This is a genomic window from Acetobacter sp. DmW_136 (genome assembly GCF_008690365.1).
Lineage (GTDB): Bacteria > Pseudomonadota > Alphaproteobacteria > Acetobacterales > Acetobacteraceae > Acetobacter > Acetobacter oryzifermentans.
Genome location: NZ_VHON01000037.1, coordinates 1 through 57,671, shown reverse-complemented (window position 1 = coordinate 57,671; position 57,671 = coordinate 1). Strand labels below are relative to the sequence as shown.

Sequence of the window (57,671 nt, the reverse complement as noted above, 5' to 3'; positions counted from 1 at the left end):
AATAGCCCCCCAGCACAAAGCGCAACCCACGGAAAGAAGTCCCGCGTGAGAAAGCCATGAACAATCCTGCACAGCCCGCAAAAATCAGCGCGATGTCACAATATCCTCCGGTGTGCCACCAAACATCAACGGCTACGGAACCTCCTCCGGCAGAAAGTGCATATAATGGTGGGCCAAAAAGATACGGAAACAGGGTTTGCGCAGGGTTTGCCGCCAACATATGCGCATCATGATAATTGGTGTTCTGGCCCAGAAAACCAATGCGCAACAGGCTAAGAAAAGGCACAACCGCAGGAGCACTTAAAAACAGCCCCAGTATGCCGCCAACCCCAATAGGCAACGCACCTTGCAACCATTTGCCACGCAAGGTGCATACCCGCCATATTGCAATGCACAGTACTAGCAGGCCGCTCATAAACGCTGTTTCGGGAAAACCGGCGTAAAGAGAACCCGCAATGGCCAGTGCTGTTATAAAACAGCCGCCAAGCCGGGTTTTAAGGTCTGGTTGACAACTCCGCCACACCCCCCATGCCAGCAGCGGCAGAAAGGGGAGCGGCATAATGGGCCCATGCGCAAACCAAGCAAGTGTTCCGCTCAGTTCAATCAATATGGCACCCGTAAGAGCCGTAAGCCGGGAAAGGCGCATTTCATACAAAAAACCCAGCATGAACAGGCCGGACATAATCTGCATTGCAATTTTTAAATAAAGAACACCGTTTGCAAAGATCAGCAGGAGAACAAACGGGAAAAACAATGCAGAATTTTGCATTTCTGCCGCAAGAGGCAACCCCATGCCAGAAAAACGCTCCCACCACGGAATATGGCCAGACAACCATTGCCGCGCGGCTTCATGCCCAAGCGCTTGCGTTGTTGCGCCTGCATTTGGATCAACCCAGCCAGGGCTTCCATCCAGAATTGCGGAATGCTCTCCTCCGAAATTCAGGTAAATCTGTAACGGATCTGAAGATAAGATGTTCAACAGACCCAGAAAATGAATAAAGATCGGAATTGCGATAATGATTGCAATGGAATAGCTGGCACGAATATTCATGAATATACCTGGTTTTTATAAATTATAGAAAATTACAAATCATGCGTTTTCATGCAAATGGTGCATCTGCATGATATTCACCAATACCTGTAGGAAAGAGCCTGACACACAGCCGCATAACAGCAGACCATAAACGCCACAACAAAACAGTTTGCAAAAATATTTGCTATGACATCATGTTTTTTTGAATGCTGAATATCTTCAGACATTTCATACTGCTTCCACAAAAAGGGATAAAGTGTACCCAGCATAACAATGGGCAAAAAATATCTCCCCTGCACGCCATCAACAATATTTTTTCCTACAGGTGTCCATGTCACATACAATGCCATAAAGATACCTGCGACCGCAGCCAACATGATCAGCACCAAACCACACACTCGCACGGCTGCTTTCTCTCGGGTTTTCAGAGACCTCATGCACAAAAAAGGGAGAGCAAAAGTGCAGCCCAGCAAAATAGTGGCAAATCTGTACATTCCAGAAGAAAGCGGCAAATCCAGCCAGCCAAGCACGCCAATAGCCTGATTAACCAAGTAGTTCCCGTATGTTTCCAAACTGTTAAGAATACTTTCTACCAGCAGGATGGGGTGCTCGCGTATGAAAGAAAGCTGCCCAGCCGCAGAAGCGCCTTGCGGTGCAAGTTCTGTCAGAACCGGGCGGATTCCACACTCAACCCAGATAGAAAAAACACCCACACTCATGGCACATGATGTGATAACATATTTAACATTGTCCCTGTTCATAAAGAGGACAGGCACACATGCCATAACAAGATAAGGTGCCTTGGCGGCGGCCACGCATCCAAAAGCCAGCCCCCCCAAACAGGCCAGAATGTATTTTTGCCAAACAGCGCTTTGCCGTAATCCATTCAACGTGCATGCAATACCCAGCGCCGCAAGTGCCAGCACCATGCCATCCTGCGAACAGGAACCCATAAGGCTTATGCTCATGGGCAGCGCCAAAATAACCAGCAGAAAAATGCCTGTCTGTGGCATCAAATAAAGTGCCAGCACACTTACTGCCATATCTGCAAGCAGATTACCTACACGGGCAAGGTAAAACGTACCCAGCAAACTTGAATGTAAAAAGCGTGCCCACCACACCCCTCCTACGGCCCCTATATAGGAGGTAGGCGGATAAATAACGGTGTTGGACAACCCAACAGAAACCTTGTTGCCAGACCAAGGCACGGCCATGGCCTGAGCTAGCATTTCCGGTGTAACCTTGCTTTGATGTGAAAGAGCCAGCTTATCAAAAATACCCTCAAGCACGGGCACGGACTGCGAAAGCATGGTGCCGCTTGCTAGACGAGAATATTTGACGCCAACCAGCTCATTATCCGCAATTTCCAAAACCCGCATAAAATGGGCAGGCTCATCCGCCACCTGAAAAGGCGGCGTTAAAATAACGCAAAACATTCCAGTAATCAGTGCAAAAAAAACATAAAAACAGCGCAGCACTTTACGACTTGTAAATATTTCAACGAGATAGGTGCCATTTGCCTCCAAAAAATTTTTAATCACAAATAAACATCCCCAATGAAAACTTCAAAAATATAGTCTGCCCACCCTATATCATTTTGTAGATTCTATTTCGATCATGTTCTCTTACATACTGTTGGGCGCACCATCTGGCCGCCTCCTGCATTAAAACAAGGCAAACAACAGAGCTGAGCTTCCTAAATTTTAGCCTATGGACGCATTTTCCTCTCGGAGAGTTGCAACTCTTTTGCAAAAAAGAATTGCGATTCATTCTTACTTGTGATGAAGTCTCTCCAGAATCGATCAACCACCACAAAGGTGCTGCGTATGGTTGTCTGCTCTTGCAATCGTCTCACTCACAAAGACGTTGAAGCCGCTGTGGCAGACGGGGCAACCCGCCCGCGTGACATTTATGCCGCGCGCAACTGCAAGGCTCAGTGCGGGAACTGCGTAAAAGGCGTTGTCTGCCTGCTGCGTGAGGCCCGGCTAAAACACATGAAAAAAGCCGAAGTTCCAGCCCACATGGTGCCTGCTGCTGCTGGCGTGGCGCTATCTGCCTAAGCGCGGGGCTGCTGCTTTATGTTGTGCTTGCGCCCCGGTTTGGGTTCTGGCACCGCTTAAAGAATGAAACACCGTATTCTGGTTATGGGTGCTGGCGCATGGGGTACTGCGCTGGCCCTACATATGGCCCGCACTGGGGCACAGGTTTATTTATGGGCGCGTAGCCCCGCCCGCTTGCCCTCTGGCGCTATGCCGCGTTTGCCAGATTTTCCGTTACCAGATTCCATCACCGTTTCCTCTGCGCCGCCCCCGGCAGATGTGGCGTGTGCGCTTATGGTTATTCCCACCCAGCATATGGCCTCTGTTCTGCCATTGGTGCCTGTAGGCGTGCCTGCCGTGCTATGCTGCAAGGGCATAGAACGCAGCACACTGGCTTTTCCGCTGGATGTGCTGCATCGGTTGCGGCCAGATGTGCCGGGGGCTGTGCTTTCTGGCCCCAATTTTGCGCGTGAGGTTGCAGCCAATTTACCTGCGGCATCTGTTGTGGCCTCGGCCAATATGGAGCTGGCGCGCAAATTGGTGGATCTGCTCTCTACCCCGCGCCTGCGCCTGTATGCCAGCGCAGATATTACCGGCGTGCAGCTTGGCGGCGCGGCTAAAAACGTTATTGCCGTAGCCGCAGGCATTACCATTGGCGCTGGGTTGGGAGAAAACGCCCGCGCGGCCCTGATAACCCGTGGATTGGCAGAAATAACCCGCCTTGGCGTAGCCTTGGGGGCACAACCCGCCACACTGGCTGGCCTTGCCGGGTTGGGAGACCTATTGCTGACCTGCACGGGCGAGGCATCGCGCAATTATCAGATGGGCTTGGCTTTGGGCCGAGGGAATGCGGCACAAAGCGCGTTGGCCACCCTGCCCGGCGTGGCAGAGGGGGTAACCACAGCAGATGCCCTTCTGGCATTGGCCCGCCACCACAAGGTAGATGTGCCCATTACCGCCTGCATTGCCGCTTTTCTGGAAGGCAAGATTACGCTGCCACAAGCGCAGGAACAACTTTTAACCCGCCCCCTGCGCACGGAACTTGATACCCCTTAAACGCGTTGCTTCCTGACATTCACATGAATGTGAGAATTGTGATCTTTCCATGTCAGGCCTTGCATCATGCCTATATGGCACCACGTGTAAAAGCAGCACTTGGCAGGCACCACTGGTGGTGTTGCCAAAAAGTGAAAACAGGAGGTTCGTTCAAACCATGAGCACAGCCACAGCAAAAGAAGCCCATATCAAGGAATATCTTGGCACGCCAACAGACCTGAAGGCCGATAAGGTAAAGGCCGTAGCAGGTGGTTTGTCCGAAGTTCTGGCCGATGTGTTTGCCCTGTATATTAAAACCAAGAACTTTCATTGGCATATGAGCGGCCGCCACTTTCGGGATTACCACCTGCTTTTGGATGAACAAAGCCAGCAGATTTTTGCCATGACAGACCCCATGGCCGAACGCGCCCGCAAGATTGGCGGCACCACGCTGCATTCTGTGGGAGAAATTGCCCGCAAAACCAAGATTTCTGATAACGATGCCCTCTACGTAACACCCGAAGACATGCTCTCAGAACTGCGGGAAGATAACCTTACACTCACCAAACGCCTGCGCGCTGTGCATGCTATTGCATCCGATGCCGGGGATGTGGCCACAACCAGCCTGATTGAAAACTGGATTGATGAAACCGAACGCCGCACGTGGTTCCTGTTTGAAAGCACGCGCCCGGTTTTTGGGCATAACGAATAAATATGAACGCAAGCATCTAAAAGTTTTCAAAAAGATCTTTCTGAAAAGCGGCCCATATTTGGGCCGCTTTTTATACTGTACAATATTAGAAACAAATAAATGGCATAACATTTATTAATTTTGTAAATTAATATCATATAATTCATTGTTATATCTGTGCTTTTTAGAAAAGCATTCCTGCATCACAGCATTTACATATCGAATATTCAGATGAATATGAAATATAAATTATTAAAAATCGTGCTTATTCGAAGTAAATATTTTTCTATTTCTTATTTTGATAATATTTTCATAACTTTGTTGTTTAGAGAATATTAATGTATTTTTGGAAGAATATTAAATATTTCTTATCCAAATTGTGGATTTGAAGCCAACTGCATATTCAAGGCTCAAGAACATGGCAGATGATGTAACAACCGTTTCCACCAATACAAGTTGGACAAACTACAACGGCGGCGGCACGCAATCCACTGATACCCCACCAGATAACGCGACAGCCGGTTTGGGCACAGGCCCAACGCTGAACGTAACCAATGGTGCGTTGCTTGAAATTTCAGGCTACCTCAACCTCAATGCGGCAACCATTAATATTACAGATGGCGCCACTGTTTCTGTTGTGCCTGCTCTTATTGGTGGAGATCTCAGCAACGCGGCTGGGGGCACCATTAATATTGATGGCGGCACACTTACCGTAAGCAATGAATTCAACGGTAATCAGGCCGTTTACAATATTACCAACGGCACATTATCCGTTGGTAATGATTTTAACGGCAACCAGGCTGTTTACAATATTTACAAAGGTGGCGTGCTAGATGCAGGCACCAATTATTCCAACATCAATGCTGGACGCTTTAATATTGAAGGCGGCACGGTTATATTCTCTGGCATTGCCAATATTGATGGCGGCAACAAAGTTGATTTCCACAACATCCCCGGTGGGCAACTTGTTATTGGCAGCACATCTTTAAGCGATCTTTCAGGAGATTCCCTGAATGTCGAAAACTTTGTGTATGGAGACCAGATCAAGATTGCCTCCAGCACATCTTATAGTGATGATGCGCTGTCCACTGCCGTAAGTGGGGATGATCTGCTTATCCAGTCCACCGTTGATGGTAAAACCACCACGGTTGTAACCATTAAAGGGTATGCAACATCTTCCGCCGCCAATGTAGAGCCCGCCCCCACCGTAACCTACAGCGATGGCTACATTCTGTTTGGTGAACAGAGTGATACAGGCGCATGTTTTCTGGCAGGCAGCATGGTGCGCACCCCGCAGGGTGATGTGGCAGTGGAAGACATTCAGGCAGGTACAGATATTTTTGTATATGACTGGAAAAACAACACAGAAACCACACAGCAGGTTATCTGGGCTGGGCAGGCCTTTACTGTTGTAACCCCCAGCCTGCCGGATGATGAAGCCGGATACCCCGTACGCATTCTAAAAAATGCTTTGGCAGATGGTGTACCTAACAAGGATATGCTGGTAACGGCAGAACATTGCCTGTTCTTTAACGGGCAGTTTGTGCCTGCGCGTATGCTGGTAAATGGCGCTTCCATTTTTTACGATAAATCCATCACGTCTTATCCATATTACCATATAGAAACAGCAGACCATGCCGTAATCTCGGTAGATGGTGTGCTCACAGAAAGCTATCTGGATACAGGCAACCGCCGTAGCTTCCGCCAAAATGGCACGGTTGTGCAGTTACACAGCAAAACGCGCACATGGGCAGAAGATGCCGCCGCCCCATTATGTGTGAATGTTGATTTTGTAAAACCGCTTTTTGATAAATTCAAAAATCGCGCAAGCCATGTAGCAGGCAGCCAGACACCAGCCGCACCCGCCACCTTAACAGCAGACCCCAACCTGCACCTTGTTACGCAAACAGGGGCTGTTATCCGGCCAGTACGCTGTGCCAACCAGCATTACAGCTTTATACTGCCGCCGGGCACGCAGTCTGTTCAGATTGTTTCCCGCGCAAGCCGCCCGGCTGATGTGGTTGGGCCTTTTGTGGATGATCGGCGCCTGTTGGGTGTTGCTGTGGCTGATATTCAACTTGTAACAGCTCGTAAGCGTGCAACCCCCATTACAGCGCACCTTCAGCCTCACAAACCGGCTGGCTGGCATAATATGGGGTGGGCCGAATGTGCATGGACAAACGGCAACGCCACCCTGCCGCTAGATACACAAACAGACCGTAACGAAATTGCCATGCTGTCCATTACCCTACAGGCAACGGGTGTTTACCCGCTTGTAGAAGACGTGCAGCCAAACGCGCAGGTACGTTCTGCCTGATAGGTTCTCAAACCTTTCAGCTATCATAAAAGAGGCCCTGCTTTTACAAACAGGGCCTCTTTTTATTTTGTAATCTTTCTAGAACTGCACAGTTGGAAGAGGCGTTTTCTGTGCCACCCACATATCAGGCGGGATTTAAAAAATGCTCTGCCTGCATGATATAATAGGGTTTTGGCTAAACACGTTATTCCCCTTTACTGTTCAGCCCTTTTTCCTGCCGGTAGCGGTCATAATACTCACCAGCCATGCGGCGCAGGGCGGCCCCAATGGCAGCGTATTGATACTCGTTCAGGTTGGCCAGCGAGGCACGGGCCGAAGGGCGTTTTACGGCAAAACCATCACCCGGCAGCAGCACAACGCCTGTTTCCTCTGCAATACGGAACAGGATTGTCTGATAATCCATACGTGTCATCAACCAGCGGGCAAAGCGGGTGCCGTAAAGCTGTGTCACCACATTTACCAAATCTATCAGCGTGTAATAATGCGTGCTGCCAGCATCATCCGGGGCTTTTACGCCCAGATCTCGATACAAGGCCAGTTCGCGCCGATGCAGCAAACGCTTAAGGGCGTTTTTATACGCATCCCGCCCATCTATTAACGCAAACAGGGCAAACAGCACCATTTGCACCTGCTGCGGGGTAGAAAGCCCTGCTGTATGGTTAAGGGCCACGGTGCGGCTATCTGCCACCAGCCTATCCAAAAACTTCAGGCCGCGCACATCTGGCGTAAGCGAGGCATAGCGTTTATCCAGCTCAACCTTTTCGGCTTCTGGCAGCGCCGCCAGTGCCTCATCCAGCACGTTTTGTTCGTGCATGGCAATCACACCCAGACGCCAACCCGTAGAACCGAAATATTTGGAGAAGGAATACACCAAAATAGTATTATGCGGGCAGATGGCATAAATAGAGCGGAAATCATCTGCAAACGTGCCGTACACATCGTCTGTTACGATAATGAGGTCTGGCCGTTTTTTAACAATCTCGGCAATGCGGGCCAGCCCTTCATCACTTATCCGCACAGATGGGGGGTTGCTGGGGTTAACCACCAGAAAGATCTTAACGGATGGATCAAGCAGTTTATCCAGCTCTTCATCCGGGTATTGCCAGCCTTGTTCCGGGCAGGCGTTAATGGCCACTTCCTGCAACTGGTAATCACGCAGTTCGGGAATTTCTACATACGGGGTAAACACCGGCATGCCGATAGCCGCTTTATCACCCGGATTGATCAGCCCGTTTTCACGTAGCGATGCAAAAATATAGCTAATGGCCGCCGTGCCACCTTCCAGCGCAAACAGGTTTGTTGTGCTTTCTGGCATGGTGCCGCCTGCCATTTCGTGCAGCAGATAATGGCGTACCACTTTTTCCGTATAACGCAGCATGCGCGGCGGTGTGGGGTAATCACAGCCTAAAATACCGGATGTAATTTCCAGCAAAAATTCATCTGCGGGCAGGCCAAGCTGGTCGCGCACATAAGATACGGCACGGCGCAAAAAGGAAATACCCGGCACGTTCTGGTTATCTGCCAAAAATGCCTCAAACCGTGCCTCTATGCCCTCACGCCGGGGCACACCGCCTACGCCTTCTGCCATGTAGGAAAAGGTTAAAGCAGAATCTGCTGCGGCAAACATGCCAAGCTGAAAAAACCCTTGCCGGGGCAATGTTGCCAGAAAATTGGGGTTGCCACGCCCGGCATCCAACATGGCGCGCTGGGCACGACCAGAGGCCAGCTTTATAAGCTCATCTTTCAGTTCAAATGGGCTGAGATGACGAAATTTTTGATACGCATCTGGCGTGGTAGACATGCGGGGTTTCCTTCCTGCGGAACTTCTTGCCATCATCAGCTTGCATGTCCTGTTCTATTATGACCAGTGGGAAAGTGTAAAAAAACAGCGGTTTGGCCCCTTGCATGAGGTGCAATTACACTTCCTCGTTCGGGGGGAGAGGTGCGGAAAGACGGCTGGCTACAGCCAGAAGCACCGCCGTAATGGGGGAGGCAAAAATAAAACCCCACATACCCAAAAACGCACCAAAAATTGTTTGCGAAAGAATGGTGAGTGCAGGCGGCATCCGCACCGCACGTTTTTGAATGAAGGGAGACATCACATACCCTTCAAACGTCTGGATAGCAGCATACAGGCCCGCCACCATCATGGCCTCACGCGGGCCAACGGAAAGTGCAATCAGCAACGCAGGCACGGCCCCAATAAACGTACCCAGATACGGCACAAAATTGGCCAGCCCCGCCACCAGCCCCAAAGGCAGCGCCAACGGCATGCCCAGCAGGGAAAGGCCGCTCCATGTCAGCATGCCCACAACCGTCATATCCAGCATCTGGCCCGCCACCCAAGCGGTTAGGGCGTGGCCGGTTGTAAGCAACACAGTGCGCATGGTGCTGCGGTAAGCTACAGGCGTTATGCGCAAAATGCCGTTGGCATACAGGTGGGGTGAAAGCGCAAAATACACCCCGGCAATAATAATCACCACCATGGTGCCAACCGAACCAAAGGTGGATGTCAGCACGTTAGTCATGGAGCCTGCAAAATCCATGCCACCTTCTGAGCCTGCACGCCCATCTGGCACCATGTTGCCACCCAAAAAGCGCGGGAAGTGATCTAGCACCGCATGGCCCAGCGGGTTGCTGTCCAGCATGTTGTGCAGGGCATCACGCTCGCTGGTAAGGGCTTCATGCAAGTGCGAAAGCTGCACTGTCAGTTCCGGGCCGGACACATGCACCACAAGGGAAAGCGCGCCCACAAGCACCAGCACAAACAGCATGACAGAAAGCCACTGCGGAATATGCAACAGGCGGGAGATAATGCGGGCCACAGCATGCAGCACCACCGCCACAAGGGCAGAGGCAAACACCACCATCACCACCGCGCCGCCAGAGCTTACAAACAGCCCGGCCGCCGTAACCGTTACCACCATAACGGCCAGCCGGTAAAAGCGGCGCACCGTGTTTTCCAGCTTGTGAACAGATGCTTCCAGCCCCGCAAGCTGCGGCGCCTCAGGCGCATGGGCCGTAGAAGCGGCTGGCGTTGGAGCGTGAGGGGGTGGGGCGCTGCTATCTGGCGGTTGCACGGCGTGTTTTCTCCTGCCTGCGGGGCGGAAGAACACAGGGCGCACTGCACCCTCTGCCAACCACCGACATTTGTGCCGTTGTGCTGCAAAATGGCACCGCCCACACCCTTTTTTCTTGCAACGCAGGCTAAACGTGGCGGGCCACCCTGCCTGTTTTGCCTGTTACAGGCTGTTTCATAAGTCAGTAAACGGCCAAATTTCTTGAGTCATACCCTACAAACTTGGGCAGTTTGACCGATAATGGGGTAATTTAGGGCAAAAGTTATTCTTACCCGTTTGGGTTAAAATAATAGGGCGACTTGCGCCCTAATTGTTGCGATAACACAACATATAATCTGATGAAGTTCATTATATTAATATGAATATCTTGCTATAATCGCCCTATAAATAGGAACAAAAATTAAGGAAAATAATATGGCAACCCCTGAAAATACCGATGAAACCTTAGACATGTTAAATGAAGATGAGTATGGAGTGAATGGTAATAATTTTTCATTCTGGCTTATAAAAGAAGCACTTCAAAGTGGCACTGACATACTAACTAGACAAGAAAAAACCATTGATGCTTTGAGGACGCAAGCGACATCTATGCTTGGTTGGTTTGTAACACTGACAACGGCAGTAACATTTGCTTCTGTATCAGCAAATAAAATTGCTGTGGGAGCCTGTATGGCTGCTTTGGGTTGTATCGCCTGCGTATGTTGTATTGTATCTTTGCTACCTCAAAAATGGGTATACAAAGAATTTGAACCTCAACAAATATTAGAAGCCCAAGAAGAATCAGAAAAAGACTTCAAATACGCGAATGCATTAGGATATCAATACGCAATAAAAATCAACAAAGAGGCATTAGACAAAACCACCACCTATATTAAGTATGCGTGGCTCATTTTTTGTCTAATGCCTCCAGCGGGAATTTTATTTTACTTTATTTTGTCTTAAACTTCTACTCTGAGTTCCTTTTGTTTCAATGGGCGGAATTCTAGGATTTATGCCGTTAGGCATCCCACCTTGAACTATAGAACCCCGTGTGGGGGCCTGCATTATGCCGCCACTTTTTGAAGTTCTTATTGTAACATTAGTCTTAGGCGTTGGTTTTTTCTCAGACATTTTTACGTAACCATTCCAATTTGCTTTTAAAATATCAGAAACCACTTACAGCGTAAAGAATGATAGAATTTAGATATATTCCCTCACATTAAACAGGCACCACCCTTCTCAGCATCAAGCGTATGAAGGCCAAACGCACCATCCCGCAACTATGGGAAATGGTGCGCTCTTGGTCAATCGTAAGACGCCTGCAATCACCAAGCCAAGCGAAGCTACGTTCTACCACCCATCTGTTTTTGACGGGCACAAAACCAGTCTTGGCTGTGGTGTGGTTTTGTCCAATCTCTACCACGGCCTTGAAGGCTGATTTCACATACCCCGCAAACATGGTTCCTCTGAACCCTTTGTCTGCCACCACCTTCTTCAAACGGGGATTTTTGGCCCGTTTGCGGTATTTGGTCATGACCTTTTTGCCGCCTTTGGTGTCATGGCGGTTGGCCGTGGTCACGGAGACATCAACCAGTAGCCCAAGGCTATCGGTGGCAATGAACCTCTTGCGACCTTTTACGCGCTTGCCACCGTCATAGCCCTTGGTCTCAGCACTGGCACACTTGCCAGTTTTGACGCTTTGGCTGTCGATTACCAACAAAGACGGTTGCGGGTTTTTGCCTGCGGCCCTTCGCACCCTCTCATACAAGTCATAATGGATACGCCGCCACCGGCCCCGTTGCTGCAATTCAGCAAAGTAGCGATAAACGGTCTCCCACGGGGGGAACTCTTTGGGCAAGCCGCGCCACTTGCAGCCATGAACGACTACATACAGGATGGCATCAACAACGCGCCGCATATTGGTTGCGCGTGGCCGACCGCCTTTCTTGGCGCGAGGAATGTGACGTTTGATTAGCCCCCACTGTTCATCAGTGAGATCAGTATCGTAGGCCATCAAATGCACACCACGCCAATCATCTCCCTATTATACGATAGGGCATACCCAAGTCAATTAAATTTTATTTTAATATCGTTCTATATCAAGGGCTTACAGTGAAACCTAGCTGCCAGTTTCGGCCTATGCTACTATGTAGCCGCGCTTGGCAGCGCACTGAAACAAGGTGGCCCCTATGTCGGGTGGCCTACCAAATAGAACACCCGGACTTATTGTCCAGCGGTGAACGGTGAGAGCTGTTTACTGTTGCGGGAATAGGTAGGGCGTGAGTTCACCTTTGTTTCACACGCTGCCAACCGCCCGACGCCAGGAGGTGTCGGTGGCACATCTATGCCCTTGGCAGGGCAATGAAATGAGGCAACTATGAAACCGGGTATAATTCTCGTTAGCGCGGGATTATTGCTAGGTTCTACCCAAGCCTTTGGGAAAAACGTCTGCGATAAACCTGATGCAGTGCAAGCCGCCAAAGAGCAGCTTGCACGATCACTCGACATATCTGAAACCGATGATATGTCGCTCATAAATTGACCGACGGCACCCCTGTTTGCACAGGAAAACTATCCAATCCAAAATTTGAAACCATTTCTGTTTGGAATGTTTCGTATATGTCGGGTCAGCCTGTTGTTTCTGTTCTTCAGGCTATTACGCCAGCCTATTTCAAGAGCAATGCGTATGAACAGCAGCAACAAGAGGCGAAAGCACATTCTGATGCTTTTCATCAAGAATATCAGCAACGAGTGCAGCAAGAGCAGCAACAGTTCAAAAAAGAAAAGCTGAAAGAAAGTTTGGGACCCATAGGCGACATTGGTGGCGCATTAGGTCTTTTCAACTAAAAATTGTTTGGAGGCGGGGTGAATACCCCGCCTTTTTTGCTATCTGCGGCTTACTTTGCATAAGGGTAAAGCTACCCAAGTCAGTAGGGTATGACTCACGTTTTCGGGTGATTTAGACCCTTTTGAAACAGCCTGTTAACGTGCCAGACATGCAAAAGGGCCACCTCACCGGGCAGCCCTTATGACAATGAGGCATATTTTTTAAAAACGATGCCTTATTTTTTGCGCGTGGCAGCAGAGGGCGGTACACCCAGCCAGCTTTCCATAACGGCCACGTTGCGCATGTTGGCCTTAAAGGCAATGTCCAGCAGATCACCCGCCACAGGCACCACATCCACGGCGGCTTCTATGGCAATATTGCTTATCATACGCAGCAGCAGTTTGGGGGGCAGGCCCATGCGCCATGCCTCCCACACCACATAAAAGGAAAGCAGGCCCATAACCGTGCTGCCACCGCCGGGCACCAGCCCCACAATGGCATCTGCCCCTACCCTTACGCGGGTGCCGGGCAGCCTAATGGCAGCATCCAGCAACCACGCAAAACGGCGCGCCCGTTTAAGGCGGCGCAATGCATCCGCAGAGGGCTGCCCGTGTGCAGACTGCCCACTTTGGAAAGAGGAAAACCCGGTATGAGCCAGAGCATGTGTTGTCATGCTCCCTCACGTAAGCAGCAGGCATGCTGCTTTCAAGAGGCCCAGCCACTTGTATGATCCATAGCGGTGGCGCCTCCAGCAGAAGTTGCCCGTTGCGGATCTGGCCTAAAATCCAGCGCCAGACCATTCATGCAATAACGCTGGCCGGTGGGGGGTGGGCCATCAGGAAAAACATGGCCCAAATGCCCTTCGCACTGTGCGCAATGGGCCTCTGTGCGCACCATACCGTGGCTGGTATCTTTGTGCGTGGCAACGGCGTGGGGTTCTGCCGCCCAAAAGGAAGGCCAGCCACTACCACTTTCATACTTGGTGTGAGAGCGGAACAGCAGCGCCCCACAGGCCGCGCAATGATACGCCCCCTCGCGCTTTTCATGATTCAGTGGGCTGGAACCGGGATACTCCGTTCCGTGGCCAAACAGAATCTGCTCCTGCTCTGGGGTAAGCGGGCCACGCGGGCCGCACCCACCGGCACCGCAGCTGCCTGACAAAGAATCTGACATGGCTAATCGCCTTTCCTGCCGTGTTTACAGTTGCATGTTACGGCACCAACAACGTGCATGGCTATAGTTTGGCACCTTCACACTCTAGCGACTGCCAAAGACAACGCCGCCACAAAATACAGCCTACCCCATTGCATGTACACATCTATACCGGCACCACATGGCGTATGGTTAATGCACCCTCCCCCGCCCCTGTTCTGGTTTTGCTACGAGATGATTACCGCGTGGCTGATAACCCAGCCCTGCACGCGGCCTGCGCAACGGGGCAGCCCGTGCTGTGCGCCTATGTACAGGATGCCGCCTTGCAGGATGCCCCCACCACCCGCATTGCAGGTTGGGCGCAAGCCGCGTGTGCGCAACTGGCCACCAGTTTGCATAAACAGGGACAGACTTTGTTAATGTTATCCGGCCCAACGCGGCTTTCTGTTCCCGCATTGGCGCAGGCCATAAATGCTACAGATGTGTTCTGGAACCGCCGGTATGATGCGCCGGGCATTGCGGCAGATACGGATGTGCATGCAAGCCTGAAAAAACAGGGGGTGACAGTACACTCCTGCACCGGCCGTTTGTTATTTGAACCCTGGGCCATACGCACGCAGGCGGGCCAGCCATACCGTGTGTTTACCGCATGGTGGCGCGCCGCGCGGGATTTGCCAGAACCGCCGCCACCACTGCCAGTACCAGACATGCGCGGTAAAAGTTATGTGCCTGCTCGCGCTCTCAATTTGCCAGAAGGCGTGCGCCTTGGCCGCGTTGGCACGCAAATGCGCCCCGCCCTGCCCGGCTGGACAAGCGGAGAACAATGTGCCCACACCAACCTGCACCGGTTTATAGAAAACGCGCTAGAAGATTATGAAACACAGCGAGACAGAACCGATGCCACACATGGAACATCACTGCTTTCACCTTATATTCGGGTGGGGCAGATTTCTGTGCGCCAGATCTGGCATGCCATCCGCCATGCTGCACACCTGCACCCACAACTGGCCACAGATGCCGAAAAGTTTTTGGCAGAACTAGGCTGGCGTGATTTTGCGTGGATGCAGATGTTCACCACACCAGACCTTGCCACCCGCAACCTGCGCGCTGAATTTAACCACATGCCGTGGCGCACGGATGCCACAGATCTGGCAGCATGGCAGCAGGGGCAAACGGGGTTTCCGCTGGTAGATGCCGGTATGCGCCAACTGGCCCGCACGGGCTGGATGCACAACCGCGTGCGCATGGTTGTGGCCTCCTTTTTAACCAAACATCTGCTGACAGACTGGCAAAAAGGAGAACGCTGGTTTTATGCACACCTGTTGGATGCAGATGCCGCCGTAAACGCCATGAACTGGCAATGGGGCGCTGGCACAGGCATTGATGCGGCACCGTGGTTCCGTATTTTTAACCCGGTGGGCCAATCTGAAAAATATGATCCATTAGGCCAATATATTCGTACATGGGTGCCAGAACTGGCGGCGCTGGATAACAAAACCATCCACACCCCTTGGAAAAGCGCGCAACATTTAAATTACCCGCCCCCGATTGTAGACCTTAAGCTGGGCCGCCTACGTGCATTGGAGTGTTGGAAAAACCTGCCCAAATAGCACGCGATCATTATAAAACAGGCCCCACCCCGGTAGAGGTAGAGCCTGTTATTGCCCTTAACTTTTGAAATCAGGCAGAAAAAACCTGTGCTTTTTGCTCTGCCTCATGCAGCAGGTAAGGCCCGGCGGCACGAATGGTCATGGACAGAAGGCCCATTTTACCTTTGGTAAAATCACCCATAGGCAGCACGGCGTTGCCGTTTGTCCATGCGCAATCTGTCCAATCGGTATCATGCCAGCCTTCGGGCTTTTCCGCCTGAAGATGCGCTGTAATGGTATGCAAGTTTTTGGCTGTGATAAAATGCACATCCGCCACAGCTACGCCCATCTGGCGCCTATCATCCACAAACGGCCCGATAACATCAGCCGGGCGGCTGGCGCGGGAGACAATGCGCACAGACTGCGTATGAGCAGGCAGCATAAAGCTGTAACGCTGGCCATCCTGCCGCACTGGCCGAATAATTGCCCCTGCCTGCGTAACCAGATGCAGGTTGGAATCTGTGACCATAACAGCCTGTTCTACTGGCACATGGCACCCAGTTACACTGTTTTCACGCGCTTCTAGCTTGTGGAACAGGGGTTCAACAAAAGCGCGATCCACACAAAGTGGAGCGCCTGCATCTTTTGTCCAGTTCCGCACAGCGCCGCGCAGGGTTGCCACCTTGCCTTCCTGACGGAAAGACGCACGGTTGCCCGTATCCAGATAGCTTTCTGTGAGCATACCATCGGCAGTGATAACCGAATGCTGTGCTGTTTCTACATGGTAGTAATCATAGGAGAGAATAGACTTATCGTAAAAAATGGATACACCATTTACCAACATCCGCACTGGCACAAACTTGCCATCAAAGAACAAGCAATGTTCTGCGGTAATCAGCATATCCTTGTAGGGCACGCCATCTGCAATGGCATCTTTAAGAATACGCACCGGGTAGCCTGCCTCATCATCCGGCAGACCTGCGCGCACCACGGCATGCGCCTTGCCAACCCATACAACCGGACGCGTGATGTCTTTGTTGTTTTTCCAATCGAACGTAACAACCTGATCACCAATCTGGATATCTTCCACCGCAACATCCCCTTCGGAAGTGCGGATCATGCTGCCAGCAAGAAAGCAAACAATTTTATCAGCGGTAAGGTAGGTTTTGCCGTTAACTGTTTTAACAGTGAATGTAGAACCTTCATCTGCTTCAGGTAGCTGAAAAGATGACGTACCTGAAATAGGCTGCCCATTATCCGTAAGTGTATAAACACCATTCACATACGTATAGTTATCGGCTGCCATACCATCCAGAATAATGGTATCACCAGAAGAAATATTTGTAATGTATTCAATAATACTTGGCGTTGTTCCGGCGGCAACTTCAATTGTGCCTCCGTCCCCACCAAACTGAATCAAGCCGGAAGTTGTTGTGGCATAGCCCCCCAGAATAAGCGTGCCACCATTACCAACCACAACGGTGGAACCTGTTGCAATTTTATCTGAGTTATCAAGCGTTAATGATGCACCATCTGAAACGGTAACTGTTGCAGTGCTCCCGGACGCTTCCCCAACATTCCAGCTAGTTGCTGTAACAACAGCATTATTATTTATAGAAATAGTGCCTGTAGTTGCTTGAGTAGGATCAGAAAGTGGAACTGTTGGTGTGATATAAGCAGTCCCGATAATACTGCCGCTTTCATTAATGCTGATAACGCCGTTGCTGTCTGGCTCGATAACCGACTGACTTCCGTTGGTCGGCTTAAAGATAATCGACTCAGCCATTTGTTGTGCCCTTTTACATGGTTTGCCTGCGCCGATTACGCTTTGTTTGGAAAATATCATCCACTACCATATGGGGTGTGTTTGAAAAAAAAATAATTATACCAAATGGTATATTGCGTTTGTATCGCATTAACTTATTGTGCGCGTGCCGTTGAGGGCAACCGTGTACTCTTTGAGTAAGTATTACTCAAAAATGGATATTCACAGACATGCTTTCAGAAATAATAAAAAATATATACGCAACTATTGACAATAGAAGTCTATGGAAAAAATCACTCGCCACTATTGCAGAATACTGTAACGGCAGCAATGAAGGTGGGGCTGCACTGGTTCCTTTAGACCCGGATTGTGTTCAATGGCGTTATGGAAGCAGCAAAAACGAAGAATCTGACTTACTTTATTACTCTCAATGGAGCGGAAAATCTCCGCTAAGATCATACAAACCCCAAAGTATGCCCGGAGATTTTTGTTATATAGACGATAGCTTTCTAACAGATAAGGAGCTTGATCACTCTCCATTTTATCAGGAATATCTCAAAGATTTTGGCGTCCGCAGGCTACAGAATTGCCTTTTTGAAAATTTTCGCGGTAAAAAATTTCTTTTATCCATACAAAACCCAATCGACGCCCCAGCCGATACCCTTTCAACATCCAAAAAAAAGCTGATCACGCTTATTCCCCATATTATACAGGCTATAAATATAGGGGATAACTTCTATTATAACAAAAACACAAAAGATTGCTTTCAATGCCTTATCGACAATATGCCGTATGCTATTGCCATTTTTGATAAACAAAACAATATTTTATTTGCAAACCATAAGATGATAGATATGGAACAATATGGTATTTTTATTATAAACAATAAAATCAAAAACAAATATGAAGATTCTAAAATAAAAATAGAAAAATTGTTAAACTCTACTGAAAAGGATACATATGTTACGTTCTCAACAAAATCACAGAAAAAATTTATTGCGAAAATCGGTTTTTTCAACAACATTAAAAAAAACAATCAGGATATTTCTCTTCTTTTCCCAAAGTTCCTTATTATTCATGATTGCCATATCAATAAGAATACAGAAAAAATACTTAAAAACTTCTTTCTTTCTCCTGCACAATCCAAAATTTCTTGCATGATTGCCAATGGGCTTCCTGTAAAGGAGATAGCTAAAACGCTTAATATTACTGAAGGCACAGCCAGACAAACTATTAAGGAGGCTTTTACTCGTCTGGATATTAACAGTCAGGTCAAGCTTGCTTCCTTCATAAAGGACATAGATTGTTTGCCATAATTATAGCCGCATAACATCAAACCCCTACCCGTTAAAAGCAGCGTGATTCTGTTCTGGAACAGCGCCACAAACCCATACATAGCCAAACCGGACAGGCAGATATGGTGCCTGATAATTTCATCTCACGCCAAGGCGGCCCTTTTCTCCAGTTCCCACGTAAGAAATCATGCGCCTAAGCTGTTGATCTTTCATGGCGGCAAAACTACGCTGGCACTGTTTCTTCTTCCAAAATAGTTTTTAGCGTCGCCCTATCATGCCAAAACCCTTACGCCAGATATGACATTTGCCGATCTGCTGGTCATGCTGGCGTACCTTACAGCCCTGCCCCTTCTGGCGCTGGGGCTTGCTGGCCGCCAAACCTCCGCCACAGCATACCTTGAAGGGCATGGTGATCTGCCGTGGTGGGCACTCTGCCTTTCCCTTGTAGCAACAGAAACCTCTACCCTTACGCTTATCAGCGTGCCCGGCATTGCCTATGGCAGCGGCATGGTTTTTGTGGGGTTGGCCCTTGGGTATCTGATAGGCCGCGCCATTGTGGCCTGGAAGTTTCTGCCCCTTTATCAATCAGGCAAAATGCTCAGCGCGTATGATTGGCTGGGCCAGCGCTTTGGCGCTTCCATGCAGCGTATGGCGTCCTCTACATTTTTAATCACACGCTTGCTGGCGGAAGCTGTGCGTCTGTTTGCAGGCATGTTGCCTCTGGCGGCTATGTTGGATGCCGCACATATGGGCCTGCCCCATGCTGCATTGCTGGGCGGTATTATGCTGGTTACGCTGTTTTATACACTGTGCGGTGGCCTGCGCGCTGTTGTGTGGTCAGACAGTATTCAGTTCGGGCTGTATCTGTTTGGCTCTGCCGCCTGCCTTGCCCTGCTGTGGCAGGTAGCCCCTCCGGGTGTGCTGCACACGCTATATGCTGCGGGGCGGTTTGATTTGTTTGTGAACCATACGCCACCTTTCACCAGTTCCTTTACGCCACTGGCAGCTCTTTTGGGCGGCACAGTGCTTTCTGTAGCCTCGCACGGAACAGATCAGCTTATGGTACAGCGCGTATTGGCGGCCCGCTGCCTGCGTGATGCACGGCTGGCCCTTATGGGCAGCGCTGTGGGAGTGGGCCTTTTGTTTGCGCTGCTTTCTGGCGTGGGCGTGCTGCTATGGGCACATCATGGTGGGGCCACCTTGCATCAGGCTGGATTTGCCACGCCAGATGCCATTTTTCCCGCCTATATCGCGCAGGAACTGCCCTCCGGCTTACGGGGGCTGATGCTGGCTGGCGTACTGGCAGCCACTATGGGGTCTCTCTCCGCCACGCTTTCCGCCATGACAGCCGCCACAATGGGAGATTTTGCAGCCCCCTGCGCATGGGCGGCCCGCAAACTTGGCCTTTCCGGCCTTGGGTTTGCACGGGTTGTTACCTTGTTCTGGGCTGTGGCATTGGTGGTGTGCGCGGGCATGTTTGCACAGGGCAGCCAGTCTGCCGTGCTGGTTGGGCTTTCTATTGCCGCATGTGGGTATGGCCCCATGCTGGCCAGCTTTATAGCTGGCATGGCATGGCCGGGCCTAAAGGCGCGCATATTGGCCCCCGCCTTTGGCCTGAGCGTACCGCTTATGGTGCTGGCCATGATGTATCTGCACCCCCACGGCAAACCGCTGGCTTTTGTCTGGCTGATTGTGCTGGGCATGATCACACTGTTTGGACTGGTCGGCCTGCGCTATGTGATACAAAAGAAAATACGCCATTAGTTTTATACAAAGGGTTCCAGTTATGCTCCAGCCTGCCTCTGTTCCGCTTGCCCATACAGAAACGCTGGATGCCCGCTACACAGATCTGGACATATGGCCTACAGGCACGGTGCTGGAAGCCCTGCTGGAAAGCCAGCTTGGGGCCGTTGCCGCTGTAAAATCCGCCCTGCCACAACTGGAAGCCGCCATTACAGCCGCCGTACCGCGGTTAGAGGCCGGAGGCCGCCTGTTTTACGTGGGCGCAGGCACATCGGGCCGTATTGGGTTGCAAGATGGGGTAGAGCTTATTCCCACCTATGGTTGGCCTGCTGAGCGGCTGGTGCTCATGCTGGCAGGCGGTGATGCCGCGCTATTTAACCCCGTTGAAGGGGCAGAAGATGATGAAGCTGAAGCCCGCCGCGCCATAAATGCCCATGCCCCCACCGCGCAGGATGTTGTTATTGGCGTGGCGGCCAGCGGTGGCACGCCTTATACCTGCGCTGCGCTGGAAACTGCCAAGGGTGCAGGCAGCCTGTGCATTGGCATGTCATGCAGCCCAAACACACGCCTTTTGAATACTGAATACCCGGTGCTGATCCAAACCGGGCCGGAAGTGGTGGCAGGCTCCACCCGTATGAAGGCCGGTACGGCGCAAAAAGTAACCCTTAATCTGCTGTCCACCACGTTAATGATCCGCTTGGGCCATACATGGCGCGGGCAGATGGTAGATATGCGCATTGTTAACGCCAAGCTGGTGCGGCGCGCACACCGCATGTTGCGCCATCTTACGGGCTGCACACAAGCGCAGGCAGAAGATGCCCTGCAACACGCCAACGGCAGTATCAAGCTGGCCGTACTGCTGCGCCACGGGTTGGATGTTCCGCAGGCCCGGCAGCTTTTAACGTTGTGTGGCGGGCATTTACGCAAGGCTCTGGCGCGTATTGCGGCAAAAACCCCCGCAGAGGCCTCAGCCTAATGGCCGCCCACCCCACCATTCTGGCGCTGGATGGCGGCGGCACCCATACGCGTGCGGTGGTAATAGCACCAGATGCCACCGTAATGGCGCAGGCTACTGGCCCCGGTTGCAACCCGTTTGATAGGCCAGAATGGGCCGAAAACCTGCGCCACCTTCTGGCACAAATGCCACGCACCACTTTGCAATCTGCCGTGCTGGGCATGGCAGGGTATGATACCGCACGCCCTTCCTCCGCCCAGCAGGAACAGGTGGCCCGCGCAGCCCTTGGCCCCAATGTGCAGCTGTGGTTAGAAAATGATGTAGAAACCGCACACCGCGCCGCCTTTGCGGGCCAAGCGGGGATGTTTGTGTTGGCGGGTACCGGGTCTGTCGCCATGGCGGTGGGGGCAAACGGGCAAACAGCACGCGCTGGTGGCTGGGGCTGGCTTTTGGGGGATGAAGGCGGCGGTTACTGGATAGGCCGCAAAGCGCTAGGCTATGCCACGCGGTATCTGGATGATCCTTCCGTGCCTTTTGCCGCTTTTGCGCAAGCGTTGCTCCTTAGCCTGAACCTGCCCACCACAGGCCCCACCGCACCAGACGCCCTGCGAGAATGGCTGCGCACCCGCACGCACCCGCGTTCCGCCGTGGGCGATGTAGCCGCAACCGTACACACATTAGCTCAGAACAAAGAAACATACGCCATAGCCCTACTGCGTGCCGCTGGCGGACATCTGGCAGAACTGGCCCACGCAACGGCCAAACAGGTAAGCAACCTGCCGCCTTCTCCTCTGCCTTTGGCGTGGAGCTACGGCGGTAGCGTGATGCACAACCCCGTTGTGCTGCAAACCGTCACATCCCTGTTGGGCACAAAACCGCACCCCGCTACACTGCCCCCTATTGGTGGTGCGGTATTAAAAGCAGCAGAACTGGCCGGATGGCATAGTGATGCCACATGGATCTGCCAACTTGCCCGCAATCTCACACACGGAAAGGCGATTGCATGATAAAGGGGTTTTCCATCCGCACTGGCTTACGTGTTCTGGCCGCCGGGTGCGCCGTAGGTGTGCTGGCAGGTTTTGGCGCAAACCTTGCCCCTGCCAGAGCAGATGCCGCGCAGCCCGCAGTGTTTAACGCACCGCAGCCACCGGTTATCATGCCCGCACCCAGTACGCTGCAAACGGATGGATCTGCTTTTGCTTTGCCTGCCCAATGGCAGGTTATCTGGCAAAGCCCCCCTACCCCGCTTTTAACCCGCGCCATGCAACGTTTTGCAAACCGCATGAGTGGAGTGGCCGGGCAAGAGGTTTATGTAGAAAATGCAAAAAAGGGAAAAGACCAAAACACTTTTCCCATCCACATTCAGTATGCGCGTGAGGCCAGTTTTCCCGCCCCCACCATGCGGGAGGATTATACGCTGGATGTGGGGCCAGATGGCATAACCCTAACGGCGCAAGGCCCTGCTGGTGTGCTGCATGGTTTGGCCAGCATTGTGCAGCTTGTACGGCGTGAGGCCACAGGCCCGGTTATGGCGCAGGCGCATATTCAGGATAGCCCACGCTTTACATGGCGCGGGCTGATGCTGGATGTAAGCCGCCACTTTATGTCCATCCCCACTATTGAGCGGCAGCTTGATGCCATGGAAATGGTAAAATTGAATGTACTGCACCTGCATCTTTCAGATGGCGCGGCATTTCGGGTAGAAAGCAGGCATTACCCGCGCCTGCAAAAAATCAGCAGCCACGGGCAATATTACACGCAGGCCGAAATCCGTAATCTGGTGCAATATGCAGCAGAAAGAGGCATTCGCATTGTGCCGGAATTTGATACGCCGGGCCACAGCTTTGCCATGCTGCTGGCCTACCCACAATACGCCTCTGTCCTACCCATGAACACAACAGACCGTGCCGAGATCAACCGCGCGGCGCTAGACCCCACAAACCCCGCCACCTACAGTTTTGTGCGTGGGCTGTATGCTGAAATGTCCGCCCTGTTTCCAGATCCCGTATTCCATATTGGTGGGGATGAGGTGGTGGCCAAACAATGGACACTGACACCCCGCATTGCGCGCTACATGCAGGCGCATCATTTTGCCACACCTGCTGATTTGCAAGCCAGTTTTACGAACCGCGTGGCGCAAATACTCAAAGCCGATGGCAAAATCGTTATGGGGTGGGATGAGGTTCTGGCGGCCAATGTGCCGCCCCACACCATTATAGAAAGCTGGCGCGGCCCAGCCAACACAGCAAAAGCCGCAGAGGCAGGCCTGCCCGTGGTGGTATCTGGCCCATATTATCTGGATAGGCTGCTGCCTGCCTCCGCCTATTATGAGACAGACCCGCTAGACACCCGCAAGGATGCCGCAGAGGCACAGGCCGCAGCCCAAACAACTGGCCCCGGCGGCACCATTGCCACCCCCACAGACACCAAACCCGATGCCCCCGTACCCCCGTTAACAAAGCAGCAAAAAACCCTGATACTGGGGGCCGAAGGCGCATTGTGGACAGAAGTGGTGGATGAAGACATGCTGGATGCCCGCCTATGGCCCCGCATGGCCGCCGTGGCGGAGCGGTTTTGGTCTACCCCACAAAACTGCGTGCCTCAAACCCTGTATGGCAGGCTGGCGATGACTCAGGATAAACTGGATCTTATGGGCCTGAAAAGCCGCGAAGATGCAGATGCCCTGCTAGACCGCCTTGCCGCGGGTGAAACACAAGCCCCGCGTGTGCTGCTAAGTGCTGTTTCCCCCGTACGCAATTACGCCCATAACCACGAATTTTTACAAATCCGCCATAAGCAAACGGCCACGGAACAGGATTTAAACACCCCATCAGACATTGCCAGCCCAGATAGCTTTGAGGCTGAAAGGTTTAATGCCGAGGCTGCTGCCTTTGTAAACGGCAAGGTGGAACTCAAGCCAGAGCTGGAACGGCAACTCACCATCTGGGCGGATAATGATGCCGCGTTTCATCAGGTTGCAGCCCGCCATGCTGCGCTTACACCCGCACTAGCGGCATCTACCCGGTTGGCCGCCCTTGCCCGTGCCGGGCTGGCGGCACTGGGTACAGAGCGCACACCCGGATGGCGTGAACAGGCGCGGGAAACATTGGATGCAGCGCGCAAGGACATTGCAGCTTCATCCTCCATCCATGTTGTCACCAATACGCCCCAACCTGCGGGGGATTTAATCCAGCGTATTGTACCGGGTGTGGAAGCCTTGGTAACGCGCGAAGGCGGATTAACCCTGCCCTAAGAACGCATTTTTACAAACGCGCTACCGCAGCATATGTCTGTATGGCTGCACGGACACGTGTAAAAACGCTACTCTGCTTACTCTGGCTGTGCCGTGCATAAATCCCACGGCACAACGGCGTTTTCTACCCGCCGCGTGGTAACACCGTAAGTTTGGCGCACCATCTCATCTGTCAGGCTGGTAGGAGGAATGGTATGCCCAATACGGCCCTGCTGCATGAGCACCAAGGTTTTGCAAAAACGTGTGGCCAGCAACAAATCATGCAACACCACCACAACGCACGTGCCCCGTGCCGCCAGTTTGCAAAACACCTGCATAACCGCCAAGGCATGGGCGGGGTCCAACGCGGCTACGGGTTCATCCGCCAGCAAAATGGGGGCCTGCACCGCTAAAGCACGCGCCAGCATAAGCCGTGCACGCTCTCCACCAGAAAGCTGGCTGGCTGGGCGATCCGCCAACCCCAGCAACCCCACTTCCGCCAAAGCTTGCGCCACTGCCGGATGATGCAAGGCCTGTGTGGGAGATTCCCCATAAGGCAAGCGCCCCAGTGATGCCACCTCCCGCACTGGCATGGGCGGAAATGGCGGCACATCCTGCGGCATATACGCCATAAGCCGCGCACGCTGGGCCAATGTAAGCCGTTGCAAAGGCGCGTCATCACACACCACATGCCCCTGCGTGGCGGGTAACAAGCCCGCCATAATACGCAACAGCGTACTTTTGCCAGCACCATTAGGGCCTATTAATGCTGTTACGCTTCCCGCCTCAAATTGCACAGTGGCAGCTTGGAGAGGCTGCGCGCCCTCTATGCTGAACCCAACATTCTGCACATTTAACATGACAGCATGTTCCGTTTTCTAAACAAGATAACACGGTGGAAAAACACAGGCGCCCCCACCAAGGCCGTTACCACACCCAACTGCAATTCTGTGCGCCCGGCCATAAGCCGCACTGCCAGATCTGCCGCCAGCAAAAGCGCAGCCCCGCCCAAAAATGCTGGCACCATAAGCCGAGATGGCCGATGCCCCGCCAAAGGCCGCAACAAATGCGGCACCACCAGCCCCACAAACCCGATAGCGCCAGAAACCGCAACGCAAGAGCCCACAGCCAATGCAGTGCCCACAACCACGCGCATTTGCACGCCCCCAACACCACCAAGCCGAAAACCGAGACTTTGGGCCACGTCCTCCCCCATTGTTAGGGCATCCAAGGCGCGGCCACAGCCCATAAGCAGGGCACACCCCACCACCACGCCGGGCAAGGCCAGCAGCACATCATTAAGGGTGCGATCTGTTAAAGACCCCATAAGCCAATGCATGATTTCAAACGTGGCATAGGGGCTGGGCACCAGGTTCAGCACCAGTGCGGTAAGGGCTGCGGTAAAACTGCTCACTGCCGCACCAGCCAACAACAGCACCAATGCGCCACCACGCCCCACCAGCGCCACAAGCAACGTGGCCGTAACCAATGCACCAGCCAAACCACCCAAAGGCAGCAAAGCCGAGGCTATTTGAAAAAGCCCTGTATAGAACACACAAACAGCCCCAAGGGCTGCCCCGCCAGAAACACCTAAAAGCCCCGGATCAGCCAGCGGATTGCGCAAATAGCCTTGCAGCACCGCACCACTTAGCCCCAACGTGCCGCCAACCATAAGGGCCAGCAACATACGCGGCAGGCGCAACTGCCCCATAATAACCGCACCTATGGAATGCGCACCGGCCCACCAATCTGCCAAGGCTGCTGGCACATTAATGCTGCTTTCCCCCCACCACAAAGAGGCCACAGCCATAACGGCCACCAGCACCACCAACAGCGTGTTCAGCACAACGGGGCGCAAGGGCTTCATGGTTGGGTTTCCTTTACCGTAGGCTGCGCAATGGGTGGGTTTTGAAAATTCTTTGCGCCATCAGCCACAATGCTATCCCGCGCGTGACGTAATGAGGCAACGGCATCCAGCGTTTGTGGCAGCCCACACAGCCAAAGGCGCGCTGGCACATCCACAACATGCGGTGGCGCAAACATGGCCAGCATAACCGGGTTGGCCAGCATGGCCTGTGCAAGAGAATGGCCGGGGCCGGAGGGATCTCGCACCAGTAAATCGGGGTGATAAGCCAACAGCACTTCCAGCGGTACGCGCCCGCCCAAAGGTGGCGTGCCTGCCGTGGTGGCAAAGTTACGCAAACCGGCATGAGCCAGCACATCATCGGGCAAACTATGGGCGTGCACCACAAAGCCATTGGCCTCATACACCACGGCTATGGGGTCTGATAGTTGGCGGGTGGTAGCAAGTTCCGCCAACCGGGCTTGAAATGCCGCTACAAGCTGCCGCCCGCGTTCGGGGTGCCCCACCGCATTGGCAACTTGCATGATCTGGTCTGGAATATCCGCCAAGGAGGATGCGGGGGAAAGCGTAAGCACTTTGGCCCCTACCTCCTTTGCAGCCCGCACAGCCAAGCGGGCTGTAAAGCGGCCTGCCAGCACCACATCTGGTTTGGCGGCCAACACTGTTTCCGCCGTGGATTGCAACACCGGCACGTCCTGCGCCTGCTGGCACAACACAGATTCCGTGCAATCCCGCGCCAAAGTGGAAAGACCTATAATATCCTTGTGGTCTGCCAACATAAGGGCAAGCTGATCTGTGCACAGGTTAAGCGATGCCACACGCTCTGCCCGTGCTGCCCCCGGCGCAGGCACCGCAAGGGCTGCACCCAGTACACACATACCCACCCGGCGGAGGATTACGGAAAGCTGCATCAGTAATTCAGCGTAAAGCCGCCATAGCCTGCGCGGCCGGGCTGAAGATAGCCTATGGGGCTTTCATACTGGCGGTTCAGCAAGTTATCTGCCCGCGCAAACACCGTTACATAGCGGTTGATTTTATAACTGGCCGCCAGATCTATGGTGAAATATCCGTGGTCTTTACCGCATGTGCTGCAATACTGGTACGTATCGGAAATAACAGGCACATCACGCGCGCCGCTGACATACAGAATATTGCCCGAAAGCGAGAGCCCATCCACCGGCTGCCATGTGGTGTTGAAATTGAACTTGTGCTGCGGGCGGCGTTGGAGTTCTTGCCCGGTAGAGGCATCTCGCGCGTGGGTCCATGTATAGTTCAGGTTGAAATCCAGCGTATCCAGCGCTTTCCAATCCAGATACGCTTCCACGCCATACATGCGGGCACGGGCGACGTTATTGTAGGAATAGGTGGAATAATAATTTTCGTAAGAACTTACGGACTGGATAAGGTTGCGCACGTGGTTTTCATACCATGTGGCCCCAAAATGCAATTTGTCATGCGCCAAGGTTTGTTCTACGCCCACATCATACCCTATCAGGCGCTCGGCCCGCAGGTTGGGGTTCCCCTTTTCTGCATAGCTGGTGGAAATCTGGTTGGCAAAAAGCTGATACAATGAAGGGCCATGAAAACCACTGCCTGCACTGGCCTTGATAACCGTGCCGCTGTGCGGAATATGAATGGCCGGAGCCACGCGCCACGTCACATAATTGCCGTAGCGGGAATTGGCGTCATACCGGATATTGGCCGCACCATATAAAATCTTGTTCCAGTTACCCTGATACTGCCCATACCCTGCCGTGGTATCCATGCCCGCACTGGTGCTGAACGGCGTGGAAGATGGCGCGCTATTTCCTTGGTTGGAATTAAACGTGTCATGAAAATGCTCTGCCCCCACAAGCAGAGATCCGTATTTATCCAGATTGACGGTGCCGTGCCAGTCTATCTTGATACGGCTGGTGCGGTAATATGTGGGATCATACTGCAAGGCATCGCCTTCCAGCGTGGTGCCGGTTTCTGTCCAGCTTCTGCGGCCTGTCATATACCCCAGACCAATGACCTGATCGAACCTGCCACCAAATGAGGACAAATGCGCCGTGCCCCGCACAATGGCCTGATTTTGCGTGGTATGTTCACGCTCGCTGCTGACATCACCGTAATATCCCAAGCGGCTGTAATATTCATCTTCCATATTATAGCTGCTGTAGGTGTGCAGATTGCTCTGGATCAGCCGGGCCGTTAGCCCCAGATCAAAATTATGCGTCACATCATAGCCAAGGCGAATATTGGCGGAGCGGTTATCGTTTCTATCCCCCCGGTGGCGCTGCTCCTTATCTGCGCCAAAATAGCGCCCGATATAACGCGGGATTTCATGAAAGCCATCCTGCCGGTAATGAGAAAGCTCCACATTGTAATGGAACTTTCCCTTACTGCCGCGCGCGCCCATAACCTGATTAAACGTGCCGTAAGATCCACCTTCTACCCGCACAAAAGGGGTGAACCTGCCCTGCCCTTGCGCGGTGGTTATATCAATCACCCCGGCCATGGCATCCGCCCCGTACAGGCCACTTTGCGGCCCGCGCAAAATTTCTATGCGGCCCATGCCATCAGTTACAAACTGCGCGGCATCAAACGCACCAGAAGTGGAGCTGCCATCGTTAATATCCATGCCATCCAGCCGCACTTTTACCTCGTTGGCATTGTTGCCACGCATGAAAATAGAGGTGGTGCCCCCAAAACCGCCCGAACGCACCACATTCAGCCCCGGTTGGCGGGCCAGAATATCTGTTAACGTGCGGCGCTGCTGGGTGAGTATCTGCTTTTCTGTCACGATCGTCATGGCCGTGCCAATTTCATCCGCCCGCATGGGCCGCCGTGCGGCACTAACCGTAATGTAATCCGGGTAAGCCTGCGCGCTACGCGCTTGCACAGCTTGCATGCCCTCCACCCCGGCCAAAACAGGCGCATTTTGTGGCGCCGGAACAGTGGTAGCTGGTGTTGCTGCCGCCTTGGTGGCAACAGTATTTTTGCTCGTTGATGTGACGGAGGTTGGGGCATCTGCCGCCCAAACGGCAGTGGTTTCTACCAGCAGCAAAGATGAGCCGGTAAGCAAAAGGGTTTTAAGGCGCATGGCTTTAGGCAATCTCGCGGTTTAACAGCGTTGCCACGAGACCTGGCCCGGCTTTTCCACCACAGGGGCGCAAACCACCCCATAGGCTAACCGCTAGCCCAGCCTGCCAGCACACCCCGGCTGACATGCCCCGTCTGCAACTGTGTGCTGATGGCAGGTCTCCTGGCTTGCGGTTTTTTCGGTTGTGGCACCCCTTCCCGGAAAGGTTTGTTCCAGTGGGCCAGCGCGTAAGGCGCTGTGCGTGCACATCCATGCCGCTTACAGTTGCGGGGACAGCCCGGGAATATCGCAAAACCATTGCAGGCAACGGCGCGGGCACCCGGTTCCCTTTTCATTCCCCTAAGGGGAAACCATCATGCGGTGTGGTTTACAGGCTGGGGGTGGCTTGTCAACAAAAGCACGCCACGTTTGGCAGGCTGGCTTTAGGCCTCCCGCGGGAGGCGCTGAGACTGCGAGCGGATTACCTGCTCCTCATAATCCAGTTCCTGCTGGAGCTTCCATTCTGTTTGGTCATTGATCTCTCTGCGCGATGTCATATCTCGCATGGCCTGCCGTTCTGCCCGCAGCAATTGCAGGCGCAGGGCCAGATCCATACGCGCATGGCGCAATGCCCGGTTACGATCCAGCGGCGTAATGCGCGGCGTTTCATCCTCCTCTTCCAACCGGCTGTGATACAGTTGGTAGAGGCGGTCTATCACCTCCTGCCGCAGGGCTTCATCTGCGGCACCTTGCCCCTCCGGCTTAGCCAGTGCTGTGCCCTTTGGGTTGGGCGCCGGCGGCTGCGTGCGCGCTTTTGTAAGCACTGCAAGGGCTGCGCGTATCAGCTTTTGGCGGGCCATGTTTTCTTCCTGCGCATTCTTATCCACCGTTTCGTGCGGCAAAAAACGCAGGCACAGAGGAATGAACACACTGGCAGCCAGCAGGGAAAGCACAATTACACCTGTAGCCGCCACCACCACGGCATCGCGCATGGGAAAGGCATCTGTGCCATCCGCTCCTTCTGGCAGAGAGAGCACAGCCGCCAGCGTAACGGCCCCGCGCACCCCGGCAAATGTCAGCAACAAGCTGCCTGCAAAGCCCGTGGGTTCAAACGGCAGGCTGCCAATACGCGCCACCACCCAACGGCCAAAAACGGATGTCCATACGCCTGCAAACCGCATGGCCAGCATAATGGCGTATATTTGCACCACAAACAGGCTAACTTGCCACAAAGCCACATCGTATTTATGGCCCAACGCCACGCCATGTTGCAGCAATTCTGGCAACTGCAAGCCCAGAAACAAAAAGATAAGCGCGTTAAAAACGTAGCTGACAATGTTCCATACGGTTGTGGCCTGTAAGCGGGTAAAGGTGGCGGTATCCTCTATCATACCGGAAAGTTTAAGCACCATGCAGCCTGCCACGGCGGCCAGAATGCCCGAACATTCCACCGCTTCCGCCGCTGCGTACATTAAAAATGGCAAGAGCAGCAAAAAGATGATTTGGGATTGCGAATCATCATACCCACGACGCACCAGCACGCGGTTAAGCTTAACAGTCAGCCATGCCACCGCAGCGCCCACCAGCAAGCCGCCCAGCGCCACCATTAAAAACGTGCCAAAAGCCTGCCTGTAAGAGAACTCCCCCGTAAGGGCATCGGCCATGGCAAAGCGAAAGCACACAAGGCCGGAGGCATCGTTAAACAGGGCCTCACCAGATAAAATCTGCAACAACCGATTGGGAACTTTGCGCCCTTCAATAAGGCTGGAAACAGCTACCGTATCTGTGGGGGAAAGCGCTGCCGCCAGCGTAAAACAGATGGGCAAGCCCAGTTCTGGCACAATCCAATGAATAGCATAGCCACATACCAGCGTGCTGATAACCACAAGCCCAAAGGCCAAAAACAGAATGGGGCCGCGCAGTTCTGAAAACTCACGCAATGGCATGCGGAATGAATCTGCAAACAGCAAAGGCGGCAGAAATACAAACATGAACATATCTGGCTGCAAGCTGACATGCATGCCCGCCAACGCCGCAAACACACCCAGAATGATAAGAATAACCGGCTGCGGAACCTTCTGTTTAAACAGGGCAACAAGCAGGCTGCTAACTGCCGCCAGCAAAAGCAGCAACAGAATGTTTTCTATGGTTAACATGGCTTGCGCTCTTTGGGCGTGTTTAGGCGTTTATGCAACGGGCATTATGCACATACACGCCACCTTTACGGAGCGGCGGAAACAGGGCGTAAAACCTGCTGGCGCACCAGTTCCTCCAGCCATGCGGCAAACACCTGCACCCGCATGGAAAGATGCCGCCGGTGTGGGTAAAGCAACGCCATAGGCAAAGGGGCCGCACACCATTTGGGCAGCACTTTTACCAACTGGCCGGTATGCAGGTAAGAGCGCACATCGTACGCGGGTATCTGAATCATCCCCAACCCAGCCAGCGCACAGGCTATAAGGGCTTCTGCACTGTTTACTGTTACACGGCCCGGCATATCCAGCGTGTGGGTTTGGCCGTTTTCTTCCCACTCCCATTGTTCCACGCGGCCATTCTGGGGGGAGGCATAATTTACGGCCTCGTGCCCATGCAGCAGGTCTGCCGGGCATTGGGGTGCGCCGTGCTGATGCAGATATGCCGGGCTGGCCACGTTTATCAGCTTTAACTCCCCCATACGGCGGGCAATCAGGCCGGAATCCTGCAAAGGGCCCACGCGCAGCACACAATCCAACCCTTCTTCCACCAGATTAACGGCCTTGTCCGTTACCCCCAGTTCCACCGAAAGGCCGGGATATGTTGCCAGAAAATCGGGCAATGCCGGAGCCACTATCAGCCGCCCAATGCGGCCGGGCATGTTAACGCGCAATACGCCTTGCACGGCACTTTCGCTCTGGCGGAACAGATTTTCTGCTTCCTCCACATCCGCCACAAGGCGCAGGCAGTGTTCGTAAAACGCGGCGCCATCTGGCGTGGGGGCAACTGAGCGGGTTGTGCGCGTTAACAGACGTGCACCCACACGGCTTTCAAGCTGTTGCACTGCGGCAGACACACTAGAGCGCGGCATGCCCAAGGTTTCTGCCGCATGGGTAAAACTGGCGGCCTCCACCACACGGGCAAAAATACGAAAAAGATCTATTCTATCCATACACGTTAGCCTTGTGGTGGCTGCCTTATTGTTCGGTAAATCTGGCAAGTGTTGTCAGAACATACAGCTTTATCCGGCTATTGTAGCTGATACGATGACAATAGAAAAACGGGGGCCACCATCCATCGCCCCCTCAATCATGCAAGGGAGCAGCCAACATGGTAGATCACAGCATTAAAGGCAAAACTGTTCTAATAGCCGGTGGGGCCAAAAATCTGGGCGGGCTGATTGCGCGGGATCTGGCGGAACACGGCGCAAAAGCCATTGCCATCCATTACCACAGTGCAGCCAGCAAGGCAGAAGCAGATGCCACGGTGGCTGCGGTAAAAGCCGCAGGCGCACAGGCCGCAGCTTTTCAGGCAGACCTTACGCAGCCAGGTGCTGTTGCCAAACTGTTTGCAGATGCCAAAGCCGCTTTTGGCGCGCCAGATATTGCCATTAACACCGTGGGCAAGGTGCTAAAAAAGCCGATTGCAGATACCACGGATGAAGAATTTGATTCCATGTTCGCCATCAACACCAAGGTGGCGTATCAGTTTATCCGTGAAGCCGGGAACCATCTGGCAGATAACGGTAAGCTGCTCACACTCGTCACATCTCTGCTGGGGGCTTACACACCGTTTTATTCCACCTATGCAGGTTCCAAGGCTGCGGTAGAACACTTTACCCGTGCGGCCTCCAAGGAATATGGCGCGCGTGGCATTTCTGTTAACGCCATTGGCCCCGGCCCCATGGATACACCGTTCTTTTACGGGCAGGAAAGTGCAGATGCCGTGGCTTACCACAAAACGGCAGCAGCGCTTTCTCCCTTCAGCAAAACGGGCCTGACAGATATTGAAGATATTGCCCCGTATGTGCGCTTTATTGTTTCTGAAGGCTGGTGGATGACGGGCCAGACCATTCTGGTAAACGGCGGTTACACCACAAAATAACATCTGCCTTGTGCCCGTAGGCACAACGGTATGCGCAAGGAGGCCACGTGTTGCATGTGGCCTCTTTTTTTATGCCTTGCTCTGTGCGCAAAGCTGTTGCGCGCGTGCAACAGCCCACAGAAAGCTGCACGCACACGGCTCATTCCTATTGTAATGTTATACTATTACATAATACATGCTGCGCCCTCCGCCACACTCAACCAAGGCAGCACACAGCATGATGGTTCGATCAGCCGCTCTTCTTCTCTGCTCCACTGTTTTAACTGCTCTGGGCAGCAGCATGGCCCTGGCTGAAACCACAACGTCTACAACAGAAACAAAGCAGCAGAAGCCCTCTGAAACAAAACCGCAAAGCGTAAAAGTAATTGCGCATGACAAGAACGATGCCGAACAGGTAATTGTTACCGCGCATCTGGACCGCATGCGTTCAGAGCTTTCGCCCTCCACCGGGGCCACTGTGCACAAGTTCAGCCGGCAGGCGCTGGAAACCATTCCGGGGGCCGATAACGCACCGCTTAACCAAGTGCTTTTGCAAGCCCCCGGCGTAGCGCAGGACAGTTATGGCCAGATCCATGTGCGTGGAGACCATAACGAGGTGCAATTCCGTTTGGATGGCGTGCAATTACCGGAGGGGCTGAGTGTGTTCGGGCAGGCGTTGATGACGCGCTTTGCCGATAACATGTCCCTCACCACCGGTGCGCTGCCCAGCCAGTTTGGGTTTTTGCAGGCGGCTGTGGTGGATATCAACACCAAGAACGGCACCACCAATTCTGGCGGCAATCTCTCACTTTACGGCGGGGCGCGAGATTATTTTTTCCCTTCCCTGCAATATGGTTTTCATAAAGGAAAGTGGGATTTCTTTGCCACGGCAGATTATGTGCATGACCGTACGGGCATTGAAAACACAACGTCATCCTTCAACGCCATTCATGATTTAAGCGAGCAATATCACTTTTTGGGCCACCTGCGTTACACGGCGGATGAAAACACGCGTATCAGCTTTATTGCCGGTGTTTCCAACGCAGAATACCAACTGCCCAACAACCCCGGCCAGCAAACCCAGTTTGCCATGCCTGCCTACTCTGGCAGCAATCTGGCGCAGCAGTTGAACGGCAGCGTGGACAGTGCGCATTTGGATGAGCACCAAAAACAGATTACAGATTTTGCCATTCTGGCATTGCAGAAAGAGATGGGAGACTTCAGCCTACAAAGCTCCGTGTTCTCCCGCTATAGCAGCCTGCGCTATTCTCCCGACTGGCTGGGGGATCTGGTGTATAACGGCATTGCCCAACAAGCCGCGCGCTCTGTTTTTTCCATGGGCACACAGCATGATGTGACATGGCGTGCTGCCAAAGATCACACCGTACGCTTTGGTTTTCAGCTTTTTGTAGAACGCAATACCTCTAAGTCCCTCTCCCGCGTGTTTGCGCAGGATGGTGAGGATGCAGATGGCAACGCCACCTTTGGCACAACCCCGCTCAGCATTTACGATGGCAGCGGTAAAACTGGTACGGTTTACGGCCTATATGCGCAGGATGAATGGCGCCCACTCAGCAACCTGACCATCAATTACGGCCTGCGCTTTGATGGTGTGAGCGAATACACGGCAGAAAAACAGCTTAGCCCACGTATCAACATTGTGTGGAAGCCGTGGAAAGGCGGGGTGATCCATGCCGGATATTCACGCTACTTCACGCCTCCGCCGTTTGAAGTTGTAAGTTCTTCCTCGCTTTACAAATTTGCGGGCACCAGTGCCGCGCCCTCTGTTTACCAGAACAACAAAGTGCGGGCCGAGCGCGACCATTACTTTGATGCCGGTATTGAGCAAACCATTCTGCCGGGCTGGCGTGTCTCGTTCGATGCCTATTACAAGCTGGCTCATAACCTGATTGATGAAGGCCAGTTTGGCGCCCCAATTATCCTAAGTGGCTTTAACTATCGCCGGGGGCAGGTGAATGGGTATGAGGTCAGCACCTCTTACGATCATGGCCCGCTTTCACTCTATGGCAACTTTGCGTGGTCTCGCGCCATTGGTAAGGATATCACCAGCGCACAGTTTAATATGGAACCGGATGATCTGGCCTACATTCAGCACCGCTGGGTTCATCTGGACCACGATCAGCGTTGGACGGCCTCTGCCGGGGCGGCCTATTCCTTCTTCCATAAAACGCGCTTTCCGCTGCGGCTATCTGCCACCATGGTATATGGCAGCGGGCTGCGGGCCGATGGCCTTGTGCCCAACGGGGTGGCCCTTACACCCTACGCCACCGTTAACTTCTCTGCCGTGGAAACCATACACCATACATTCGGCAGCGCATGGCCGGGGGATACGCAGTTCCGCATAGATGTGATCAATCTGGGGGATCACACCTACAAGCTGCGCGATGGCTCCGGCATTGGCGTGGGGGCCCCGCAATATGGGCTGCGCCGCACCATTCTGGGCGGGATTTCCCAAGGTTTTTAACCGTGTTACCGGCTGTGGCGCTGCCCACGCGCCACAGCCCCCACACTGGCGTGGATTGATTTTACCAGCATTTTGCCCCAGAAAACGGCTCCAATACGAGGATATCCAGCCCGTGGAGGAGCCAGACCAATGGATATGACATGGGGCAACTTTCAGGCCATTGTTCAGCTTTCCGCCGGGTTGAATGTTGCCATTTTAAGTTTTGTGGATATCAGCCTGCCCGCCATTCAGGAACGGCGGAAGGTTTTTGCCAAGGCCCGGCAGGAGCTGGAGATCCACCGCAAAAACCCCCACAAGCGCACAGAAGCCGAAAAGGCAGACCACGCTGAAAACGTGGGAGACATTGACCGCCGCCTGTTTGACCTATGGCGTGAGACCGCCGCCTTTGAACTGGTGGAAGATTCCCTTATGCGGCTTACGGGTGCTTCTGGCTTTATTGGTGCTGTGCTGAGCCTGATTTTGCTGTGGTATTCCGCCCTGCATTATGATGAGAAAATCTATCTGACAGGCCAGTTGCTCACTGCGGCCTCGTTCCTCTCATTGGCAGCGGCATTTATTATCAACTGGATTACCGCCACACGGGCCGCAAAATATACCCAGCGCTGCAACACCCTGCGGCAAGAAATGGGCAAACGGCTGTGAACTTTTTTCGTTCTGTGCGTTAAAATACTAAAAAACCCCCGGTGTGCTTCTGCCACCGGGGGTTTTTTATGCACACAGTGCAGGCTGATACCTAAAAGATGGCTCAGGCCTTGGCTTCCGCCGCAGCAACCTGACCCAAGGCAGCCTTGAGTTTTTCTTCTGCTTCTGGGGAAAGAGAGGTTTGCAGGATACGGGCATGGCCCTTGAACTGGCTAAGATCGGCCAGAACCTTTTCCGGCTGAGACTTACGCACAAGAATAAACAGAGCAGAGGTGTTGGGCGGGATGGTATCGCTTAACTGTTTGATGAAGCCATCATCAATCCCGTAATCAGAAAACTTGCCAGACAGCGCGCCAGCACCGGCCCCTACGGCACTCCCGATCAGGAAGCCAGCCAGCGGGTTCAGGCACAAAAGGCCCACCAGCGCACCCCAGAAACCACCAGAAAGCAGGCCCCAGGAAGCCCCAGCTTTTTCAAGGTTTACGCTCTGGTGCAGGTGTACCTTACCCTGTGCATCCCGCGTAACAACTACGGCATCTTCCAGATCCAGCAGGTATTCCTTCTGCAAGGCGCGACATTCTGTCAGCACCTTGGTGGCATCATCAACGTGGTCAAAACCCAGAACAATCAGATCAGACATTCAAATCGGCTCCCTGCTTTACATCTTTACGCCATCTGGCCCGCACAGCGGCAAACGGCATGTACGTTCAGTATGTATTCGATCTTGGATATAGGAAGCCCAGCACACACATGCCAGTAGGCAAGATTGCGCAGGTGTAAGAAAAATACAGAAAGAGCATTATAGAGTATTCGTATAAGAAGCCTGAATAACCATGCGCACCCCTGCCAATACAGGCATAGCATCCATACACTCACATCCATGTGATAATGTGGACTATTATTGTCCGATTAGATCACGAAACTTCACAAATCATGCAGGATTTTTGATAACAAACCAATATTTTCTGCATAACAGACCGGCAACCAAGGCTCTTGCCGCATATCCGGGCCGGTTCGATAGTGAGCCCCATCAAACTTGTTCACAAAGGAGGTTCACCCATGAACACACTGCGCAAAGCGGCCCTTGCTGCCGTATGTGGCCTGGCTTTGGCTGCCGGGGTTGCACCTGCCCATGCTGCCAATGTTGGCGTGGCTTCTGTGCCAGAAGCACCAGTTGGCCCCGGCCCCACGGTAGATAACGCATCTGTCGGCAACATTGCCGGGCTGATGTACTACTGTTACGCCCACAACATTGATGATGATACAACGGTGCGCTCTCTCGGTCGCTCCCTTGCAAAACGCAGCGATGTGAAAAACGATGCCGCATACCCCGCTGGCGGTGCAGGACAACTGATGGTTGGCCCCGGCCAGATGATTGACCTGAACACGGTGGATGACAAAGACATCCGCACCGCAACCTGCGCCCACGCCGCCCAGCGTGGTATCCAGCTGGATGATGGCACCTTTATGCTGCCATTGCAGGACTAATACAGAAAAAGGCGGTTACTCCCGCCCGGCATTGCCGCACCACATGGCTTAAGGCCGCTGGCTGTGGCAGATGCTCTGTTTGTAAAAAACCGCCCTTGGTTCAGGGGCGGTTTTTATTTTTTCGGCACATGGAAACTCTCTTAACCTGCGCGCCGTTGGCAGTATGCACCCCTTTTGTAAATACGGGAGGTTTTCATGACATTCCTGAACTCCGTTTCCAACGCCATTTCGAGCGTGGGAGATTTTGTAACAGCCGCGTGGTTTAACAAATCCGGCCTGTTAAGCGCTTTAAACGAAGTTCTTGGCCCTGTTCCCACGCCGGATCAGCCCAGCAAGCTGGAACAGCGGGCAGAAGCCATGGGCATGCTTTCCACCATCCGCCGTTGGCAGACCGCCCCCCACAGCCCACCAGCATCTGAGGCAGAAGTGCGCGGCTTTTTCCTACAGGAAGAACTGGACTGGTTTTCTGAACAGACAGGGCTTTCCGATACCGCAACCATGCACATTATCCGCAGGCTTCTGCCCCGTTGCGTGCGCCTGCGTGCCCTGCATGATCCGGCCCTGTTCCCGCAAAGAAGCCGCATTTCCCCGCAGGAACACACGTCTGCCGTATGATGTATTCAACACCGATAAAATAAGCATGGCGGAAACGCCAACTGGCTGTTCTGCCATGCTTTTTAGAAAATTATTTAACTTATTCACCCTTTACTTCCTTTTCCCTGCATGAATATCCAGACCTTCAAGCAGGAGAAGGATAATGTCTGATCTACAAAATATTTTAAGAAATAAGATATTCGTTTTTATTATTTCTTTATGCAGTATTTTTTATATTTTTTCTTATCTGATACTGCCTTTTTCCACGGCTGATACAACATTTTACGCACTTATTGGCCGCGGCATGCTGCAAGAGCATATGCTACCGTACCAATATGTGTTCGATCACAAACCTGTAGGCGTTTATGTGCTTTACGGCGTGTGGGATGCACTTACTGCCCCGTTGCCTGTTGGCAAATTTACGGTTCTGGCTCTCCTTTCCCTTGCCGCATTTGCGGCTATGGCACGCAGTATCTGGCACACACGCTGGTTATGGGTTTTTGCTGCGCTGGTGTTGCTGGGTGCGCCGTTTGAACTGCTGGCCGGAAACACAGAAACACTTCTGATAACAACAGAACTGGCTGTTATCTGGCTTACCCGCAAAGGCACATTTGCAACCACACAGCAGACAAACCGCGCCCTGCTGCTTATGGCTGCTGGGGCTACGTTTGGCCTTACGGTTAACATCAACTATCTGGAAGGCATTTGCCTGTTTTTGCCTGTGTGCTTCCTGTTGCTGACAAACACACGCCCTCTTTTCAACGTGGTTTTGTTTGCCCTTGGCACATGCGGTGGATTGGTGGTTTTATTCTCGCCTTATCTGGTGCAGGGGCACCATGCGCTGGCAGATTACTTTACCCTGCAACATACTTTTTTACATTCTTACAGCGCCAAGCTTTCAAAACGCATCAAGGCTGTTCTGCTGCTTGCAGCTTATCTGGCGGTTTTTTCGCCCATTCTCATCAAATGGTTCGGGCAGAAATCCATCCTTAAAACAGCCCCTACACCAGATACCACGCTGCTTACGCTGTGGTTTGTATCTTCTGTGCCTGCGGTTCTTCTTTCCGGGCATCCGTTCAGCCATTATTCCGGGCTGTGGTTTGCTCCTGTTAGCATCATGCTGGTGCTATTGGCACAACAGAAAGGGGCCTTGCCAATAGGTGCACTGGCACCCGCCTGTGCACTTACGCTTTTTTCCGGCGGGCAGGAAATACAGGTAAACCTGACGCTGCACCAAAATTTAGAAAAAATAGATTACGCCAAAGTTGCCAATATGGCTGCCGGGCAAAAGGTACTGAATATTCGTGCCCATCACGCCCATTATTACATGGCAAACCTGATAAGCGCAGACCGTTACCTGTTTCGGGATCACATAGACATCATTTTTAAAAAACAGACCACACAGCATTATCTGGATGATCTGGCACAGCGCCCTGCTTTTGTTATGCTGCCTTATGCCGGGTGCCAGACTGGCGCCATAGAACAGCCTGTATGTGCTGTTTTACAAAGCCATTATCAGCAGGTGTATGCCGTGCGCACAGCACATAAAAAGACGCGCCACAAAATAGACGCGTCTGATCTTTCGTTCGAACTCTACAAAATCCGGAACTAACGCTTACGCGTCTGCCAGCTCCTGCAACTTCCAACGGTTCTCTGCTTCTGGCTCCAAGCTAAGCGGAATAGCGTTGGGCAGGCGCACATTGGCGGGCAGAAACATGGCCGCGCGCAAAGCACGAAACAGCGCCCCATGTGCCACAATCAGGGGCCGACCGGGGGCCTGTGTGGCGCGGTTTACGGCATCTGCGGCACGTTGTTTTAGGGCAGCAAATGTTTCTGCCCCCGGTGGCGTGTATTCACCGGCAATCCAGCTATCATACCAATCCCCAATCGGCTGGCCTTCCTGCTCACCAAAGCAGACTTCCTCCAGCCCCGCATCCACATCCAGCGGCAAAGCTGGCAGGCCGTGGGTAACAAGGGCATCTCGCACAATCGTAGCTGTACGCAAAGCACGCTCCAGCGGAGAGCACACAATGCGCGTAACCCCATTTTGCCCTGCTGCACGCAAGGCAACCTCAAGCAGCTTTCCCGCCGCCACGGCTTGGTCAATGCCGGTTTCATTCAAGGGCACATCCGTGCGCCCCTGAGAAAGGCCAGCCCGGTTCCAGTCTGTCTGGCCGTGGCGCAAATACCAGTATGGGCGGGGGAGAAGCGTGCTCATGGGGCCTCGGATCAATCGAACAGGGAGGAAACGGAGCTTTCATCCGCCACAGCATGAATGGCGCGCGCCAACAGACCAGAAATGGTGATCTGGCGGATATTGCGCGCAGCCATAACCTGCTCCGTAGCGCGAATGCTGTCTGTTAGCGTCAGCATTTCGATAGGCGAATCGGCAACGCGTTCCACGGCCTGCCCTGTCAGCACACCGTGGGTGACGTATGCACCCACAGATGCGGCGCCTTGGTTGGCAATGGCACGGGCTGCGTTGCACAATGAGCCACCGCTATCCACAATATCGTCCACCAGCAGGCAATGGCGGCCACGCACGTCCCCAATTACGTTCATCACTTCGGAAACGCCTGCGCGTTCACGCCGCTTGTCAATAATGGCCAGATCCGTGTTCAGGCGCTGGGCCAACTGGCGGGCACGCACCACACCCCCCACATCGGGGGAGACAATCATCAGATCGCGGTCCCCATAGTGGGAGCGGATATCGCGCACAAACAGCGGTGCGGCGTACAAGTTGTCCACCGGAATATCAAAGAAACCCTGAATTTGCATGGCGTGCAGATCCAGTGTCAGCACACGGCTGGCACCGGCTTCCACCAGCAGATTCGCCACCAGCTTGGCGCTGATAGGCGTGCGCGGGCCGGATTTACGATCCTGCCGGGCATAACCAAAATAGGGCATGACAGCGGTAATACGCTTGGCCGAACCACGGCGCAGCGCATCCAGCATAATCAGCAGTTCCATCAGGTTATCATTTGTGGGGGTGCAGGTGCTCTGGATAACGAACACGTCCTCACCACGTACATTTTCGTGGATTTCTACAAACACCTCCATGTCCGCAAAGCGGCGCACGGTGGCGTTGCAGAGGGGGAGGTTCAGCTCCGCGGCAACGGCTTCGGCAAGTGGGAGGTTGCTGTTACAGGCGACGATTTTCATGACAAGGACGGTTCCCGGCCTTAGGTGTGGAACGAAAAAAGGGCTCTCCGGCGGGCCGGGTGTAGCAACCACGGGGCCTGTTGTCATCTCTGCGGAGTGTTTTCCTGCCAATCGTTGCGCAAATGGCGCGCTCCCCTAGGGCTGCACGGGCTTATATGGCAGGCCATAGTGGCAGCATAAAAAGCAAGCCAACCTTGCACAAACAGGCTGGGTTCTCTATCGCGTTAAACACCATGAACAGCACGCCCACCTTGCCGGATACGCAGGAAGAACGCGCCGCAAAAAAACAGCCCCCTCTTTCGGCTGCGCCGCAGCACGCCCCCCAGCCAGAGGGCCAACCCGTGCTGCATTTGGTGCCAGAACGGGGTTTTTCCTACTTTGTGCATGCCGCCCAAGATTTTGCGCGCGGCTTCCGCCATGCCCGGCTGGGGCTTACGCTGGCTTGGCTGGATATTCGGCTGCGGTATCGTGGCTCCATTCTGGGGCCGTTCTGGCTTACGGCCACCACGGCCATTATGGTAGCGGCCATGGGCGTGCTGTATGCGTATCTGCTCAACACAGATGTGCACACCTACCTGCCCTTCCTTACCCTTTCCTTGGTGTTATGGGGCTTTGTAGGCGGCACCATGCAGGAAGGGTGTGGCACTTTTACAGGGGCCGCGCGGCTTATCCATGCTGCCCGCATGCCGTATTCCCTGCATGTGCTGCGCGTGGCGGTGCGCAACATTCTGGTATTTGCGCATAACGTACCCGTAGTGGCCGGGGTGTTCTTGTGGTTTCACGTTGCACCCAAATGGACATGGACTCTGCTGCCCGCCACAGGCCTGTGGTTGGTGGACTGCTTTTTTGCCGTGCTGCTGCTGGGTATTCTGGGCGCGCGGTTTAGGGATGTGCCCCCCATTATCGCCAGCCTGACGCAGGTGATGTTCTTTGTAACACCCATTTTGTGGTCTCCGCAGTTGATGACAACCGGGCAGGCCTGGCTGCTGCTAGACCCCTTCTTTCCGTTAATTGAAATTTTGCGCGCGCCCTTTACCGGGGATATCATGCAAACCGCCGTATGGCCTGCGGCCCTTGGGTGGTCTGCCGTGCTGATTGTTGCAACCTTCTGCCTGTTCGCCCGCATGCGCACACGGCTGGCATACTGGGTGTAAAGCGCATGACGGATATTGCGGTTGAAAACCTGCAAATCACCTTTCCGCTGTATCATGGCAATGCCCGCAGCTTGCGCAAATCGCTCAGCAAAACACTGGGCCGTACGCTCAACACCCGCTTCATGCACGATAACCGAGACCGCGTGGTGGTGCAGGCGCTTAAAGGTGTAAGCTTTACCCTGCAACCGGGGGACAGGCTGGGCCTTGTAGGTGGCAACGGGGCGGGCAAAACCACGCTGTTGCGCGCGCTGGCCGGTATTTATGAACCCGTAGGCGGCAGTGTTACGGTGCGCGGCAGCATTGGCACACTGCTAGACCCCGAACTGGGCATGAACATGGACCTAACCGGGCGGGAGAACATTCGCCTGCGCGGCATGTTCTCTGGCCTCAGCAAGGAGCAGACCGCGCAGGTTGAGGTCGATGTAGAAAACTTTGCCAGCCTTGGCGCTTTTATGGACCTGCCCGTAAACACCTACAGTTCGGGCATGATGGTGCGCCTTTCCTTTGGCTTGGCCACGGCTATCATGCCCGATGTGTTGCTGATGGATGAATGGTTTATGGCGGGGGATGCCTCCTTCCGTAACCGTGCCCGTGCCCGGCTTGAAAACCTTGTCTCCCGTGCCGATATTCTGGTGCTCTCCAGCCATATGGCGGATGTAATGGCCGATTGGTGCAACCGCCTGATCTGGCTGGATCAGGGGCAGGTACGTATGGATGGCCCCACAGAGCAGGTGCTGGAAGCGTATTTAGGCCGCCCGCTGGAACGCAAGGCAGACGCAGAAAAGCCCGAAGAAACGCCGCCTACCCTCTAAACGCGGTTCTTGCAGCCCGTTATTCGGGCTTGCACGCCTTTCAGGGCAGATGTTCCGTGTTCTCCCTGTTCGCATGGGGCACAAGTCATGACATACTCAACCCCCATCTCGGCCCGCGCACACAGCACAGCCCACACGGAGCATGAATGAACCGGCCCTCCCCGCCTAGCGGACGCCACAAGGCCTGCTTTACCACCGGCAGCATCATGCGCCACGTGCTGGTTATGGCTGGCACCGGGGCCATTGGCCTTATGGCAGTGTTTGCGGTGGATATGCTCAATATGGTGTATATCAGCCACTTGGGTAACACCGCCCTTACGGCTGCCATTGGCTTTGCCGGGGCCGTTATTGGCTTGCAGATTGCTGTTTCCATCGGGCTAACCATTGGCATAAGTGCCGCCACCGCGCGTGAGATTGGCGCAGGCCGTGCGGATGAGGCACGCGGCATTGCCTCCTCCGCCCTTACTGTCATGATCGGGCTGGCAATGGTGCTGGGTATCGGCACCATGATTTTTGCCCACCCCATTCTGCTGCTGTTTGGCGCGCAGGGTGAGGCCTTGGCCAACGCCACCACATTCCTGCGCACCGTTAGCCCCGCTTTACCCCTTATTTGTGCGGGTATGGGGGCTTCCTCCCTTATGCGCGTGGTGGGGGATGCCAAGGGCTCCATGCACATTACGTTGCTGGGGGCCGTAGTTGCTGCGGTGCTGGACCCTCTGTTTATTTTTGGGCTGCATGAAGGGCTTATGGGGGCGGCTATCAGCACAGTGCTTTCACGCGCGGTGGTGGCAACAGTGGGCCTGCGCGGCGCATTGCGGCACGATATGCTGGCCATGCCACAAGCCCACCGAATTGTGCCCGATACCAAACGCGTGGCCACAGTGGCTTTTCCGGCCATTCTTACCAATCTGGCCACGCCTGTTGGGGGTGTGTACGTTACGCAGGCCATGGCGCACTTTGGGTTGGCCGCTGTTGCAGGGCAGGCCTCTATCGAGCGTACGGTGCCTGTGCTGTTTGCGCTGGTTTTTGCACTTACCGGATCTGTTGGCCCTATTATGGGCCAGAACCTTGGCGCCGGGCAGTGCGACCGTGTGCGAGAAACCCTGCGTGCAGCCCTCAAGCTGGTGATTCTGAGCGTTGGGGCCACATGGTTGCTCCTGTTTTGTGCGCAAAACGGCGTTGTGGCCATGTATGATGCGCAAGGCGATGCCGCGGCCCTTATCCATATGTTCTGCACATGGACAATCGGCAGTTATCTGTTTGTGGGCATGCTGTTTGTAGCGAATGCCGCCTTTAACAACCTTGGTTTTCCGCTGTATTCCACCGCCTTTAACTGGGGGCGGGCCACGCTGGGCACCATTCCGTTTGTAATGATGGGCGCACGCTTTGGCCCGCTTGGCGTGCAAGCCGGGCAAGCGCTGGGGGCGATAGTGTTTGGCTCTTTTGCAGTCTTGACGGCGTTCCGTGTGACACAAACATTAGAAGTCTCTCCCGCACAGCATCCTCTGGCAGCGGGAGTGCGGAGCAGCACACCGGTTTCCGATGTTCCCACCACCAGCGCAGAAGCTGCCATGGCGGAACTGGACGAACTGGAAAGTGCCTCTGAACTGTGTGAGGAAGACAGGAAGACCAACCATGTCTAAGCTGACAACTGAAGAACGCAACGCCCTGCCCGATGATGCCTTTGCCCTGCCCGGCCGCCGCTACCCCATTCCCGATGCCACCCATGCGCGTGATGCGCTGGCACGGGCCAGCGAAATGCTGCACCGGGGGAACCTGACGCAGGAAGAATATGATACCATCCACGCCAAGGCGGAGGATGTTCTGCGCCGCGAACGAATGTAGTATTTAAACCCATATGCTAAACCGCCTGTATGCCCGCGTTTTGCGGCACGCCGCCAGCCCCTACGCGCCTTTATGGCTGGCGGCGCTGGCTTTTGCAGAAGCCAGCTTTTTCCCCCTTCCGCCAGAAACGCTACTGGTGCCCATGGTGTTGGCACATAGGCAAAAGGCATGGGTTTATGCCGCCATCTGCACGGTAGCCAGTGTGGCCGGTGGCCTGCTGGGCTGGCTGATTGGGGCGGCATTGCTGGATACGATAGCCCGCCCGATTGTGCATTTTTACCATGCCGAGGCCACGCTGCTGACCTTGCAGGAAAAATTCCGCCAATGGGGTGTGTGGATTATTCTGCTTAAGGGGCTAACGCCTATCCCCTACAAGTTTGTAACCATTGCCAGCGGCATGGCGCATTTTGCCATTTTGCCTTTTATGCTGGCCAGCCTTGTAACGCGCGGTGTGCGGTTTATGCTGGTGGCGGGCCTTTTGTGGCGCTTTGGGGCCCCTATTCAGGATTTTCTGGAAAAACGCCTGCCGCTGGTGGCCGGGGCATTTGCCATCGTGTTTTTAGGCGGCATTATTGCGCTGAAATATCTGTAAGTCTGGCCCTTGCATAAAAGCCCACGCGGGGCAGAACCCCTGCCCTGTGGCTTGTGCCCTGCCCGATTGCAGCGCAAAATGGTAGCCAGATTTTAAACATCTTGCTTGAGTGATAACCGGGAGAAAAAACGCGGATGCCAACCCAGATAGCTGTGATTACAGGCGCAGGCGCCGGTATTGGCCGCGCGGCGGCACGTGCGCTGGGCCGCGCCGGGTTTGATATTGCCCTGCTGGGCCGCAATGAAGACCGGCTGAAAGAAACAGCAGAAAATCTGGCCAAACATTCTGTGCGGTCATTGGTCATTCCGCTGGATGTTTCAGACGCCAAAGCCGTGCAGGATGCGGCAGAGCGTATTGAAACAGAACTTGGCCCCATTTCAGTTTGGGCCAACTGCGCCGGGGCCACGGTTGTTGGGCAGGTTTCCACTCTTTCTGCCGATGATATCCGCCGGGCCACAGAGGTAACCTATCTGGGCAGCGTAAACGGCACATTGGCCGCACTTGGCGTTATGCGTCGGCGCGGGCAAGGGGCTATTATCAATCTGGATCTGGCCCCCAATTTACGCGGCATGCCGCTTCAGGCAGCAGAAAACGGGGCACGTTCTGCCCTGCGCGGTTTTTGTGAAAGCCTGCGCCCAGAGCTGCGGCACGATGCCGATAATATTCGCGTGGTGATGGTGGATTTGCCCGCCATCAACACCCCCCATTATGGCTGGACACGCAACCTTACGGGCAAGCGCTTAAAACCCGTTGGCCCGGTGTATGAACCCGAAGTAGCGGCAGAAGCCATTTGCCGTGCCGCCTTTAGCACCAGCCGCTCTATCTCCATTGGCGCCACCAACAGCTTTGCCGCCCTGTGGCACATGATTGCCCCCGGCTGCCGTGAAGCCCGCTTGGCAGAGAAAGGCTATAAGGCCCAGATGGAGCATGATTGGGCAGAAGGCCCGCAGCCGGATGATTTATACAAATCCGTGCCCGGTTCCTTTGGGGCGCAAGGCCCGTTTAATGAGCACTCCCGCAGGGTGGACAGCCCGCTAACCTTTTTTGTTTCCAGCAGCTTGCGGGCAAGCATTTTTGGTGCGCTTACGGCCATGAGCCTTACCGCCCTGATGGCGCATATTCGTAACTGCCGGAAATCCTGAACGCCTGCTTTCTGCCCCGTGTGGTTTTTCTGCTGCACGGGGCAAACTTTTGCGGCCTTAATGATGCCATCTGAATAAACAGCCAGAAATCAGTTCAAACGCCCGCGTGGTTTAATAGGCTGCTGGCGCATTTGCTGGTGCATGTGCAAACCATGCATCAGGCGGTCTGCATCTGCTGGTGGCAGCACAAGCCCTACCGGGCCAAAGGCCGGGTGCTGAAAAGCCAGAACAGAGCCATCCGTGCTGGCTTCGGGTTGAAGCGCCCATTTGGTGCGCGTAACAGGTGTAAAAGTAGCGCCTTCTATGGGCGGCAGTTCCTTACCTTCCAGCATTGTTTCCCGGCACTGGCCCAAAACCTGAATCAGCCGGGTGATGTCTTCTACCGAAAGCGCAATATCTACCGCAGGCTGATCTTCCTGCTCTAGCACCTTAAGATGTACTTCTGTGTGGTCTGCTGAAAGAGACAGATCAAGCTTGGAAGACATATAACCTCCTACCCTCGGTTACCCCAAAACAGGCTTGCGCCCTTTCGGCTCACCAAAAAACTTTACGCTGATATGGTGTGGCAAAGCCTCTTAAACCAGAGCACCACCCCACACCCACCATGCGGCGTGTGCATCTGCCAACCTGTCTGCCGCTTCTCGCGCGGCTTCTACGGTAGGGAACACACCAAAACACGTGGCGCCAGAACCGCTCATGCGGGCCAACTGGCATTCTGGTTGCATGGCAATATCGGCCAACACCCGCTTAACGGGCGGGCATACATTGCATGCCGGAGCTTCCAGACTGTTTTCCTGCGCCTTTAAGGTTTCCACCATAGCAGCACTATTGGGCCAGCTTTGCGGCAAAGCAGCCCTAGGCACAAAATCGCCGGTTCTTTTGCGGAACACATCCGGGGTGGAAACAGCCTGCCCGCAATTTACCAACACAAGGCCACACTCTGGCAAACGCGGCGCGGGGGTAAGGGTTTCCCCAATACCTTCCATCCGCACGGTCTGGCTTAGCAGGCATACGGGCACATCCGCCCCCAATGTTTCCGCTACACGGAACAGGGTTGGTTCACCCACCTGCGCGTTCCATGCCCGGTTTAGCAGGCGTAGGGCCGCGGCGGCATCTGCCGAACCCCCACCAATGCCAGAGGCCACGGGCAGGTTTTTTTCCAGCACAAGGCAGCCACCCTGCACATTGGCATCTGGCCCGGCCAGATCACGCAGCACTGCGGCGGCTTTCATAACCAGATTATCGGCCCCAGCGGCATCTGCCCCAAGGGCGCGGCCAAAGCGGCCTTCCAGCTTGAGATGCAGAGGTTCAGAACCCGGCTCATAACGCAGCACATCCCCAGCGCCAGCAAACACCACAAGGCTATCCAGCAAGTGGTATCCATCTGGCCTGCGGCCAGTAACATGCAAATACAGATTGATTTTTGCTGGTGCGATTTCTGTTAGGGTTGTGGTTGCAACATCCAGAACATCAACTGTCATGGCGTGTGTGTTCCTTTATCCTGCGGCGCAACTTTAGCGGGCGCGGCCTGATCTGCTTTTTTTACATCCGGCTCTACACCTGCACGCTTGAGCGCAGCACGTATCAATACTTCATCCGACGGAATAGGGTGCAGCCCCAAAGCCACGTTCCACTGATCTATGGCTTCGGTCTTGCGGCCCTGCCGCCAGTAAACCTCGCCCAAATGATAATTCACTTCCGGGTCTTCTGGTGTTTTTTCTGCGGCTTTTTCTAAAAGATCCAGCGCCTCGTTCAGGTCTCCACGCTCTGCGCGCACCCAGCCGAGGCTGTCTGTAATAGCGGCATCATCGGGGGAAAGCTGGTGCGCCTTGCGCAAAAGTTTTTCGGCTTCGGGCAGGTTTTCATGCCGCTCCACCATAGAATACCCCAGAAAATTCAGCAGCATGGATTCGTCTGGCGCGTAAGCCAGTGCGGCGCGGGCATCATCCCGCGCGTGGGGCCAATCCCCCATTTCGTGGTACACCATGGCGCGCAGGAAAAGCAGCGTCCAATCCACATCTTTTTGGGCTGTGGCAAGGTCTATGGCTTTGGTATAGGCGGCAATTGCGCCTTTCCAGTCCTTCTGCTGCACCAGCGCATTGCCCAAGGCACGCTGAAGCAGAATCTGATCTGGCAACTGGGCCACAAGCGGGCGCAACAGGTTTACCGCCTCGGTGGCCTGATCGGGCGTGGAATCCAGCACCGCCAGCCGCAGCCGCGCCACGGGGGACATGGGATCAGACTGCGGCACGCGCAGCAATGTTTCACGCGCAGCAGCCCCGTGGTCTTCATCAATCTGGATTTCGGCCAGCATCAGACGGGCTTCAGCCAATGTGGGGTCCATCGCCAAGGCAAAGCCCAGCATCAGGCGTGCGGCCTCGTTAAACTGGTAGAGGTTGGCATCATTCCCCACCATGCCGCCTGTGGCTGCGGCCTGTTGGGCTTGCTCCCGCCCCTGTTGGCGCAGCAAAAACGCCGTAAGAATGTAAGCCCGCGCAATACCTCCGCGCGCCGATGTGACCGGGAAGTGCGAAATGGTGGCCTGAAGCTGCGGGCCAGCCAGCAACAGAACTGGATCATCCCCTTCCAGCTTGCGCAGCTCGGCGCGGGCTTTTTCTTTCTGCCCGTGCTCCCACAACCATGCGGCGTAGGAACGGGTAAGCAGCAGATCACCCCCCGGCATGATCTTGCGCGTTGCATCAAAAAGCTGGCCTGCGCGGTCTGTCTGGCCTGCTACCTGCGCAATCAGGGCGGCGTGCAGCGTGTAAAACGGCACCAGAACAGATTTTTGAATATGGGTCAGGCTTTCCACCGCCGCATCCGCATGGCCTTGGGCCTGTTCACACCATGCCAGCAATAGCGGCATAATAAGATGTGTCAGCGGGTCTGTGCGTGCTTGGTGGTAATAGGTCAGCGCCTCGCCCCACTCACCGCGCGCAGCGGCATCGTTCCCCAACACCAAAGCGGAGATGACGCTTTGCGCGCCGGGCAGCTTATCCAACTTGTGGGCCAGCGGCACCGCATCGGCATCCCCCGCCATAACACTGCGCACAAAAGCCTGCTTCAACAGGTCCATATTCTGTGGGTCTGCGGCTGCGGCCTGGCGGAAAGAGCGTGCGGCCTGAAGGTCATCCCCCCTGCGAACGGCAATGACGGCGCTTAGAAACGCCCCCGAATCGACATGCCCGACAGGCGCATGCATAAGCGCAGTATCTGCTTTGGGTTCGGCCCCTTTAAGGGCTGCGCCAGATGTATCGGGCTGGGCCGCATACAGCGGAGAAGCCAGCACAGTGGCGGAAAGCAGCATGAAAACCGTAGGCAGAAGGCGACAAAACAGCATAAGAACCCTATCTACAGGATACGGTGGCAACCGGGCAGGCCGCCCACGGATGCCCCACCCCTTCTGGCAGAGCGGAAAGGAACGACATGAACGACTGGTTTTGTCTAACGCGCCCGCGCCAAACCACCAAACCGTCCGCTTTATGATACGGTTTATATGATGGAAGCTGCTCTGTCTCTCCTGCGCCTTTATACGGAATGGGGCGTGGATGTTGCTGTAACCGATGCTGCGGTCGATCATCGGCACGCCGGGGCCGGGCTTGTGTTGCCTCCGCTACGGGGCAAAACGCCCCAGCAGGCGCCACCGTACACACCGCCGCAGCTCGGAACGGGCAGAACACCGGCACCTGCCACCACTGCGCAACGCCCCCCACAGCAGCAGCCTGGCCCCACCAGCTTTGCAGATACAGTGGAACAGGCGCAGCGCCTTGCCGCCGCCGCCACTACGCCAGAAGAGCTGTTTCAGGCGATGGATTCCTTCATGGCATGCCCTTTGCGCGGCGCTGCCATGCACACCCTTATGCCCGCCGGACCACACCACGCCCCGTTAATGCTGATTGGGGAAGCCCCGGATGAGGATGAAGATAGAAGCGGGCAGGTTTTTGCGGGCCTATGTGGCACCCTGCTGGATACCATGCTGGCCCCACTGCCTTTGGAACGCAGCCAACTGGCCCTTGCTACGGCCCTGCCGTGGCGACCAGCCGGGGGCACCGCGCCAACAGAGATGGATCAGCGCATCTGCCGCCCCTTTCTGGAACGCGCCATAACGTTATTTGCCCCCCAGCGCCTGTTGCTATGCGGGCGGCTGCCTGCCCGGATGCTGCTCGGCAAAACAACGGATCTGCCCCGCCGCAACTGGCAGGAGATTACCTTGCCGGGGTTGCCTGCGTTGCCGGTTATGGTCATGCGCCATCCGCTTCAACTTCGGGCCAGCCCCGCTGCACGGCGTGAAATATGGGCAACACTGATGACGGTGATGGATACCCTGCGCCAAGACAGCCAAAGCATGTAATCAGCACACGCATGTAAGCGTAAGCGCTGCGCCAGATGTTACAGAATATGTCAGCAAGAAATACGTTGCATAAACCGTGGGAATACCTGCGCAAATCATAGAAATTCTTCCAGCTTGACCAGCGATTCACCACAGGGAATGCAACAATTTTTGAAGAACCTTTCCCTTTTCTTACAGACAGGAAACTTGCCTTTTAGGCTGGAAGGGCCTAGACCCCGCCAGCCATGCGAGCGATAGGTCAAATTCCTCATCAGATCGCGGCAAAAGCCATTCTGGCTGGTGCCGCCCTTTTGGCCAGCGCTTCCGTCGTTGTGACGAGAGCCCATGCCAAGCCCCCGGAAGCCGGGCCAGAACCGTACAGCGAAGAGCTGGCTATGGTTCTGCCACGCCAGGCTTTCCCCGAAGGTGATGATGTTACACTCCCCAAACCTCTTCCCCCGGAAGTTGCCACTCAGGTGCGCGCTATTTTGCGCCTGCAACAGCAGGGGGCGTTCACGGAAGCCATTAGCAGCACCACGCATCTCACAGATTCCACCCTGTTGGGTGAGCTACAGGCAGACCGTTACCTAAACCCGAATTACCACCCCAACGCGACCGAGCTGCGGAACTGGCTGAAACAATACACCAGCTATGCCGATGCTCCGGCCATATGGGCGCGCCTTGCCGCGTTGCCTGAACGGGGTGGCCCGTTACCCCCTGCCCCACCGGCAGACCACTTAGCCCCGGCCCACGCCGCCCTTGCGGCTGGCCCACTGGCGCAGGAATTCACCCGTAACCCCCTGCTAGACCGCACCTTGCGCGAACGCACCACATGGGGGCTAAAGGGCGTGCACAGTGCATTGCACCTTATCAGCATTACACCGGGCATGACGCCCGCTTACGCGGCCCAGCTTCAAGCGGAAACCGCACAGGCCATGCTGGTTTCGGGTGAAACGGATATGGCGCTGGATATTGGCCGCACGGCTGTACATCTTTCCCGCGAGCGCAATCCACTGGCCAGCTACATTACAGGGCTGGCCCTGTGGCAGAAGCAAGCCTACGCAGAAGCCATTCCGTTTTTTGAAAAAGCCTCCCACGCCCCGCGCGCCATGCCGGAAATGCGGGCCGCCTGCGCCTTTTGGGCCGCACGTGGGCACGGAAAAACCGGCAATGCCCATGCTCAGCATGTGTGGCTCCAACACGCGGCAGCTTTCCCGCGTAGTTTCTATGGGCTTCTGGCCTATCGGATGTTGCAGCCAGCCCCGGCAGACCATGCGGCCTCTAACGCCCATACACACGCTATTGGCTTTAAACCGCTAGAAAACAACCCCGTTCCGGATAACAGTGCGTCCTCCGCTCCGGTGCTAACGGAAATTGATATCGAAGCCGTTGGCAGTTCCGAAGTAGGCCGCCGCGTGTTTGCCCTGCTGCAAGTTGGTGAGCCGGAAATGGCAGAAAACGCCATCCGCCGCGCATGGCCAGACCTGCGAGACGTGACACTGGCGCGGGCCTTCCAGCTTGTGGCGCAAACAGCCGGGCTGCATGATCTGGCTACAGAAATGGCCGATGCCCTGAACACCCATGCCGCCACGGCGCAGAATGCAGAGGATACACCCCTGCCCCAGCTGCGCCCCCGGCACGGCTTTACCATGGACCCTGCCCTTGTTTACGCACTGGCCCGTGTGGAATCGAACTTCGACCCACGTGCTGTTTCCGGCGCAGGGGCACATGGCCTGATGCAGATCCGCCCCCTTACGGCTGATTTTGTCACCAGCGAGTCCCCCACCAATCTGAACCACCATTTTGTGCATTCCGCCGAAGCCCTGCATGACCCCAGCATCAATCTGGAAATCGGGCAGCGCTATGTGCAGTATCTGGCGGGGCTAACGCGCCAGAGCAACCACACAGAGGCACGTGGTGGAGATATTATCCGCCTGCTTGCCAGCTATAACGCAGGGCCTTCCGCCCTTGCGCATTGGGAAAGTTCCACCGGCCCTGCAGCTAATGATCCGCTGCTGTTTATGGAGCTGCTGCCCAACACAGAAACGCGGGATTACGTGCACCACACCCTTGCTTACCTGTGGATGTATGCCGCCAAGATGAAGCTGCCGACACCTTCTCTTACAGCCTTGGCCCAAAGCACATGGCCAGACTTTGAGGATGAAAAAGCACTGGCGCATACGCTCAACACCCGCACCCTTCATTAAGGCTCTGCGGTGCAGGTTTAGAGGGCTTATCGCATACAAAAAGGGGCGCAGCTTTAACCGGCTGCGCCCCTTTTTTATAACCTATGGCAAGGCTGCATGAGAGCCCCTTGGGGCAGGCCAAATACCTGCCCGCGTGGTGGCCTCTCAGTTTTCCGCCAGAGGCTGCCTGCTGGCCCGCACGCGGGAAACACGACGGCCCTCCATTTCCAGCACCTCAAACAGCCATCCCTCGTAAGCCACCTTATCCCCCACTGCTGGCACACGGCGCAGAAGGGCCAGAATAAGGCCGCCCAGCGTGTGGTAGCTGCCTTCTTCCGGCAGGGTTTTGATGGCCAGTTGGTCTTTCACTTCATCGGCGGATTCCGTGCCATCCAGCATCAGCACCGCATCTGGGGCCGGTTCTGTGTTCAGGCGCGTGAGTTTTTGAGGCTCGTGCGAAGTTTCCCCCACAATGGCATCAAACAAATCAGACGCCGTAACAATGCCTTCAAACGCCCCGTATTCATCAAACACGAAGGCCATGCCCAGTGGAATACTGCGCATGCGCTCCAGCATATCCAGCGCGGAAATACTATCTGGCACCACCACCATTGGGCGCAAACCTGCCTCTATAGAGGCAGGCATGCCGTCTAGAACGCGGTCCAGCATATCCTTGGCCAGAACCACACCCACGGGGTTATCCACCCCACCCTCGCACACCACAAGGCGGGCATAGGTGGTTTGCTTGAGTGCCTGCACCAGTGCCTCGCGCCCGGCATGGCGGTCTATCCATACCAGCTCATTTCTGGGAGTCATGATGGCACGCACGGGCCTGTCTGCAAGGCGCAGCAGACGTTCGATCATGGTGCGTTCTTCATGCTCCAGCACGCCCAAGCGCGCGCCTTCTGCAATGTAGGCTTTCAGTTCTTCTTCCGTCAGCGTCTGGTTTACGGCATCTGCCGCACCCATCAGGCGCAGAACCACGTTGGAAGACTGGCGCAGCAACCACACCACCGGGCGGGTGGCATTGGCCAGAACCTCCAGCGGTGCAGCCAGACGGGCGGCCACTTTTTCTGGTTCGCGCAGGGCCAGTTGCTTGGGTACAAGCTCACCCAGCACCAGCATAATGGCCGTAATCAGCACCACCACCACAATCATGGAAAGCTGCGGGGCAATAGGTTTAATGGCCGGAATACGCTCCAGCATGGGGGTAAGGTGCGCTTCTATCTGCACCCCACCAAATGTGCCTTCCAGAATGGAAACAAGTGTCATGCCCACTTGCACTGTGGGCAAGAAGATTTGCGGGTCTTCCGCCAGCCGCATGGCCCGCTCGGCCCCGCGTACGCCTTGTTCCTGCAACATGACCAGCCGGGGGATACGCACGGAAATAAGTGCAAGTTCCCCCATGGCAAACACGGCGTTCAGCAACACCAAAAAGAAAATGACAAGAATGGAAAGTGCCATGAAAAACGATATGCCCTCTGTGTAGGGTACCCGCGTGGCGGGTTTCTGGCGGGCAGAATAGGGGATGATTTCCCCCAAAGCCACAGCTAGGCCATACAGGAAAGCGTATTGCCTTATGCGGCGGCAGTATGTCTGCCTTCCGGATAAAGCGGACCAATTCGGTATGTTTTAGGCGTTCAGCACAAAAAAAGAGCGGCCCCTTGCGGGAACCGCTCCTTTTCAAAACCCGATTCGGAAGGCCCGATCAGTCTGCCGCAGTGGCTTCTACTGCTGGCTTTGCTGCCGGAGCATCGTTTGCGCCTTCGGCTGTGCGAATCACCTTCACACGTGGGGCCTTGGCAGGCTTGCGTGCGGCAATGGCGTCCATCTGTTCTTCCACCTGTTTGGAGAAGACGTACTGGGCCGGGCGCTGGTTTGCCAGCGAGATTTCTGGGGCCATTGGTTTTTCTGTTTCGGGGCCAAACAGCGCCACTTTGGCAATGTGCCAAGGGCGACGCACGGCATCCATCACAGCGGTGGATTCGTAACCGGAATGCACCATGCAATCAGCGCATTTTTCGTAGTTACCGGTGCCGTAATCATCCCACTTCGTGTCATCCATCAGCTCACGGAAGGACTTGGCATAGCCTTCACCCAGCAGATAGCACGGGCGCTGCCAGCCAAACACGTTACGCAGCGGCTTGCCCCACGGCGTGCAGTGGTACTGCTCGTTCCCCGCCAGGAAGTTCAGGAACAGCGGAGACTGCGTAAACCGCCATTTGTGGCCTTTGCCCAAACGGAAGATATCGCGGAAAAGCTGCTTGGTTTTCTGGCGGTTCAGGAAGTGTTCCTGATCTGGTGCGCGTTCGTAGGCATAACCCGGTGCGGTCATGATTCCGTCCACACCCATTGCCATCACTTCATCAAAGAAACTGGCAACACGCTGCGGATCTGCGCCATCAAACAGGGTGCAGTTGATGGAAACGCGGAAGCCGCGCTCCTTGGCTTTTTTAATGGCTGCCACGGCACGTTCATACACCCCATCCTGGCAGACGGAGGAATCGTGCATGGTTTTGTCACCATCCAGATGCACATCCCAAGAGAAGAAGGGGGATGGTTCATATTCATCCATCTTCTTTTCAAGCAGCAGGGCATTTGTGCACAGGTAAACGTATTTTTTACGCGCAATCAGACCGCGAATAATCTGCGGCATTTCCTTGTGCAGCAGCGGTTCACCACCGGCCACAGCCACAACTGGCGCGCCTGCCTCGGCATCTGCATCCATGCATTCCTGCACGGTCATGCGCTGGTTGAGAATGGCAGCCGGGTAGTCGATCTTCCCGCAACCTGCGCATGCCAGATTGCAACGGAAAAGCGGCTCAAGCATCAGCACAAGCGGATAGCGCTTCCGCTTCTTGAGATGCTGTGTGACGACATATTTGCCGACCCTGACGGCCTGCATTATCGGTACGGCCATAAACCCCCGCTCCGGCGCATCACTTACGCCCGTATCGTGACTGGAAAGAACTTGTTCAGTTCAGTGTGTAACAAGAAACGCGGCCGTGCTACCCGCGGCAAGTATTTCCGCCCTGAGCCATCAGGTGGTCAGACAGCATACTGAATACACGCGTTACGCGGCCACGCATGAAAGAAGATATTGGCCTGCATATATGTTGTGTGGTTTGTCAAGCTCAAGTGTTTTCACACTCCTGTTGCAAAAAGGCCACAATCACCAGCTTGTTTTGTTTCAATACTTGCGTTCTTGCGTGAAACATTAAACCACATGCCATCGGATCGCGATGTCTGTCGGCATGCAAACGCGGCGTAAGACACACTTCGGGTTGCGTCATCCGCCCAGGTACCAGACAGCAGCCCGCAACAAAAAGATGGAAACGATCGCATGGACAGTTCTCAGGACAAGAGCGCGCCTTCACCGATTCCGACGTTAGGGCGTTTTCCTGCGCTGGACCGGGTTGAGTATCCGGCGGATCTGCGCAATCTCTCGGTTGAGCAGCTTAAGCAGGTTGCGGATGAACTGCGGGCCGAAACGGTGGACGCGGTTTCCACCACGGGGGGGCAC

Annotated in this window: 50 protein-coding genes and 1 riboswitch (1 of these 51 running past the window's edge); of the genes, 27 read left to right on the top strand and 23 right to left on the bottom strand. The window is 54.5% G+C overall.

Features of this window, described 5'->3' with window-relative positions:
- Both FKW31_RS12275 and FKW31_RS12270 read right to left on the bottom strand, forming a co-directional pair.
- On the bottom strand, positions 1-1,051 hold the 5' portion of the coding sequence (locus FKW31_RS12275; RefSeq protein WP_150178674.1) for a YfhO family protein. Its footprint begins 1,598 nt before the window's first position; only the first 1,051 of its 2,649 coding nucleotides appear in the window; the start codon lies at positions 1,049-1,051; its stop codon lies off the left edge, out of view.
- Between the two features lie 77 nt (positions 1,052-1,128).
- Complete coding sequence (locus FKW31_RS12270) at positions 1,129-2,469, bottom strand: DUF2142 domain-containing protein (RefSeq protein ID WP_150178673.1); 1,341 nt, start codon at positions 2,467-2,469, stop codon at positions 1,129-1,131.
- 390 nt (positions 2,470-2,859) lie between these two features.
- Between FKW31_RS12270 and FKW31_RS12265 the strand changes: the two genes are divergently transcribed.
- The 4 genes from FKW31_RS12265 (at position 2,860) to FKW31_RS12250 (ending at position 7,115) form a co-directional block, all read left to right on the top strand.
- Complete coding sequence (locus FKW31_RS12265; RefSeq protein WP_035351111.1) at positions 2,860-3,093, top strand: bacterioferritin-associated ferredoxin; 234 nt, start codon at positions 2,860-2,862, stop codon at positions 3,091-3,093.
- A gap of 63 nt (positions 3,094-3,156) precedes the next feature.
- Positions 3,157-4,128: an NAD(P)H-dependent glycerol-3-phosphate dehydrogenase gene (locus FKW31_RS12260; RefSeq protein ID WP_150178672.1), complete on the top strand. Its 972-nt coding sequence runs from the start codon at positions 3,157-3,159 to the stop codon at positions 4,126-4,128.
- Positions 4,129-4,285: 157 nt separating this feature from the next.
- A complete protein-coding gene (locus tag FKW31_RS12255; RefSeq protein WP_019089540.1) occupies positions 4,286-4,819 on the top strand; it encodes a Dps family protein in 534 nt (177 codons plus the stop codon).
- 397 nt (positions 4,820-5,216) lie between these two features.
- The gene (locus FKW31_RS12250; protein WP_150178671.1) at positions 5,217-7,115 is read left to right on the top strand and encodes a Hint domain-containing protein; all 1,899 of its coding nucleotides are present in this window, start codon (positions 5,217-5,219) and stop codon (positions 7,113-7,115) included.
- A 184-nt stretch (positions 7,116-7,299) separates the two neighbouring features.
- On the opposite strand, the gene FKW31_RS12245 is transcribed toward FKW31_RS12250, so the two are convergent.
- Positions 7,300-8,916: a bifunctional aspartate transaminase/aspartate 4-decarboxylase gene (locus FKW31_RS12245; RefSeq protein ID WP_035351046.1), complete on the bottom strand. Its 1,617-nt coding sequence runs from the start codon at positions 8,914-8,916 to the stop codon at positions 7,300-7,302.
- Positions 8,917-9,031: 115 nt separating this feature from the next.
- On the bottom strand, positions 9,032-10,240 hold the full coding sequence (locus FKW31_RS12240; protein ID WP_150178744.1) for an AI-2E family transporter: 1,209 nt from the start codon (positions 10,238-10,240) through the stop codon (positions 9,032-9,034).
- A 369-nt stretch (positions 10,241-10,609) separates the two neighbouring features.
- Between FKW31_RS12240 and FKW31_RS12235 the strand changes: the two genes are divergently transcribed.
- Positions 10,610-11,137, top strand: a complete 528-nt coding sequence (locus FKW31_RS12235) for a hypothetical protein (protein WP_150178670.1) — start codon at positions 10,610-10,612, stop codon at positions 11,135-11,137.
- 256 nt (positions 11,138-11,393) lie between these two features.
- On the opposite strand, the gene FKW31_RS12230 is transcribed toward FKW31_RS12235, so the two are convergent.
- Positions 11,394-12,188 (bottom strand): IS5 family transposase, encoded by a 795-nt coding sequence (locus FKW31_RS12230; protein WP_150178669.1) that lies wholly within the window; start codon positions 12,186-12,188, stop codon positions 11,394-11,396.
- 524 nt (positions 12,189-12,712) lie between these two features.
- Here FKW31_RS12230 and FKW31_RS12225 point away from each other — a divergent pair.
- The gene (locus tag FKW31_RS12225; protein WP_150178668.1) at positions 12,713-13,021 is read left to right on the top strand and encodes a hypothetical protein; all 309 of its coding nucleotides are present in this window, start codon (positions 12,713-12,715) and stop codon (positions 13,019-13,021) included.
- A 215-nt stretch (positions 13,022-13,236) separates the two neighbouring features.
- Here the strand turns inward: FKW31_RS12225 and FKW31_RS12220 are convergent, their stop codons facing one another.
- Both FKW31_RS12220 and msrB read right to left on the bottom strand, forming a co-directional pair.
- Positions 13,237-13,674 carry a DUF4112 domain-containing protein gene (locus FKW31_RS12220; protein WP_006116992.1) on the bottom strand — a complete coding sequence of 146 codons (438 nt, stop codon included), beginning with the start codon at positions 13,672-13,674 and terminating at the stop codon, positions 13,237-13,239.
- A 32-nt stretch (positions 13,675-13,706) separates the two neighbouring features.
- A complete protein-coding gene (msrB, locus tag FKW31_RS12215) occupies positions 13,707-14,174 on the bottom strand; it encodes a peptide-methionine (R)-S-oxide reductase MsrB (RefSeq protein ID WP_006116991.1) in 468 nt (155 codons plus the stop codon).
- Positions 14,175-14,341: 167 nt separating this feature from the next.
- Between msrB and FKW31_RS12210 the strand changes: the two genes are divergently transcribed.
- Entirely contained in the window at positions 14,342-15,763 is a 1,422-nt protein-coding gene (locus FKW31_RS12210) for a deoxyribodipyrimidine photo-lyase (protein ID WP_150178667.1), read from the top strand.
- A gap of 70 nt (positions 15,764-15,833) precedes the next feature.
- On the opposite strand, the gene FKW31_RS12205 is transcribed toward FKW31_RS12210, so the two are convergent.
- A complete protein-coding gene (locus tag FKW31_RS12205) occupies positions 15,834-17,528 on the bottom strand; it encodes a Hint domain-containing protein (RefSeq protein ID WP_150178666.1) in 1,695 nt (564 codons plus the stop codon).
- 209 nt (positions 17,529-17,737) lie between these two features.
- Between FKW31_RS12205 and FKW31_RS12200 the strand changes: the two genes are divergently transcribed.
- From FKW31_RS12200 to FKW31_RS12180, 5 genes are all read left to right on the top strand, one after another.
- Positions 17,738-18,823: a helix-turn-helix transcriptional regulator gene (locus FKW31_RS12200; protein ID WP_150178665.1), complete on the top strand. Its 1,086-nt coding sequence runs from the start codon at positions 17,738-17,740 to the stop codon at positions 18,821-18,823.
- A 276-nt stretch (positions 18,824-19,099) separates the two neighbouring features.
- Positions 19,100-20,566 carry a sodium:solute symporter gene (locus FKW31_RS12195; protein ID WP_150178664.1) on the top strand — a complete coding sequence of 489 codons (1,467 nt, stop codon included), beginning with the start codon at positions 19,100-19,102 and terminating at the stop codon, positions 20,564-20,566.
- A 22-nt stretch (positions 20,567-20,588) separates the two neighbouring features.
- Positions 20,589-21,521 (top strand): N-acetylmuramic acid 6-phosphate etherase, encoded by a 933-nt coding sequence (locus FKW31_RS12190; protein WP_006116986.1) that lies wholly within the window; start codon positions 20,589-20,591, stop codon positions 21,519-21,521.
- Positions 21,521-22,507: an N-acetylglucosamine kinase gene (locus tag FKW31_RS12185; RefSeq protein WP_150178663.1), complete on the top strand. Its 987-nt coding sequence runs from the start codon at positions 21,521-21,523 to the stop codon at positions 22,505-22,507. The genes FKW31_RS12190 and FKW31_RS12185 overlap by 1 nt, the downstream gene beginning before the upstream one ends.
- Positions 22,504-24,753 carry a beta-N-acetylhexosaminidase gene (locus tag FKW31_RS12180; protein WP_150178662.1) on the top strand — a complete coding sequence of 750 codons (2,250 nt, stop codon included), beginning with the start codon at positions 22,504-22,506 and terminating at the stop codon, positions 24,751-24,753. The genes FKW31_RS12185 and FKW31_RS12180 overlap by 4 nt, the downstream gene beginning before the upstream one ends.
- Before the next feature lie 77 nt (positions 24,754-24,830).
- Here FKW31_RS12180 and FKW31_RS12175 read toward each other — a convergent pair whose 3' ends face one another.
- From FKW31_RS12175 to FKW31_RS12150, 7 genes are all read right to left on the bottom strand, one after another.
- Positions 24,831-25,592, bottom strand: coding sequence for an ABC transporter ATP-binding protein (locus tag FKW31_RS12175; RefSeq protein ID WP_150178661.1), 762 nt, complete (start codon positions 25,590-25,592; stop codon positions 24,831-24,833).
- Positions 25,586-26,599, bottom strand: coding sequence for an iron ABC transporter permease (locus FKW31_RS12170; RefSeq protein WP_063353545.1), 1,014 nt, complete (start codon positions 26,597-26,599; stop codon positions 25,586-25,588). Before FKW31_RS12170 ends, FKW31_RS12175 begins: the two co-directional genes overlap by 7 nt.
- A complete protein-coding gene (locus tag FKW31_RS12165) occupies positions 26,596-27,507 on the bottom strand; it encodes an ABC transporter substrate-binding protein (RefSeq protein ID WP_150178660.1) in 912 nt (303 codons plus the stop codon). The genes FKW31_RS12170 and FKW31_RS12165 overlap by 4 nt, the downstream gene beginning before the upstream one ends.
- A complete protein-coding gene (locus FKW31_RS12160; RefSeq protein ID WP_150178659.1) occupies positions 27,507-29,681 on the bottom strand; it encodes a TonB-dependent siderophore receptor in 2,175 nt (724 codons plus the stop codon). Before FKW31_RS12160 ends, FKW31_RS12165 begins: the two co-directional genes overlap by 1 nt.
- Positions 29,682-29,685: 4 nt before the next feature.
- The gene (locus FKW31_RS16575) at positions 29,686-29,808 is read right to left on the bottom strand and encodes a hypothetical protein (protein WP_255448258.1); all 123 of its coding nucleotides are present in this window, start codon (positions 29,806-29,808) and stop codon (positions 29,686-29,688) included.
- Between the two features lie 7 nt (positions 29,809-29,815).
- A riboswitch (cobalamin riboswitch) is annotated at positions 29,816-30,051 on the bottom strand.
- Positions 30,052-30,103: 52 nt separating this feature from the next.
- The gene (locus tag FKW31_RS12155; RefSeq protein ID WP_150178658.1) at positions 30,104-31,816 is read right to left on the bottom strand and encodes a Na+/H+ antiporter; all 1,713 of its coding nucleotides are present in this window, start codon (positions 31,814-31,816) and stop codon (positions 30,104-30,106) included.
- A 65-nt stretch (positions 31,817-31,881) separates the two neighbouring features.
- Positions 31,882-32,805 carry a LysR family transcriptional regulator gene (locus FKW31_RS12150; RefSeq protein ID WP_150178657.1) on the bottom strand — a complete coding sequence of 308 codons (924 nt, stop codon included), beginning with the start codon at positions 32,803-32,805 and terminating at the stop codon, positions 31,882-31,884.
- A gap of 158 nt (positions 32,806-32,963) precedes the next feature.
- Between FKW31_RS12150 and FKW31_RS12145 the strand changes: the two genes are divergently transcribed.
- From FKW31_RS12145 to FKW31_RS12135, 3 genes are all read left to right on the top strand, one after another.
- The gene (locus FKW31_RS12145; protein ID WP_150178656.1) at positions 32,964-33,737 is read left to right on the top strand and encodes an SDR family oxidoreductase; all 774 of its coding nucleotides are present in this window, start codon (positions 32,964-32,966) and stop codon (positions 33,735-33,737) included.
- 217 nt (positions 33,738-33,954) lie between these two features.
- Complete coding sequence (locus FKW31_RS12140) at positions 33,955-36,201, top strand: TonB-dependent receptor (RefSeq protein ID WP_035351025.1); 2,247 nt, start codon at positions 33,955-33,957, stop codon at positions 36,199-36,201.
- A 129-nt stretch (positions 36,202-36,330) separates the two neighbouring features.
- Positions 36,331-36,843 carry a hypothetical protein gene (locus FKW31_RS12135; RefSeq protein WP_035351023.1) on the top strand — a complete coding sequence of 171 codons (513 nt, stop codon included), beginning with the start codon at positions 36,331-36,333 and terminating at the stop codon, positions 36,841-36,843.
- Positions 36,844-36,946: 103 nt separating this feature from the next.
- Here the strand turns inward: FKW31_RS12135 and FKW31_RS12130 are convergent, their stop codons facing one another.
- Positions 36,947-37,483: a DUF1269 domain-containing protein gene (locus FKW31_RS12130; RefSeq protein ID WP_150178655.1), complete on the bottom strand. Its 537-nt coding sequence runs from the start codon at positions 37,481-37,483 to the stop codon at positions 36,947-36,949.
- A 380-nt stretch (positions 37,484-37,863) separates the two neighbouring features.
- On the opposite strand from FKW31_RS12130, the gene FKW31_RS12125 reads away from it, so the two are divergent.
- The 3 genes from FKW31_RS12125 (at position 37,864) to FKW31_RS12115 (ending at position 40,537) form a co-directional block, all read left to right on the top strand.
- On the top strand, positions 37,864-38,331 hold the full coding sequence (locus tag FKW31_RS12125; RefSeq protein ID WP_006116971.1) for a hypothetical protein: 468 nt from the start codon (positions 37,864-37,866) through the stop codon (positions 38,329-38,331).
- Between the two features lie 195 nt (positions 38,332-38,526).
- Positions 38,527-38,946, top strand: coding sequence for a hypothetical protein (locus tag FKW31_RS12120; RefSeq protein ID WP_006116970.1), 420 nt, complete (start codon positions 38,527-38,529; stop codon positions 38,944-38,946).
- 142 nt (positions 38,947-39,088) lie between these two features.
- Positions 39,089-40,537 (top strand): hypothetical protein, encoded by a 1,449-nt coding sequence (locus FKW31_RS12115; RefSeq protein ID WP_150178654.1) that lies wholly within the window; start codon positions 39,089-39,091, stop codon positions 40,535-40,537.
- Between the two features lie 3 nt (positions 40,538-40,540).
- On the opposite strand, the gene FKW31_RS12110 is transcribed toward FKW31_RS12115, so the two are convergent.
- Positions 40,541-41,143: a histidine phosphatase family protein gene (locus FKW31_RS12110; RefSeq protein ID WP_089178577.1), complete on the bottom strand. Its 603-nt coding sequence runs from the start codon at positions 41,141-41,143 to the stop codon at positions 40,541-40,543.
- A gap of 11 nt (positions 41,144-41,154) precedes the next feature.
- Entirely contained in the window at positions 41,155-42,087 is a 933-nt protein-coding gene (locus FKW31_RS12105; RefSeq protein ID WP_035362377.1) for a ribose-phosphate pyrophosphokinase, read from the bottom strand.
- 122 nt (positions 42,088-42,209) lie between these two features.
- Here FKW31_RS12105 and FKW31_RS12100 point away from each other — a divergent pair, with 122 nt between their 5' ends.
- The 6 genes from FKW31_RS12100 to FKW31_RS12075 all read left to right on the top strand — a co-directional run bounded on the left by FKW31_RS12100 (position 42,210) and on the right by FKW31_RS12075 (position 47,632).
- Positions 42,210-43,241: an ABC transporter permease gene (locus tag FKW31_RS12100; RefSeq protein ID WP_150178743.1), complete on the top strand. Its 1,032-nt coding sequence runs from the start codon at positions 42,210-42,212 to the stop codon at positions 43,239-43,241.
- Between the two features lie 5 nt (positions 43,242-43,246).
- Complete coding sequence (locus tag FKW31_RS12095; protein ID WP_039891909.1) at positions 43,247-44,053, top strand: ABC transporter ATP-binding protein; 807 nt, start codon at positions 43,247-43,249, stop codon at positions 44,051-44,053.
- Between the two features lie 146 nt (positions 44,054-44,199).
- Positions 44,200-45,696 carry an MATE family efflux transporter gene (locus FKW31_RS12090; protein ID WP_150178653.1) on the top strand — a complete coding sequence of 499 codons (1,497 nt, stop codon included), beginning with the start codon at positions 44,200-44,202 and terminating at the stop codon, positions 45,694-45,696.
- Positions 45,689-45,898, top strand: coding sequence for a hypothetical protein (locus FKW31_RS12085; protein ID WP_003625103.1), 210 nt, complete (start codon positions 45,689-45,691; stop codon positions 45,896-45,898). The genes FKW31_RS12090 and FKW31_RS12085 overlap by 8 nt, the downstream gene beginning before the upstream one ends.
- Positions 45,899-45,911: 13 nt before the next feature.
- Positions 45,912-46,490 carry a YqaA family protein gene (locus FKW31_RS12080; RefSeq protein WP_006116961.1) on the top strand — a complete coding sequence of 193 codons (579 nt, stop codon included), beginning with the start codon at positions 45,912-45,914 and terminating at the stop codon, positions 46,488-46,490.
- Positions 46,491-46,624: 134 nt separating this feature from the next.
- The gene (locus tag FKW31_RS12075; protein WP_063353535.1) at positions 46,625-47,632 is read left to right on the top strand and encodes an SDR family oxidoreductase; all 1,008 of its coding nucleotides are present in this window, start codon (positions 46,625-46,627) and stop codon (positions 47,630-47,632) included.
- Between the two features lie 89 nt (positions 47,633-47,721).
- On the opposite strand, the gene FKW31_RS12070 is transcribed toward FKW31_RS12075, so the two are convergent.
- The 3 genes from FKW31_RS12070 to FKW31_RS12060 form a co-directional block, all read right to left on the bottom strand.
- Positions 47,722-48,117 carry a hypothetical protein gene (locus FKW31_RS12070; RefSeq protein WP_006116959.1) on the bottom strand — a complete coding sequence of 132 codons (396 nt, stop codon included), beginning with the start codon at positions 48,115-48,117 and terminating at the stop codon, positions 47,722-47,724.
- Between the two features lie 90 nt (positions 48,118-48,207).
- Positions 48,208-49,113, bottom strand: a complete 906-nt coding sequence (locus tag FKW31_RS12065; RefSeq protein ID WP_006116958.1) for a 4-(cytidine 5'-diphospho)-2-C-methyl-D-erythritol kinase — start codon at positions 49,111-49,113, stop codon at positions 48,208-48,210.
- The gene (locus FKW31_RS12060; RefSeq protein WP_150178652.1) at positions 49,110-50,972 is read right to left on the bottom strand and encodes a tetratricopeptide repeat protein; all 1,863 of its coding nucleotides are present in this window, start codon (positions 50,970-50,972) and stop codon (positions 49,110-49,112) included. The genes FKW31_RS12065 and FKW31_RS12060 overlap by 4 nt, the downstream gene beginning before the upstream one ends.
- A gap of 156 nt (positions 50,973-51,128) precedes the next feature.
- Here FKW31_RS12060 and FKW31_RS12055 point away from each other — a divergent pair, with 156 nt between their 5' ends.
- Complete coding sequence (locus FKW31_RS12055) at positions 51,129-51,983, top strand: uracil-DNA glycosylase family protein (protein ID WP_006116956.1); 855 nt, start codon at positions 51,129-51,131, stop codon at positions 51,981-51,983.
- A gap of 224 nt (positions 51,984-52,207) precedes the next feature.
- Positions 52,208-54,169, top strand: coding sequence for a lytic transglycosylase domain-containing protein (locus tag FKW31_RS12050; RefSeq protein WP_150178651.1), 1,962 nt, complete (start codon positions 52,208-52,210; stop codon positions 54,167-54,169).
- Between the two features lie 144 nt (positions 54,170-54,313).
- Here FKW31_RS12050 and FKW31_RS12045 read toward each other — a convergent pair whose 3' ends face one another.
- Together FKW31_RS12045 and hpnH are read right to left on the bottom strand one after the other, a co-directional pair.
- A complete protein-coding gene (locus FKW31_RS12045; protein ID WP_006116954.1) occupies positions 54,314-55,696 on the bottom strand; it encodes a hemolysin family protein in 1,383 nt (460 codons plus the stop codon).
- Between the two features lie 160 nt (positions 55,697-55,856).
- A complete protein-coding gene (gene hpnH, locus FKW31_RS12040; protein WP_006116953.1) occupies positions 55,857-57,068 on the bottom strand; it encodes an adenosyl-hopene transferase HpnH in 1,212 nt (403 codons plus the stop codon).
- Between the two features lie 423 nt (positions 57,069-57,491).
- Between hpnH and FKW31_RS12025 the strand changes: the two genes are divergently transcribed.
- The coding region (locus tag FKW31_RS12025) for a 1-deoxy-D-xylulose-5-phosphate synthase N-terminal domain-containing protein (protein WP_150178650.1) at positions 57,492-57,671 on the top strand (180 nt) is incomplete at its 3' end.

What these genes read in the sequence shown, in the direction of transcription:
- FKW31_RS12065 (WP_006116958.1), bottom strand. Translation starts at nt 49,113, where the DNA reads ATGACAGTTGATGTTCTGGATGTTGCAACCACAACCCTAACAGAAATC.
- FKW31_RS12075 (WP_063353535.1), top strand. Translation starts at nt 46,625, where the DNA reads ATGCCAACCCAGATAGCTGTGATTACAGGCGCAGGCGCCGGTATTGGC.
- FKW31_RS12090 (WP_150178653.1), top strand. Translation starts at nt 44,200, where the DNA reads ATGAACCGGCCCTCCCCGCCTAGCGGACGCCACAAGGCCTGCTTTACC.
- FKW31_RS12205 (WP_150178666.1), bottom strand. Translation starts at nt 17,528, where the DNA reads ATGGCTGAGTCGATTATCTTTAAGCCGACCAACGGAAGTCAGTCGGTT.
- FKW31_RS12165 (WP_150178660.1), bottom strand. Translation starts at nt 27,507, where the DNA reads ATGCAGCTTTCCGTAATCCTCCGCCGGGTGGGTATGTGTGTACTGGGT.
- FKW31_RS12110 (WP_089178577.1), bottom strand. Translation starts at nt 41,143, where the DNA reads ATGAGCACGCTTCTCCCCCGCCCATACTGGTATTTGCGCCACGGCCAG.
- FKW31_RS12260 (WP_150178672.1), top strand. Translation starts at nt 3,157, where the DNA reads ATGAAACACCGTATTCTGGTTATGGGTGCTGGCGCATGGGGTACTGCG.
- FKW31_RS12070 (WP_006116959.1), bottom strand. Translation starts at nt 48,117, where the DNA reads ATGTCTTCCAAGCTTGATCTGTCTCTTTCAGCAGACCACACAGAAGTA.
- FKW31_RS12250 (WP_150178671.1), top strand. Translation starts at nt 5,217, where the DNA reads ATGGCAGATGATGTAACAACCGTTTCCACCAATACAAGTTGGACAAAC.
- FKW31_RS16575 (WP_255448258.1), bottom strand. Translation starts at nt 29,808, where the DNA reads ATGTCAGCCGGGGTGTGCTGGCAGGCTGGGCTAGCGGTTAGCCTATGG.
- FKW31_RS12135 (WP_035351023.1), top strand. Translation starts at nt 36,331, where the DNA reads ATGGATATGACATGGGGCAACTTTCAGGCCATTGTTCAGCTTTCCGCC.
- FKW31_RS12180 (WP_150178662.1), top strand. Translation starts at nt 22,504, where the DNA reads ATGATAAAGGGGTTTTCCATCCGCACTGGCTTACGTGTTCTGGCCGCC.
- FKW31_RS12140 (WP_035351025.1), top strand. Translation starts at nt 33,955, where the DNA reads ATGATGGTTCGATCAGCCGCTCTTCTTCTCTGCTCCACTGTTTTAACT.
- FKW31_RS12220 (WP_006116992.1), bottom strand. Translation starts at nt 13,674, where the DNA reads ATGACAACACATGCTCTGGCTCATACCGGGTTTTCCTCTTTCCAAAGT.
- FKW31_RS12050 (WP_150178651.1), top strand. Translation starts at nt 52,208, where the DNA reads ATGCGAGCGATAGGTCAAATTCCTCATCAGATCGCGGCAAAAGCCATT.
- FKW31_RS12115 (WP_150178654.1), top strand. Translation starts at nt 39,089, where the DNA reads ATGTCTGATCTACAAAATATTTTAAGAAATAAGATATTCGTTTTTATT.
- FKW31_RS12245 (WP_035351046.1), bottom strand. Translation starts at nt 8,916, where the DNA reads ATGTCTACCACGCCAGATGCGTATCAAAAATTTCGTCATCTCAGCCCA.
- FKW31_RS12120 (WP_006116970.1), top strand. Translation starts at nt 38,527, where the DNA reads ATGACATTCCTGAACTCCGTTTCCAACGCCATTTCGAGCGTGGGAGAT.
- FKW31_RS12085 (WP_003625103.1), top strand. Translation starts at nt 45,689, where the DNA reads ATGTCTAAGCTGACAACTGAAGAACGCAACGCCCTGCCCGATGATGCC.
- FKW31_RS12270 (WP_150178673.1), bottom strand. Translation starts at nt 2,469, where the DNA reads ATGTTTTGCGTTATTTTAACGCCGCCTTTTCAGGTGGCGGATGAGCCT.
- FKW31_RS12160 (WP_150178659.1), bottom strand. Translation starts at nt 29,681, where the DNA reads ATGCGCCTTAAAACCCTTTTGCTTACCGGCTCATCTTTGCTGCTGGTA.
- FKW31_RS12145 (WP_150178656.1), top strand. Translation starts at nt 32,964, where the DNA reads ATGGTAGATCACAGCATTAAAGGCAAAACTGTTCTAATAGCCGGTGGG.
- FKW31_RS12185 (WP_150178663.1), top strand. Translation starts at nt 21,521, where the DNA reads ATGGCCGCCCACCCCACCATTCTGGCGCTGGATGGCGGCGGCACCCAT.
- FKW31_RS12095 (WP_039891909.1), top strand. Translation starts at nt 43,247, where the DNA reads ATGACGGATATTGCGGTTGAAAACCTGCAAATCACCTTTCCGCTGTAT.
- FKW31_RS12130 (WP_150178655.1), bottom strand. Translation starts at nt 37,483, where the DNA reads ATGTCTGATCTGATTGTTCTGGGTTTTGACCACGTTGATGATGCCACC.
- FKW31_RS12255 (WP_019089540.1), top strand. Translation starts at nt 4,286, where the DNA reads ATGAGCACAGCCACAGCAAAAGAAGCCCATATCAAGGAATATCTTGGC.
- FKW31_RS12210 (WP_150178667.1), top strand. Translation starts at nt 14,342, where the DNA reads ATGGTTAATGCACCCTCCCCCGCCCCTGTTCTGGTTTTGCTACGAGAT.
- FKW31_RS12055 (WP_006116956.1), top strand. Translation starts at nt 51,129, where the DNA reads ATGATGGAAGCTGCTCTGTCTCTCCTGCGCCTTTATACGGAATGGGGC.
- FKW31_RS12060 (WP_150178652.1), bottom strand. Translation starts at nt 50,972, where the DNA reads ATGCTGTTTTGTCGCCTTCTGCCTACGGTTTTCATGCTGCTTTCCGCC.
- msrB (WP_006116991.1), bottom strand. Translation starts at nt 14,174, where the DNA reads ATGTCAGATTCTTTGTCAGGCAGCTGCGGTGCCGGTGGGTGCGGCCCG.
- FKW31_RS12100 (WP_150178743.1), top strand. Translation starts at nt 42,210, where the DNA reads ATGGCGCGCTCCCCTAGGGCTGCACGGGCTTATATGGCAGGCCATAGT.
- FKW31_RS12190 (WP_006116986.1), top strand. Translation starts at nt 20,589, where the DNA reads ATGCTCCAGCCTGCCTCTGTTCCGCTTGCCCATACAGAAACGCTGGAT.
- FKW31_RS12235 (WP_150178670.1), top strand. Translation starts at nt 10,610, where the DNA reads ATGGCAACCCCTGAAAATACCGATGAAACCTTAGACATGTTAAATGAA.
- FKW31_RS12150 (WP_150178657.1), bottom strand. Translation starts at nt 32,805, where the DNA reads ATGGATAGAATAGATCTTTTTCGTATTTTTGCCCGTGTGGTGGAGGCC.
- FKW31_RS12175 (WP_150178661.1), bottom strand. Translation starts at nt 25,592, where the DNA reads ATGTTAAATGTGCAGAATGTTGGGTTCAGCATAGAGGGCGCGCAGCCT.
- FKW31_RS12230 (WP_150178669.1), bottom strand. Translation starts at nt 12,188, where the DNA reads ATGGCCTACGATACTGATCTCACTGATGAACAGTGGGGGCTAATCAAA.
- hpnH (WP_006116953.1), bottom strand. Translation starts at nt 57,068, where the DNA reads ATGGCCGTACCGATAATGCAGGCCGTCAGGGTCGGCAAATATGTCGTC.
- FKW31_RS12200 (WP_150178665.1), top strand. Translation starts at nt 17,738, where the DNA reads ATGCTTTCAGAAATAATAAAAAATATATACGCAACTATTGACAATAGA.
- FKW31_RS12265 (WP_035351111.1), top strand. Translation starts at nt 2,860, where the DNA reads ATGGTTGTCTGCTCTTGCAATCGTCTCACTCACAAAGACGTTGAAGCC.
- FKW31_RS12105 (WP_035362377.1), bottom strand. Translation starts at nt 42,087, where the DNA reads ATGAAAATCGTCGCCTGTAACAGCAACCTCCCACTTGCCGAAGCCGTT.
- FKW31_RS12195 (WP_150178664.1), top strand. Translation starts at nt 19,100, where the DNA reads ATGACATTTGCCGATCTGCTGGTCATGCTGGCGTACCTTACAGCCCTG.
- FKW31_RS12170 (WP_063353545.1), bottom strand. Translation starts at nt 26,599, where the DNA reads ATGAAGCCCTTGCGCCCCGTTGTGCTGAACACGCTGTTGGTGGTGCTG.
- FKW31_RS12080 (WP_006116961.1), top strand. Translation starts at nt 45,912, where the DNA reads ATGCTAAACCGCCTGTATGCCCGCGTTTTGCGGCACGCCGCCAGCCCC.
- FKW31_RS12155 (WP_150178658.1), bottom strand. Translation starts at nt 31,816, where the DNA reads ATGTTAACCATAGAAAACATTCTGTTGCTGCTTTTGCTGGCGGCAGTT.